This is a genomic window from Candidatus Wallbacteria bacterium (assembly GCA_028687545.1).
Lineage (GTDB): Bacteria > Muiribacteriota > JAQTZZ01 > JAQTZZ01 > JAQTZZ01 > JAQTZZ01.
The window spans coordinates 1-57,671 of record JAQTZZ010000018.1 but is presented as its reverse complement, the minus strand read 5'-3'; the positions used below and the strand labels follow the sequence as shown (position 1 = coordinate 57,671).

Sequence of the window (57,671 nt, the reverse complement as noted above, 5' to 3'; positions counted from 1 at the left end):
CGGTAACCGCAGTGAACAGGAAACTGATACCTGGCAATTCGGGATTGCATTATTTTTTCTGAACATACTCGATCTTGAGTCCTGAGAGGTAAATTTCAAATTCCGACAGGCATTGCTTGATTTTTTCCAGATCGCCCTTGACTGCAGATTCTTCCAGAAGCTGTCCGATCTCTGTAATAAAATAGAAGCCATAACCGCTTCCAGATCCCTTCAGGTTATGTCCGGACGTTCTGATGAAAGCTAAATCACCTGTTTTAACAGCTGCCTTGAGTTTGGGGATCAGTTCGATTTTGCGCTTGAGAAAATCCGGGATAAGTTCGCGCAGAGACTGGTCGATCCGGATAAGATTACTTCCTTCCGGTTCAGAATGGGAAAGGTATTTGGAGATGCATTTCAAAAACGGTTCCATTTTTATCGGTTTCAAAAGAAAATCGTCGAATCCATGAGATTTGATGCTTTCCTGAGAATTATTAAATGCGTCTGCGGTGAGAGCGATTACTGGAGTTTTAGAGGCTCCAATCAGATGTTCCCAATCTCTAAATGCATGAATTGCAGTATAACCGTCCATGACCGGCATCTGGATGTCCATGATCACCAGATCGAATTTCCAGATTTTCAGTTTTTCCAGCGCTTGCTGTCCATTTTCTGTAATTTCCAGCTCAATCGGAAAACCTTTGAAATAGACCCTGATCAGAAGCTGATTGTCTGCCGAATCTTCAGCCAGCAGTATCTTACCTCTTGCATGTAACTGAAGGTCATCCTGCGGGAAGCTGTGAACTGGCTCAGGTTTGCTGCCGGTAAAATATTCTTTGAGGAGCATGTACAGTTTCTTTCTGGAAACCGGTTTGATCACATTGATGCAGTCCGATTTCAGCGAGCATTCAGAACAGCGGAAATAATTACCGCTTGAATTCATCATGATCAGAGTGCCGGAAAGTTTGAGTGTTTCGCGGAAATTTATCACAAACTGACGGCATTCATGTTCAGACGGTGGTTGTGAAACAAAAACTATGTCAATAGCATTCCCTTTAGCTTTTTCTGACACCAGAAAATCGATTCCAGCAAAGATGGAATTGGATTCATACACAAGAAATTGGATTTTTTCCAGATGCTCTTTTAAAAATTTACGGCTGTTCTGATCCTTTTCCACGAGCAGAACTTTAAGCTTTTCAGAAAATTCTTCCAGTATGTTGGGGCTTAACAAACCGCTCGGACTTTTTTCCAGTTCAATCGTGAAATAGAAAGTGCTGCCTTTACCGATCTCGCTTACAACCCAGACTTTCCCGTTCATTTTCTGGACCAGGTTTCTGGTAATAGAAAGTCCGAGGCCTGTTCCACCGAAAATCCGTGTGACTGATGAGTCGGCCTGCCCGAACCTTTCGAAGATGCTTTCTTTCTTGTCCTCAGGAATTCCGATCCCTGTATCTCTGATGGAAAAATTTATCCTCACTTTTTTCTCAGTGTCTTTCTCGCGGATGACTTCCAAAACAATGCCACCGACTGCAGTGAATTTTACCGCATTCCCGAAAAGGTTGATCAATATCTGCTGAAGCCTTGCAGGATCTCCGATCAGGGAGACCGGAACATCTTCATGGATGAAATAGCTGATCTCCAGTCCTTTCTTATGAGCCTGGAAGGCAATTATTTCTACAGTACGGTCGATCAGTTCTTCCAGATTGAAATTGGCTTTTTCGAGCTGCACATTTCCGGATTCCAGGCGGGTCAGATCAAGTATATCATTGATCAGATTCAGCATGGCTTCCCCTGATCTTTTCAGGATGGAAAGGTATTCCATCTGTTCACGGGTCAGATCAGTTTTGACGAGGAGATCTGTCATTCCGAGCAGAGAGTTCATGGGAGTGCGAATTTCATGGCTCATCGTAGCCAGGAATTGACTTTTGACAATGGCAGCTGTTTCAGCTTTTTCCTTAGCTTTAATCAGTTCTTCTGTTCGTTCGGCCACACTTTTTTCAAGATTGTTCCTGATGTCTTCCAGTTCAGTGAATTTCTGCTGCAGCTCTCCTGCCATTATCCTGAAATTCCGGATCAGGCTTGCCAGCTCCAGTGTCCTGGATTCCGGCCATTCCAACGAGTCACTCCTGAAAATCCGGTCAGGAAGATTATGGGTGAATTTTCCAAGTTTGGCGAGTGGTGCAGAGATAGCCCTGCCCAGTGTACTCGAAAAGATAAACGAGATAAAAATCAGTACTGTCATGAAAAACAAATTGGTCAGGTAAGTAGTGTAAAAGAAGTTGATGAAAGGTGTGATCGGCATTTCCACTGAAAGCTTCCAGCCTGTGGCCGGGTCGATTTCCCGTTCGAGATAATACATGGATTTTTCCCAGCGCATGAGCTGTATCGGTGAAGCCTCGAAAGGAAGCCAGTGCTTTACTTTATACAGTGATCCGTGAATCTCGCCGCTTTCCTGCAGATTGAAGCGAGCACCCGGCTGAACGTCTTTCCGGCTGCTGATTATGACGAGTCCGGAACGATCCGTAACCGTGGCTTTCAAAGGCCATTCAAAATGTATCTGATTGATGAGGTGGCTGAGATGCTGCGCTTTTACAGTGCTTACTACTTCCAAACTCTCGCCGTTACTCAATGTGATCGGGAGTTTGAAAACAAGAAACGGTTCCAGCTTTGCGTCCAGCTTTGGATAAATTTCGCAAATTCCAGTGGAGGATGAACTGCGGAACAGTTCCGAATCCAAGATAAGCCTGCGGATTAAGATTTTTTCTGATTCCTGAACACTGGAGAAAAAATCCTGCAGGTCTGAGGGCGGTTTTCTAATGGCGACGAAATCGATCCCCTCAGCCAATTCGTCAATCAGGCTGAGGTTATTGCAGATTTCCGAACTGCCGCAACATGAACAGGAATCAAGAGTATGGCTGCTGATCGATTCGATGATCTTAAAATGGTTCCTGATCCAGAAGTTGATGGAATCAGAATATTCAATGAAGTTGTCTTCGAGATAGATATTCATTGCCTCTTCGGTTTCGATCAGTTTCTGCCGACTGTATGCCACCATCATTACAAACGCCGGGATCACAGTCAGGGCTATCAACAGGTCGAATAAAGCGTCATGGAGATGAATGGTTCTTTTTTCCTTTCTGGATATTACACTGAAATAATTGTAAAAAGTAAGACCCAAACTGGCGACAAGTGAATTAAGCAGTCCGTTGATCATCATTTTCAGCAAAATGATGGTTGTGACATGGCTGCCCATGCCAAGTATGAAATGGTAGAAATAGACCGCACTGGGCCACCCGAGCACGATCCAGAAAGTCAAGTCCATCAGCAGCAGGTTTGGGGAGTGGAACGTGTTTTCTTCACCATCAAAAAAAGAAGAGCAAAAAATCTGATTGAAAAATCTGATTAATTTGCAGGAATAGGCTTTCAGAAAGCAGATAAAGGCCAGTTCTCCCATGAAAATGATAAGTGCAAAGGGATGTCCCAGGAGAGGTATGGTATATAGATTGATTAGAAACCCGCTGAAAATTCCGGGCAGGATACCGAAAATAAAAACTATCAGAAGCGAGGCGATGCTTCCAAAGAAGAAATTGACACCCATGAAAAGCTGGAGATTGAAAAAAGTCCCGGCTAATCCGAGGGTCAGGAGCAGGAAAAAAAGAAGATACCGTTGTTTTGCCATCAGATTACCAGGCCGGGAATTTCCACAGCCAGAATGCTGATGTCGTCTTCAGCGACATTTCCACCCCACATTAAAGCGAGATCGATCAAACAGCTGATCTGCCTATCGGTACTGCCGGTGCAGTTTGAAAGCTCTGAGATCAGTTTGTCAGAGTTGAGATAGGCATTTTGAGAGTTTTTGACGTCTGTAAGACCGTCCGAGAAAAAAAGCAGCCTGTCACCAGGCAGAAGAGTCATTGATTCGTTAATGTAGCTGGTATCCGGGAAAAGACCGATCGCAGTGCCGGTTGCCTGGAGCAGGTTGACGCTTTCGCCTGATATTTTCAGGATGCCTGAATGCCCGGCTGAAACGTATTGAAAACTGCGATCCGGCAAGTTGAGCACACCATAACTGAGCGTGAAATACTGCTGCGTTTCCATATTGAGCTGGAAACGTTTGTTCAGCGCTTCAGCTACAGAGCCGGGATTTTTAAGGTCTATGTCAGCACGTCCTGGTGTGAGTACATTGCTGATCATGACCGACAGAAGCGACGCAGCGACTCCATGGCCGCTGACATCTGCCAGATAGAAAGCTATTTCATGATCTGAGATCGGAAAAATGTTGAAGATGTCGCCTGCCAGATCCTCTGAAGGACGGAAGTACTGAGAAAAACTGATGCCTGGAATCCTTAACTCCGGGTTCGGCAGCAGAGATTTTTGCACTCTGGCGGCTGCCACTACATCATTCTTGATCTGCTTATAAAGGGAGTTGAGCTCGTTATTTCTGGACAGCAGGGATTGTTCCAGGTTGATAATCCGGGCACCGTTGCTTACCCTGAGCCGCAGTTCCGAAAAATTCAGCACCGGCTTGCTGACGAATTCATTTGCTCCGGCATCAAGGCCTTCCACAAGAGCTTCCTTGTCGGTTTTGGCTGTAAGCAGGATGATGTATGTGTATGAGTCCCGCTTCTGCTGCCTGACCCAGCGGATGAAATCTATTCCATTGGTTTCCGGCATCATCCAGTCAGTGATCAGGATCGAAAAATCCTCTGTCAGGAAAAGCCGCTGGCCTTCCTCTGCGCTGGCAGCGGTGATAATCGGAAAACCCAGATTGCTGAGCCCTTGCTTGAGCAGCATCAGCATGTCCTGGTCATCGTCTATCAGTAAAATTTTAATCATAGTATCTCTTGAAAACACTATCATAAAACCCGAACATTTTCCATGATGGAAGGCGGAGTCTTCCTACTCCGCCTTCCTAGGCATAATTTACAACTCCTGTGGTGAAGTTCCTTGGATTTTCTGGCTCATAATGAATCTGTAGCTCTCCCCGAGCAGACAAATGCACTTGGCTATGTCTCTCTCAAAGATGTTCAGATTCTGTTCTGCCCATTGTTCGTTTTTGTCTTTGTAGCTTTTGCGCAGTTTCAGGCTGAAACTGTCTTTGTCGTTGTTCGTTTTTTTCCAGATTGAAATGTCCATCAGACCGTCTTTGTAGCTTGCCATCGGCTTGTTTCCCATGTTCCCTCCTTTGTTGTTCGCGAAACATTTCCCGATCCAGTTCACCTCCCTGCGTCTGGAGTCAATGCTTCACCTCGCTTTCATAATCGATTGTGATACCGCTAATCTGAATCACATCTTCCCTGACTTCAATCCAGGCTGACTCAATTGAACGATTAAGAATCCAGACTGCTTTGCCACTGTCTGCTTCCTTTCGCTGAAATGGCTTGCCGTTCACGTATAAAATGCCAGCCGCATCTCCGCCTGCATCATGCCAGTCCACCTTGATCACTGACACTTTTCTTCCAGGCTGGACAGCCACAGCGAGCCTTGCTCCCGGATAATACCAGTTCTTTAAGGTCAGACTTTTTGCTGTCAGGGGTATTGGAACGCTTTCAGTTTTGTAATAGCTCACCTTGAAATTCAGGATCAGCACCAGGCCCATGAAATTAATCTTTCCGCTCCTTCCCTGCCGCTCAACTTTCCAGCTGTCTGTGGCGGACTGCACAAGCTTAGTTCCGCATGATTCATCATCCACCATCAGCTCAGCGCAGGCATTTCTGGTGACTGCCTGCCAGATGACTTCAACATTCTTCACTTTTTTCGACTGGTCCAGTTCGAAACAGTAGGATTTGAACGGCGAATAAAAATTGAGTTGCGCCAGATGTTGAGCGGCATTCTGATAAAACGAAAGAATCCAGAGAATTAAAAACAATCCTCCCATCCTACCTCCCTGCCATTCGCAAAGGTATGCTTTTCCCGGCATATTCATTGGTGCTGTCGCAGATTCCGCCTGGTTTGTATAGTTCGTCCATCAGATAGGCCTGCCAGTCGCTGCACTGGGAGAAGATCGATTGCCAGGCAGCGACTTTGGCACCGAGATAGGCGAACTTGTAGATACGCTGCACAGATTCAGTGGTGAGATCCAGAATTGTGTCTTCCTCAAAGAAGCCTTCATCGTTCAGGATCATTTCGATTGCAAAACGTTCGCGGTCTTCTGCTTGCGAGATCAGATCCGGAAAAGCCGCGACATAGATCGGGATCAGAAATACCCAGGCTGGCAACATCTGAAAACCTCCGTAATTTAATTCAAAACCAGACCTTGCGGTCGAAGATCCGGTATTGCACTGCTTCAGCGACATGTTCGAGCTGTATCCGGTCGGAATCAGCCAGATCGGCAATGGTGCGGCTGATCTTCAGAATTTTGTCATAGGCTCTGGCAGACAGCCCCATGGTTTCCACGCAGCTTGACAGGAGCTTTCCGGATTCGGCATCAATGCGGCAGTATTTTTCGATCTCACGGCGCTGCATGCCGGAGTTGTATCTGATTTTCCGGCCCTGAAAACGGGAACGCTGAATGCCCCATGCTCTCCAGACTTTTTCCTTGATCTGAATCGATGAGTCACCCTGGGGTGCACTGACCAGTTCTTCCGGAGATAGGCGGTTGACCTCCAGTTGCAGGTCGATCCGGTCCAGGAGCGGGCCTGAGAGTTTGCCCATGTAATGCTTGATCTGCAATGGGCTGCAACTGCAGTGCCTGAATGAGTCGAAATAATAACCGCAGGGACATGGATTGCAGGCTGCGACAAGCAGAAAATTGGCCGGATAAGTAGCGCTGCAGGCTGCCCTGGAGATCGTGACTTCGCGTTCGCCGAGCGGCTGTCGCAGTAGTTCAAGTGTGGAGCGTTTGAATTCCGGCAGTTCGTCCAGAAACAGGATGCCGTTATGTGCCAGGCTGACTTCGCCAGGCTTTGGGTTGGAGCTGCCGCCGATCAGACCCGCGTCTGAGATACTGGAATGAGGAGAACGGAAAACGCGCTCAGAGATCAGGTATTTATTTTCAGACAGCAGTCCGCAGACTGAATACAGCTGTGTGGTCTCAAGCACTTCATCGAAATTCATCTCAGGCATGATTGTAGGGAGCCTCTTGGCAAGCATGGTCTTGCCGGATCCGGGAGAACCGACCAGTATTATATTGTGATATCCGGCTGCTGAAATTTCCATGGCTCTTTTGGCAGTTTCCTGGCCCTTGACATCGGAAAAATCCGTTTCTCCGAAAGTTTCCTTTTGTGGCAGTATGGCAATGTCGTTTTCAAACGGCAGGAGTTTTTCTTCACCGTTTAAAAATGCCACTAGTTGTTTTAGATTTTTTACCGGATAGACGAGCAAGCCTTTGATCAGGCAGGCTTCATAACGGTTAGCATACGGCACGACTACCCTGGTGACATTGTTTTTCAGCAGCTGGATCAGCATCGGAAGCAGTCCGCGGACAGGCCTGACTTCACCATTGAGAGAAAGTTCCCCGAAGAAGAAGTAGGACCGGATTTCCTCTGACTGGACCTGGGCAGTTGAAGCCAGAATGCCAAGCGCCATGGGCAAATCAATGCCGCTGCCGTCTTTGCGGATAAAGGCAGGGGCCAGATTGATTGTGATCTTTTTCACCGGGAATGCAAAGTCCGAATTTTTCACTGCTGCCATCACCCGGTCGCGGGCTTCCCTGACCATCATGTCCGGCAGACCCACAATCACGAAATTAGGCAGACCGTTCTGGATGTCCACTTCCACTTCAATATGGTGAATGTTCAATCCATCCAGTACTGCCGAACAAAGTTTGATGTACATTTTCCCCTCTGCTTTTAATATTCGAATCTAAAGCATGGGGAATGCCATCTGCGAAAAGCACAGTATTCAAAGGTCCTTTAAGGTTTCAAGAGTAGAATCAAGTATCTTTTTGAGACTGTGGGGTATCAATTTGAGAGAAAATGAGAACCGGATTCATTACTTCCTGAACAAATCAAAGACAGAAGAATATCCGCCTTTTTCAGCCGCTGCCCTGACTTTACTGAATCCGCTGCTGTAAACACCTTCCTGATGCTCCATGAGAATACAGCCCTTTTCGTCGCCGATCTGGCGGAGCACCTGCCAGCGCACCCATTCACAGATCCCTTCCTCGATCTCGATATCTGAAAACCCAGGATTGACAGTATGGATAAAATCGTGGGTGTATTCATGGGCCAGCACTCCAGCGAGCAGTTTTCTCGGCAGGCTGGACTGGACGAAAATGTCGGTTTTGCCGCCTGCTTCGGAAAAGATGCCTAACGGAACTGCGTCCTTCTTAATGTAATTGAGCACTGAGGCCATTGTTTTCAGGTCTGAAAGGCTTGCAAATTCAAGCCTGTTGAGCTCAGCGATATTCATGGAATAGGTTTTGGATAAGAATCCTGACACCAGGGCGTAAACTCGCCTGACTTCCTGAATGTCGGTTACTTGGGTTTTGGAGCAGTCCGGACAGATGGCTCTTCCATCTGAAAGTAAAGTCCCGGATTTTCCTGCAGGGAGTCCGCAGACACTGCAGCGTGAGCTTTGTTCGCATTCCCGGCAGTAGGAATAATCGAAGATCTCGTATTTATATGATTCCTTGATCAGTGGAAGTCCGCAGCTGTGACAATATTTTACCGTTTCCAGACACCTGTCACATAAAAGATAGAGCCCGGTCTGGCTGAGATTTCGGGAAGGCCGGCCGCAGGCCTGGCATTTTTTAAAGTTTTTCACGCATTCCGGACAGTAATAAGAATGCTTTTCTGTTGCCGGATCCGTGAAATCCATATATTGACCAGGCAGCAGAGCTCCACAGAGAGTACAGGATGGCCGCTCCTGCAGTTTCTGATAGCATGAATCGCAATAGTTGTGACCGTCGAAGCCGACAGCTTTTTTGAGCGGGATTTTGCACAGTTCGCAACGCAGGCAATTCTGATAACAGTTCTGGCAGACTTTCAGGTTTTCCCTATCCCCGTCTTTCTCAAAAGTGTAATACTCCCCTTGGATGACAGTCCCGCAGATGAAGCATTCAGGAGATTCGGCCCACAGGCTGGAGCATTGTAAAATCGCCAGCAGAAAAAAACAACAAAACTTACAGAAGCGCAGGTTACTCATTTTCTTTTTTTACCGGGTACAGAAGGTCTGCTGAAAACCTCAGATCCTGTTTGGCTTTGCCGGAATCTCCCTGCAAGGAATCCACCCTGCTGCGCAGCACATAGGCAGGTCCGAAGTCCGGATCCATGCCGATGGCGCAGTTGAGATCCTTGAGCGCTTCTTTGAATTTTCCCTTGCGCAGAAACAATTCTCCCCTTAGATAATGGCAGAGTACTTCTCCTGTTGCGCCAGGACGCAGCGATAAAGCAGAAGTGCAGTCCGAAATTCCTGAATCCAGATTGCCGAAGCTGGCATAATAGCGGCTTCTTGCATAATACGACTCTGCAAGCTTGGGGTTGAATTCAATAGCTTTATTGAGATCAGTCAGAGCCTGGGTGGAATCATTGAGTTTCAGGCAGGTCAATCCCCTTGACGCATAACCCTGGGAGAACATGGGGTAAATTTCAATGGCACGGCTGAAATCACGCAGGGCTTCGCGGAATTTACCTTTTCTAAGAAATTCAAGCCCCCGTTCATGGAATTCAATGGCATTTTCGGCGGTAATGGCAGTGTCCAAAGCGTATTTTCCGGTCCTGTATGCGCTGGATTCATAGTTATCAAGAAAAAAAGCCACTCCTGAACTGAGACAGGCTGTCAGAATTTCCACAGTAGATGGTTTGACGATGATTTCCGGAGTATCCAGGTGTGTTGAGAACAGCGAATCTCTCAAGGCTGGGCTGAGCTCAAAAGCACCAGAAAAATCGGATCTCGCGTTCCTGTATTTCCCGGTACGCTGCAGTATCAGACCGCGGAGCAGATAGGCCTTTGAAGTGCGGATTTCAGCCAGAGCCTTTGAAAAGTAAGACAACCCCAGATCGTTGTTTCCCTGCAGCAGAGCATCTTTACCTTTCAGGTAATAATCAGGTGCCGCTTCCAGATTCGCATTTTTCAGCGCTGCTGCTTTGGGTTCAACCGTGTTTTCGATTGTCAGGGCTGGGCGCGTGGCAGCAGCATCAGGCTGAACTGGCTGGGGTTTTTCCGGTTTGACCGGCAGAATCACCGTAGGTTCTGGTGGAGATTCCGTGTTGAATAAAGCGTAGCAGGCACAGATCAGAATTACCACGCAGCCAATAATCGCGTAAATCATGCGGTTAGATTGATTAACTGCGGGTCGCGGAGCCGCAATTTGAACAGGCGGCTCAGCTGGCAACTCAAGAGCGGCAGGAGAGAAACCGTCATCAAACACTGCTTCTGATGCACCCCCGTCCGGCTGAGCGCCCGGTTTATCGAGCGATGATAATATTTTCCGGGCTTGATTGAGGAGGTCTTTTGACTTCCCGTCCGGTATGTGGGAAAGCGCGAAAATTGCCGATTCAAGCTGGGGCCTGTCGCCTGACAGCACCATCTCTTCCATGATATGCAGAGTAAGGTTCAGTCCGGATTTTGAAAAAAAACCTGCTGCATTTGCCTTGACACGAGGATCAGCATCCTGAAGAAGCGGGACGATCAGTTTGTAGATTTTTTCAGATTTGAGCTGCCGGGCGGCTTCAATTGTATTTGCCTTGACTCTAGGGTCCTTGTGATTGAAAAAAGGGCTGAGTTGATCGCCATCGTCGGCTGTTCCAAAGCGTCCTACGCAGCTGATCAGTGTAGCGAGCACAAACGGGTCCCGTTCTTTTCCGATTGTTTCAAAAAGCAGATAGCGTGGCAGTTCCACCTGATTCGCCAGCACTTCTTTGAGGAAGGAGATTTTCTCCTGGGGATTGCCGGATCTGAGTGTTTTTGCGATATCGGTTTTAGGTGAATCAGGTTGAACTGTGGTCTGAGGCGGAGCTTTTTTCTCCATGTGACGGCTGAGCAGCTCCAGATATTTGCGGGCCATTGCCCTGACATAAGGATCAGAGTCGTTGAGGACTACAGACTTCAATTTCTCGAATTTCTGCTCGTCGGATATCTTAGTGTCAGCCACAAAACGGCGCAGATTATCCGATCCGAATGTGTTTTCGCTTTCCGCTCCGGGATTGGGCATGTCTGTTCTCAATTTTTAAATTCCGAAATCGCTTTCTCGGTCAGCTCAATGCCCCTCTTATCGCCGATTTCTTTTCTGATCCGGAGTGAGCGCTGAAAGTGGGTGAGCGCTGAGTCGGGGTCGTTCTTTGCTTTGTAAGCCAGTCCCATGTAATACAGAGTATAAGCTGCCGCCCAGATGTCGCCCAGTTCTTCTTTGATATTCAAAGATTCACGGTAACATTCCAGGGCCCGGTCCGGGTCTCCCTTGAAATGGAAGACTTCACCAATGTTGTTCAGGACATATGCCACTGAAAGCTCGTCCCCGATCTCGTTGTAGATTTCACTTGCGTGTTCAAGATAAGGCAGTGCTTCGTCGTATTTGCCTGTATTGATGCAGTTCATTCCCATGTTGTTGTATGCGTTGGCGATGCCGATCCGATTTCCGATCTTTTCATGCAGGTCCAGCGATTTGAGGTAATATTCCCGGGCTTTCTGATAGTCGCTGCGCTCTGATTGGATCAATCCCAGATTGTTGAGTGACTTGGCCAGACCGATTATGTCTCCTGTTTCCTCATTGACGCGCAGGGCCTGCAGATAGTAATCAAGAGCCTTGTCATAATCGCAGCGGTTGTGATAACAGAGTCCGATGTTGTGAAGGCATTTGGCTTCGCCCTTGCGGTCTCCTATTTCCTGGTTGATTTCAAGTGCCTGGCAGTTGAATTTCATGGCTTCGTCATACAGTCCTTTCTGCCAGCAGAGTCCACCCCGGTTTTCGAGGATCCTGGCTTTGAACCAGCCGTAGCTTTTAAGATCGCTAAGCTTTTTCAGAGAGAATTCCTCCAGAGAATCGAGGAGAGTCGACCAGGTTTCCACATCCGACAGCAAGTGGCAGGCATTAAGTTTTTTCAGAATCAGTCTGCTGTAATTCTCAGCGTCAAAGTTGAATTTACTTAGAAAATAATTGATGATTTCAACCATTTCGGCGTTTTCACCGGCAATGTCCATGGCTTCAGCATATGTCTCCAGAAATTTTATCAGCTGGTCTTCTGGAAGCAGGCCGGGTGTTTTTTTCAGGCAGGACTCCACAATTCTAAAATACTTGAGAGCTTCCCCGTTCTGATAATGGCTGTATGCCATTCTCCCGGAAAGAGCGGCATAAAGTGTAATCTTCCCGGAATTCTGGGCTTTATCATAATGATAATAAAGTTGCTGATAAAGCTCAGCGTGACGCAGGGTTTCGGTTTCACCTGGATCCAGCTGGAGTTCCAGCCAGGAGGCGGCTTTCCCATGCAGTTCGATCTTCTGGATGCCTGTCAGTTTATTGTAGATGACATCGTGAATGATTTCGTGAGTGAATTTATATTGATTCTGCTGATCAAATTTGGTGGCCTGATCCTGCATGATGATGCTTTTATCCACGCAGAGATTCAGAAGGTCTTTCACATGAAGTGTTTTTTCCAGACTGGCGATTCCTTCCAGCGAGAATCGTCTCCCGAAAACTGAAGCCTTTTTAAGAAATCTGATCACATCTTTGCCAAGATGTTCGAGCCTTGCCTGGATCAGCATTTCCAGTGAAGCAGGAATTTCCAGGGTATCAATCTCATCAGCATTTATTAAGAGCTTGTTTCCCACTTCACGGATAATGCCTTTTTCATTGAGGGAAATGATCAATTCCTCGATGTAAAATGGATTTCCCAGCGAAATTTCCTCAATCACCTGGAAAATCCGTTCTGGAATTGAATCGGCTTTGCTGAGGATGTTTTCCACCATCCTGCGGATCAGGGGTTTTTCCAGTTCATGCAGAGCCCGTTCAGAGAATCGTTCTTCAGGCAGTTCCTGTTTCCTGTCATGCCATTCGGGGCGCGCATTGCAGAGGAAGAACAATTTACCATGTACCCATTTCAGCAGATGGCTGATCAGATTCAGGGAACCCTCATCTACAAAATGAAAGTCTTCCACCAAAAAGAGGATCGGGTTTTTAGAGCTGATCGTAGTGAAAAGATCCTCAAAGCCCTTAAAAGCCATTCTTGCTAAGAATTCCGGATTTTCTCTCAGCAATTTGATGGCATCTGTTTCCTGGTATTCGAATCCGAGCAGGCAGGAAAATACTTTGGCATATTCCGCCAGTTTTTCCTGTTCAAAGTCAGGCATGATTTTCTGCAGGTAATTCAGGAGATCTGCTTCATTCTTCTTTTTAACCCGTGAAAGGAGATAGACTTTAAAGACATGATAGTTATTGGCGACTGTCGGATTCAGAAAACATCTGGAAACAAAGATTGTCAGCTCTGATTTGTGACAATACTGCTCAAATTCAAGCAGTAATCTGCTCTTTCCGATACCTGCAGTGCCGCTGATGATCGTCAGATGAGGGTTACCGCTGTCGACTGTCTCATGAAATTTCTTGATGCAGTATTCCAGTTCTTTACGCCTGCCTACAAAGTCCGGATAATTTCCCAGCACTCTCCGCATCCTGACTTTCTCCTTGCCGATCAAGTGAAAGGAAGGCATTTTCAGATTTTCGCTGACTGTGATCTGATTGTAAGGTTTCAGTATGAATCTGCCCTTGAGCTGACGCCCTAGTTCGAGGCTGATCAGGGTTTTACCCGGACCGGCATTCTGCCCGAACCTCACTGCAATTTCCTTTGCGAGACCGATGATGTCGAACGTATTTCCGATGAATCCTTTTCCGACTTTGCCGGAATGGATGCCGACAGAGAGCGACAGGCCCGGGCTGATCAGGGAGCGCAGTTTTTCCTTGATTTCAATGATCATCTCGTGCATTTTCAGTGCGGCATAACTGGCATGCTGAGGATCCATATCCGTGCTTTTTTCCAGGCCAAAAGCGGCTCTCAGGGAATTCCGCTCGAATCGGATTACAGTACCCTCTTCGTCCTCAATGATTTTACGCAAAGCCTGGAAAATCTTACCCAGGGATTTGTATTTAGTTGCATCTTCCGGCTGGGCAGAGGAATCATTTATTTCAGCGTACAGGACTGTCAGCTGTTTGAGCTCTTCAAAGAGTTCGGACTGCACTGGAGCGATTTTCTGGCCGCAACTGGGACAAAAATAGACATCCGGGTTTTCAGATCCGCAATAAGGGCAGATTTTCCTGGGTTCGTTGAGAGCAGCTTTGCCCTTGAGCATGAACATGTCCACCGAGGAATTTCTGACTGTGAGGGGTTCCATCATTTCCAGCACGAATCTACCTTTCAGGGATGACACCAGGCCATTTGAAGTGAGAATTTCTCCAGGGATCGAGCAGCTCTCTATCAGCTGTAGAACGCGCTGTTTATGACGGATGATCTCAGAGATGTCTGGAGTGAGCGTCTTGAGATCAAGGCCGGTGGAAACAATGATTCGGCAGGAGAGACGGTGAGATTTGAAGTCTGAATCGTGGCGGTTGTAATCATTCACTGAATCCTGAATCTTCATGGCTGAATAACAGGCAAAGATGGGGTCAAAATCCAGCTGCTTGTCACGCCCGAAAACGGCAAAAACCAGTTTGCCGTCAAAGATCAGGATATCACCCTGGTCACCTTTGATGATGGTGGTAAGCTTCTCCAGAATGGAGTCGGCATGGCGTTCGAGGACTTCAGGTTTACTGGGGCATTCCAGGCAGGCGAACAACAGAGACAGATCATCCAGCTGTTCTGAGATGTGTTTTTTATCCAGGATCAGACTGTACCCACATCCAGAACAGAACTGTAGATTCTTTTTATTTTCGGTTTCACAGACCGAGCACTTTTTCATATTCATCCCCTGCCGGCGTTCCGCATTACAGGAATCACAAAATCCCCCCAGAATGGGACGCCTTGATTTGAAGCTCACGCTTCTTTATAAATTATATCAGAATATTCTGTGATTTTGCATTTATAAAAAAATCCGGGGAACAGTCAAGTTCCCCGGATTTGGTTTTCAAACAGCTGGATATCAGTAATTAACGCAAGTGCTTTCTGTCCCGATATGGGAGCAGCCGTATTCAATGTACATGTAACCTTTATCGCCCCAGCTCGCGCCCCATGAATTCTTCATGATCCAGCAGCCTTTCTTGCCCTTAGTATCATCCCATCCCACAAGGATCACTGCATGATTCATTTCACCGGTGTTGTTGTGGTTGTAAACACCGCCGGAGTAAAACTGGAAGCTGAAATCCGCAGTCACGCCGGTTACGATCGGGCCATAGGTATAAATAGCCTGCTTGACCGCAGCCTCATTGCTGTCAACCGCGGACCAATCTTTGATTTTATAAGTTCGTGCCACATCGCGGCACTGTTTCTGAGCCTGCTGATAAGGGATTGTCTTTTCGTCTGCGCAGCCTTTTTCCTTGAAGTACTGGAGTGCATCAATGTAACCGCCGTCGCAGGAATAGCCCTGCGTATTGCAGTCCAGCAGGTCCTGCTCTGAAAGATCGATGATCGCACTGTCCTTGATGGCAATCGCTGACTCGAATATACCGACGCAGCCGAATGCCCAGCAGCTTCCGCAGGATCCTTGATTTTTGACCGGCGTGGTGCCGTTCTGGGCTCTCCAGTCGAAAGTGGCGGGAAGTTTCAGGTCGTTTTTAACCGTCAGTTTTCTCATGTGCATGAGACCATCTGCATAGTCTGGCCGTTTGAAGCCGCAGAGAGTTGCCAGAGGTATTCCCTTGGGTGCAGCATCCATCGAAACAGTGTACAAGGAACCTTCCTGCTCGGCTAGTATCGCCAGGTTTTGCACGAGACCTACCAGGTCATCAGCTGCAGCAGGCTGGATGCTCAGAAAAAGAGAGAACAGAAATACAGAGAGTAAGATACAGACTTTCATTCTCAATGCTCCTTTCCTTATATACTTACTTTATAATATTACTCCGGGTTGATGATCATGTAAAGCATCAAAAAACATCAAAATGCATCAACCGTGGATAACTCAAAAAAGGAGACCAGAGGTCTCCTTTTGCTTTTATACACAGTCCCGCTTCGCAGTGCAGAGGATCTTCGATTACGGTCCGCTAGTAGACCGTAATCAATGTTTTCCAACATACAAACTTACAAACCTACTAACTTACCAACTTCTTGCATAGAACCTGCCGTCACATGAAACATAGTTTACAATGTACTAGTATGTCAGGCAGACAACGTCATTGCCGACTTTGGAACAACCATATTCGATATACATATAGCCTTTGTCACCCCAGCTCGAACCCCACGAGTTCCTCAAGATCCAGCAGCCTTTCTTGCCCATCGTATCGTCCCATCCCACCAGAATAATTGCATGGTTGATTTTGGTGTAATTGTGGTTATAAACTCCGCTGGAGTAATACTGAAAGCTGGAGTCAGCCGCTACATCCGATGAGACAGGACCGTATTTGAAGATGGCCAGCTTGATCTCATCAGTTGTAGGATTTACAGTCGCCCAGTCCTTGATTTTATATGAGCGTTCCACATTTTTACATTTGCCGACTGCTGCCTGATAAGGCACGGTTTTCTCGTCTGCGCAACCTTTATCTTTGAAATACTTCAGAGCATCCAGCCAGCCGCCCTTGCAGCTATATCCCATGCCGTTGCAATCAAGCAGATCCTGCTCTGAGAGGTCCACGACCACAGCATCCTTGATCGCTATCCCTGACTCAAAAATTCCTACAGAGGAAAAGGCCCAGCAGCTGCCGCACGATCCCTGATTCTTGATCGGGGTGCAGGCATTCTGGGTTCTCCAGTCAAATTTATCGGGAAGCGCTTCTTTTTCGAGGGTCAGTTTTCTCATATGTTCAATGGCATCAGCGTAATCAGGCCTCTGTAATCCGCACAGAGTTTCCAGAGGAATCCCTTTGGGAGCTGCATCTGCAGAAACTTTGTACATGGAACCTTCCTGCTCGGCCACCAAAGCCAGATCCTGCAAAAGGTTGACCAGGTCATCAGCTGCAGCCGGGGTGTTTTGAAGCAGAGTAAAAAGAAAGATGAGAAGCAAGCTAAAAACTTTCATGCACAATTCTCCTTTTCATTTTTCTGTATCCACATTATCTCATAAAACTGTTCCTGTAAAGTTACAATTGTGCAACAAATTGTTTTGCACCAGATTCCCATCACACAATTCAAGCTATGATTAATAAATGGATATGAAAAAGGAGGCCTGTCGGCCTCCTATAGTTTCAGTTCAAAGCATCAGAATCAATATGTCACGCAGACATTATCTGATCCGACTTTGGAGCAGCCGTATTCGATGTACATATAGCCCTTTTCGCCCCAGCTTGTACCCCATGAGTTTCTCAGGATCCAGCAGCCTTTCTTACCCATACTGTCATCCCAGCCTACCAGGATGATGGCGTGATTGACACTGGAATAGCTGTGATTGTATACACCGCTGGTATAATACTGGAAGCTGGAATCAGCGGCTACGACCGAGGAAACCGGGCCGTATTTGTAGATTGCCTGCTTGATGGCGTCAGTCGTGGCATCGACAGTCGCCCAGTCCTTGATCTTGTATGTGCGGGAAACATTCTTGCAGGTGCCGTCTGCAGCCTGGTAAGGCACGAGTTTCTCCAAGGAGCAACCTTTGTCCTTGAAGTAACCTACGGCATCAAGCCATCCGCCGTTGCAGCTGTAACCGTAACTGTTGCAGTCCAGCAAGTCCTGTTCAGCCAGGTCGACCACATCAGAATCTTTGATCAGGATCGCAGATTCAAAGATTCCGACAGAGGCGAATGACCAGCAACTGCCGCAGGAACCTTGATTTTTGATAGGAGTGCAGCCGTTCTGCGCTCTCCAGTCATATTGGGCTGGAAGAGTCGCTTTCCCGACAGGCGCTTTTCTCATATGCACAACTGCATCCCAATAGTCGGGTCTTTTCAAACCGCAGAGTTTATCCAGCGGAATGCCGTTGGGTGCCGCATTCGTTGAAACCTGGTACAGGGAACCTTCCTGCTGGGCAGTAATAGCCAAATTCTGCAGCAGGCCGACCAGATCCTCGGCTGAAGCGGTAGGTACGTTCAAAAACAGTGAAAACAGAATCACAGAGAGAAGGATACAGACTTTCATTCTCGATGCTCCTTTCCTTGAATACTTGTATACTTGTACTACCTAGATACTACCCCACTCACCACAGCATGTAAAGTTACAATTTGTTACAAATTGTATCAGATTATTTCCCGTTGACAGGTTTTTTCTCAGGTGCTTTATGTCCGACATTGAGTGTTTCGATCACTTTGTCTGTCAGATCAGTGCCGCCGATGTAGATCACGTTCTTCTCGACGATTACGCTGAATCCTTCCTTGTCTGCCACGGTTTTCATGACAGTTTGGATTTCAGCCTTGAGTTTGTTGAATTCGTCGCTCTGCAGATTCTGCATTTCCTCGTCATATTTCTTTCCCATTTCCTGAAGTTCCATCATCTTGTTGTTTAGGCTGACTTCCTGGGACTGCTTCTGCTCTGTGGTGAGAGTGCTCTCTTTGGCCTTGTATTCTTTTTCCATGTCATCCAGAGCTTTCTTACTCGCTTCGAATTTCTTCTGTCTCTCCTGAGCCTTTCCCTGGAGTGCCTGAGAGAGCTCTTCGGTTTTATAATAGGACTGCACAATCTTCTGGAAATCGACATAGGCTATCGCAAATGGAGCAGGTGCTGCGGCTGGAGCGGAAAAAGCGGTAATCGAGAACATGAGAGCGATAAGTACCAGCAGAACTTTCATTTTGGACTCCTTGTGCAAGTATGAATTTGAGATAAAAGGGATGGTATAGTATTTAAATTGGTTTTGCAAATCGTATCTGATACAGCTTGAAAAATAAGGGTCGGCCGCAAGGGCCGGTTTCAAATCGACCCTTGCACTGCCCGACCCTTACAAGTGGACTAAAGCCTTCCGCTCACGAACTGCCGCCAGAGCCTGCGTCCACGGGTTTCCACATCGTCATCGATGCCGTAACGCAAGAAATGATGCTGCAGATTCCCCATGTCACGGAGCAGTATCGTCTCAGCCTCGCGGTTGAAGCGGGGATCTATGGCCTGCGGAAAGTCGATCAGTTTGATGTTGCCTTCCCAGTACAGGACATTGTAGGCAGAGAGATCGGCGTGGATGCAGTTCTGAGACAGCATCAGCTCTATATTGTCCATCAGCCGCCAGTAAAGGCGTTCCGCCTCTTCCCTCTCCAGCGCCACATCCTTGAGCTGAGGAGCGGCCGAATCAGCGCAGCCGATGTGTTCCATCAGCAATGCTCTGCCTGTGCATCTGACCGGCCTGGGAATGTCCGCCCCTGCTTCGTAGAGGCCCTGCATGGTCTCGTATTCCTGGCCGACCCAGGTCGCAAGCTGGGCCTCGCGGCCGAACTCCGACTTGTTTTTAATGGCTCTGCCTTCCCGCTTGTCCAGTGTCACCCGTCCTTTCAGATAGACATTAGCCCTTTTAAAGCCTCTGTCGCGTACCGGCTTGTAGACCTTGGCGCTCACCAGTCCGTCCCCGTACAGCGGTGCCGCCTGGCAGCAGTAAACTGTGGCTTCTTTTCCGCTTTTTATCCTGTAACATACATTTTCGATCAGCCCTTCAGCATAGAGCTGTTCCAGCACGCTGGAATCTTCATAATAATCTGACATGATGCGTTCCTCCGGATTTTTTTAATGGAAACTCTTCTGGTCTGTACAAACATCGTGATCCTCCTTGGAAAATTTTTATGTATAAAACAAAAAAGCCACCCTTTCGGGTGGCTTTTGGAATTTCGTTCTCAGATCAGGAAATTAACCAGTGGCACCTTGGAGGGACGTGCGAACGCCGAATGTGGTTTTCTCAAATTTCATCATGACTGTTCCCTCCTTTGAATTAATACTATAAATATTATATCGGCCGGAAAATTAAAAAGCAAGCGGTTTTTCAGCATAATTTCAAATCATTCCCCCGATCCTCTGCGCTTCCTTCATTACATCCGGCTTGTTGGACACGATCCCAGGGCCTCCCAGATTGCCGGCCACAATGCTGCCCAATGCTTCCATGTGAAAAAAGTCTTTCAGCTAGTGCTGGAGATAGTCGCAGATATAGAGGTAGTGCTCTGCCGAATTATCATTTTACGACAAAGAAATTATCCAGTTCCTTATGATATGTGCAGCGAAAATATATTTCATCGCTTATAAGGACCGAGTAATACCTGCCGCTAGCAGGACATTTAATCGCACCTGGATCACGTATGAATTTACTTAAAACATTGAGATTTTCGATAATTTCAGTTGTTTTACCGGGATTGTCGATGAGATATTGCTTAGCAGCATAGGGATAGCTGTTAAGAAAACTTTCGCATGCTTTTTCATCATTATAAAATCGTGCCTTATTATAACGAGGTATGCTGATTAGAATTATCAAAACAGGTACAGCGCATAAAAAAATGATAAAACTCCTTTTTTTTGTCATCTGATGCTCCGAATATTGTTGATAATAATATCTGTATCAAGAGGAAGGATGAGCAGTGGTTCATTGATTTTCCATCTCCCTAAAGTGGAATTGAAGAGTGCGTCTTCGGCAGCCTTTTTAATCAAAAGCTTACGATCACCTGCTAAAAACTTTGAAAAGAAACTTGCATAAAATGATAATGAAATTTGTCCTAATACTTCTCCTTTATTCACTCCATATATGCCATCGCTAAACCAGCCCGTATTATTATAGTCCCATCCCATAATGCATTTTGATTTCAATTTGTCGTTCCAATTTTTAAGAGTTCCTCCAATTCCTGACCAACAGAAGGAAAAACAAACAAGGTCTAAGTTGGTTTGTAAATCAGGGACATCTTCTGGCTTATAATAATTTTGATCGCTGGTTCCAAGGACATGGCTGTCATTCGTCTCATAGACAGCAATGGACGTTGGTATTTGTGGTATAGTCTCAAGGTTCCCGCGCCCATGAGAAAAAATAAAAATGATAGCTGAGTATTTTAATGCTTGGTTTATCTCTTCACGTGTCGGGCTGTAATCCCTGAGTACCTGATATCCAAGCTTATCCAGGCTGTCACAGATTGAATTGAAATTCCATTTGCTGAATGGATAGGAATTAGTGTCTCTTTTTGCAAAAACTGCATAGGCTGCTTTTTTCACATATGCGATTTTGTCAAAATCATGATATTTTGTATGGAAAAAAGGTCCTAAACCCCCTTCTTTTTGAGAATTAGCTAAATCGACCTTGATCACAGGATAATTCTTTCCCCTATAATATATTTCATCCGGTGAAAAATCTTGCGGAATGATAAAAAACGGTTCTGACCTGTAATGCTTTGGTTTTATTTTTTTGCATTGCAAATCTTTTTGCTTGCCATTATTACTGGTCAGCGATGCATTCACGAAATCTCCTTGGGCAGAATCATCAATTACTTCCACATAGACCTTGGAGTTCAATGGGACATATTCGGTTTGATCGATTTTTGCGCAACTTCCACGAAAGAAAACTCTATTTGAAGCCATATAAAAATAATTTTCTTTCAAATTATTTGCTCCGGGTTTACTGATACCTGGTCCTAGCCAGATTGGTAATTCAAAATGCAGGACTTTATCGGGAACTTTGAAATCGAGATTCATTTTTTCAGTTCCTGTTTTTTTCTTCGTAGCTTTTGAGGTTACCGGTGGTGCAGGCAGCGGGTTATAGATAGTGATTTCATAACTCCCATTTGCTGATTGAAAAACATGAGTGTCAGGTCCTGTTTCCATGAGAGAAACATTCATTTCTCCCAACGTGTCCGGACTCAAGAATGAAACCGTCAATTCATCTTGTTGTATAGTGGTATATTGAGAATGGAAAAAGACAGTGATGTCTAATGGATCATTTGAATTTGGGGGAAGTCCTTTATCAACTCCATCGTCTGGAATGAAAATCGGTGGAGATATTATTCTTACACCATTCTCATTCACCAAACACACCGGAAGTTGGTTGTCCCCTTCAACCCAAACATCGGACGGAACTGCACGGGTGCCATAGCTACCACCGTTGATTAAAGCCTTGGCTGTGAGGATAGTATCCTGGAAATCACCTGAGCCGCCTTTGTAAGTCGCGGTGTTACCTGTAAAATTAATAACATGGCCATCACCCTCATTGCCGCTCTCTTCCCATTTCCATTCCTTGATCGAGCCTGACGGCAACAAGGCTGGAGTGTCATCTGTGTAAACTAATGTAGCTGTGAAGGTCTTGCTTTCACCTTGTGAAATTGTTTCAACCATCGGGTCGATTTTGACTTTCACTACTTTGGAAATCTCATCCTTTGCACTGATCACCGTGTCATCGAACCACCAATGATCCTGATTGTATGAAATCTGCTTAGAATAGATGCTAACCACTTTGGCCAGATCCTGGTGGGCAGCCGAATAATTACCCTGCCCAGCTTTGCATTTACCGTGAAACAGATAAGCAGCCGCACACATAATATCTTCAGAAGGATTAAGGGAATAGCTCTGAACTTTATCCAGGCTGGCGATTGCACCAGTATAATCCTGCAGGCCATACTCGCATTTGCCCATCACAAGATCAGCCCGTATGTAATAACTGGGAAGATCACCGGGTGCTGCTCCAAAATCGTAAAATTTCTGGCAGGCGGCTTTGCCTTCCGCAGATCGCCCTTTCTCATACAGGCAATCGCCTTTGAAGATGTAACCATATCCCGCGAGATACAAACCATAGCTGCCTGCTGCGAATTTATCGATCACCTGATCATACCAGCCGATAGCCTTGTCAAAGTCTTTCAGATCCATGCAGACATCGCCACAATAGAGCATGGAAAGCCCTCTATCAATAGTGTCGTTTGCCTCATTCCCGGATACGACGCCATATGCAGAGATCGCCTTGTCAGCGTATTCTTTCTGTTTTTCCAGGTTCCCATTGATCCCACGAAAATCCCGGGCCAGAATTTTACAGTTGTCACCGATGCGCTGGTTCCCATAGGCATTGTAATAATCCACCTGGGTATGATTGATCATGTCCTGCCAGGCGGAGTTGCTTTCCTGATAATAATGCTCTATCTCCTGGAGATTCAGCTGGTCTTCGTAGTAACTGGCTGCGTGGGCGAAGTTGGTGGCTATGCCCGCTCTTGCTCCCATTATGTAAGATCCATCGTTGGGGTATTCGGTTACAAACTGCCTGAAAGCATCGACTGCTTTAAGGCAGTATTCCGCTTTTTTCTGCAGAACAATATAATAAGGTTTGCCTGTCAGATAATCCATGAATCCGATGTATCCGTAACTTTGCCCGATTTCAAATAAGGCCTCATTATTGCGATAATAGGCTGGATAGTCACTTCTCAGTCGTCTATAGATCTCGATTCCCCGCAGATAACATTTTTCCCGCTCTTCCTTCTGATCTGCAAGCAGAGACTGCAATTGAGGAGAACCTGTGGAATATGTGAAGCACTGCCCTCCGTTCCAGAGCGCGTCAGATGCATCAACTGCTGTAGGGAACTGGTCGGTGTATTTTACCCATTCTTCACCGGATTGTTTGTAATAACCTATCCGCTTTTCGTGGTCAAGGCTTTCCATAGAACCCAGTTTTTCGTAAATCCCGGCTCTGTCCTTTCCTATGTTCTGCAATATTACTTGATCATTAGTCAGTTTCCTCACATCATCTTGAAAGGCGATAGCTTTGAGGTAATTATCTTCGATTGCAGGTAAATCATATGTATATATCGCCAATCCGGAAGTGTAAGAATTCCTTTTGTATGGATCCGTGGCATCTATAGCAATGCTTTGCTTATAATTACTGATAGCGTCAGAATATTGCTTCAATGCCCGGTAACAATCTCCGATGTGGTTGTAGCAGCCATTCTGAGAGGCATAGGTTGAATCCATGGAAATGACCTGCTGATACAAACCAATAGCTTCGCTGTATTTTCCATTGTTTCTGGCATCTTCAGCTTTGCTGTAAACTGCAGTTACGTTCGCTCTAATGGGCTTAGGGAAACAATATTCCTGATTCAGCCTGGAATAAAGATCTAGAGCTTTACCGGCAAACTTGCTTTTCTCCTTGAATTCATCCTTTTTCCCGGTTTCGATCAATTCGTGCAGGGCGTCGCTGTAATACGCCGCAGCCAGAACGCCATATTTGCCTATCATCTCCGGGATTCCAGTCTGGTACTGATCAAAGCTGACTTGAATGGAATTGGCTTCAGAGATAATTTTTTTCAGTTCTGCGAGATACGGGGACAGGTCGTGGTTAGGGTCAGGGGATTGAGCACGACACTGACCCTGATTTAAACATTCCTCGATTTTCATCGCCAGGGTGGAAAGGCCACTTTTCTGATTTTCTGTTGATCTATGGAAAAAGTTCGTGAATTCATGGAAAAGATGATCGTCACCAGTTTTCAAGGTGTCGGCTATTTTCCCGCCAATAGAGGTTGATTCGTGGTCGATTTCATCGATAGAGGAGGCATAGATTTGTTCGATGGATTCACTTAGAGATGGGGTTAGGTCGGGTTTTGGGCTGGCTTTGCTGGAACGGCAAGACCCCGACAGTGCTTGGTCTGTGATATGTTTGGAGAGATAAAGAGTCCAGAGGGAAGTATCGATCAGGCTGTTAAGAGATTTGAGTTTGGCCAAACATGAGGCTTGTTCTGAAGAAAAAGGAGATGGAATAACAGATCCCGGGTTAGGATGAAAAGGTGCAGGCGAAACACGGACATCAGAAATCCCTGATTGAAACTGATCGGCCATATTATGTTGGGGGGGGCCATTAAATAACTTGTCAATATCTGCGGAGAATACGCTGCCCTCAAACAAGACTATTAAAACTAAAACAAAAACTGATTTCATCAATGCCCACCTTTTTCTATGCTCTAGTCAAATTTTATCTGAATCCGGGATTAATTCAAGTTACAATCTTGTAACATTTACAGGATCTTTATATCGCTCCCCCGATCCTCTGCGCTTCCTTCATTACATCCGGCTTGTTGGACACGATCCCAGGGCCTCCCAGATTGCCGGCCACAATGCCACCCAGCGATTCCAGGTGGAAAAAATCCTTGAACCAGTGCTGCAGATAGTCGCCGACATAGCGGAACTGATCCGCAGGCGCTCCGCAGGTGATTACAGTGGCGAATTTTTTTCCTTTCAGATCGCGGATCTGGAAATCAGCTGTGACAAAGATGTAGAATCTGTCCAGGAATGTTTTCAGGGGGCCTGTGATCTGCCCCATGTAGACAGGAGAAGCTATGATCAGGCACCCGGCCTGGATGATCTCATCCTTGATCCTTGTGAAATCGTCTTTCAGCGGGCACTTTCCAGTCTCGCTTTTGCAGGTTTCACAAGCCAGGCACCCTCCGAAAACGAGATCATACAAGGGATAAACCGTGAACTGATGGCCTTTCTTTTCAGCGGTTCTGCAGATTTTATCAATGATTTTCGAGCAGTTCCCGCTCTTGCGGGGGCTGCCGTTTAAGGCAAGTATTCTCATGAGTCCTCCGTTATTTCATAAATTCCGGCGATCAGTTCCGAGATTCGAACGGCCTGGCCGTAATCCTTGATTATTTCCTGCCGGTTCAGAATTGTCAAGCTTGATGGGTTTGAAATGAGATTGAGCTGATCGCAAAAGTCCATTTTATGCAAAAAAGAGAGTTTTGCAGGTGTCTCCATTGACGAAAATGTCATTTCCCGTTAAATTACTATAAAACTTCAAAGGATACCGGATGCAGAAAATAATTTTCCCTCTACTCTTCTTGATTCTGATTTCTTTGCTTCAGGTTGATGCCGCAGAGCTCACAACCGAACTCTCTTCAATTTCCAGTGAAACAACTTCTTCCGGCGAAATTTCTACCGGAACTGTAATTTCGAATGACTCAGGTGAAGTGCTCAAGAAAAGTGCTGAAGTCCCAAGGGGTAGGGTGTTGATGGTAGTATCGAACGTCAGAGTGATGCCGATTCCAACTGTGGAAGTCGGAATCTGGGCTGAAGAATTCATGATCCCTTTTCTGGTCTTCAAGTTCTGCAGTCTGAAAATAGACATTGCTTCTCCCACAGGTGGGAGTTTCATCTTCGACAAACTCAGTTTGGATCCAAAGATTGTTTCCTCTGATTCCGCGAAAACAGCAAATGAATTCCTGCTGGCGCATAAGGAGATGATGGATAAGACCCTTGCCCTTTCTGAGCTGAATCCGGACGATTACGACCTGCTTTTCGTTTCAGGCGGCCATTCGGTAATGTTCGACCTGGCTACAAACGAAGCTCTGCAGAAAATCGCCACCCGGTTTTTTGAAAAAAAGAAAGTAGTCGCGGCTGTGGCTCAGGGCAGCGTGTTCCTGGCCGGACTGAAGGATAAAAACGGTAAAAGCCTGATCAGAGGATATCGGGTGACAGGCTTTTCAGACAAGGAAGCCGAATTAATCCAGATCCTCAAAGCCTATCCGTTTTCTTTGGAACAAGCCTTGCGGAAAGCCGGTGCCAAGTATGAATGCGGACAGCCCTGGGAGAATTTTGTGATTACAGACCGCAACTTGATCACCGGACAGAATCCCGGCTCTACCCAGGATACGGCTCGGCAGGCCTGCCAAGCGCTGAAAAAAGGAGAAAGTGTAAAATGATCAGAAGAATTCTCGCCCTGATTTTTATTTATTCCTGCACCTGTGTGGCCTGGGTGATACTGGGTGGTGTGACGTACAACAGAACTTACAATCAGGATACAAAGCTGCGGGGTGAAGTGGGACAGCTCTGGGGTACTGTTCAGGCACAGCAGGCTCCGGATATTTATTATCTTACAAGATCTGAGCGGAAAGTAGAAAACTTTCAGGGATCCACCACCAAACTCCTGACAGAGGAGGTGGTCGAAAACCATCCCTTGAATCTGGACGGCACTGATGCCAGGGTGTGGCTGGGCCTGGAATATCGTAAAAAGGGACTGCTGTGGTACTCTACGTATACAGTCAAGTTTGACGCCAGCTATAAAATCTCGAATTCCACCGCTCAGGCGCGCTTGATTACTTTCGACTATGCCTTTCCGACTTCCAGCGGAATCTACGACAATTTTCTCTTTAATGTCAACGGCAGCGCTGAAAAAAATCTCCGCCCGTCAGCCGGCAGGATAGTCAAGGATTTCTTTCTCAACCCCGGGGAGGGAAAGACAATTGAAATTTCCTACGAATCCAGAGGGCTTGACCAGTGGTGGTACAGGTTCGGCAGCGATGTTTCCCAGATCAGTGATTTTTCCTTAGTGCTTAAAACGAATTTTACAGACTACGATTTCCCTGAGAACTGCATATCTCCTACAGCGAAAGAGCTCAATCAGGGCGGAGCGAACCTGACCTGGAAATATAAAAATCTCATCTCCGGGATCCAGATTGGAGTCCAGCTGCCGCAGAAAATGAATCCCGGCCCTTTCGCCAGCAGAATCAGTTTTTTCGCACCTGTATCCCTGTTCTTCTTTTTCTTCCTGATGTTTGTGATCACGACACTGAAGCGGATCAACCTGCATCCGATGAATTACTTTTTCCTTTCTGCGGCTTTCTTCAGTTTTCATCTGCTGATGTCGTATCTTGTTGATCATCTTGAGATTGGACCTGCCTTCACAGTCTGCTCCCTGGTTTCGATTTTCCTGGTTGTGTCTTACATGCGCCTGGTAGCAGGCAACAGGTTTGCTTTCCTGGAAGCCGGCATGTCACAGTTCGTGTACCTGGTGCTTTTTTCCAGCGCCTTTTTCTTTGAAGGGTATACAGGCCTGATGATCACTGTCTGCAGCATAATCACATTATTCGTGATCATGCAGATCACCGGCAGGGTGGATTGGGAAAAACAACTTTCGATGTATGATAAACGATGATTTCCGGAGGTTATTTTGGAAGAAAATGAACATGGCCTTAAAGAATCAATGGAAAAACTGTCAGATAATCTGACAGACAGTAAAATTCCGGAAGTTTCTGCCTGCGAAGACAGCAGGGAAATTTTAATAATTCAACTAACAGAATTTCTGTTAAAGCCGACTGGAATTTATGTAAGCAGGCTGGAACTGATCTGGGATAATCTCCTCGCCACCCTGCCGGAAAAACTGATCGAACTTGGAGTTGAAAAAATAGTTCAGCCCAGAGCCAGGGTATTAGTACCGATTCTGGAACAGCTTAAAGTAAGCTTCACTGAACCGATTGTTAAAGAATGCATTTACAACCTGCTGGCAGCATTGCTCGATCCCCAGACTTCATCCCGGATCAGCCCATCTTTTCTGCAGACTCTTGCACAGCTTTCGGAAGAGGAACTGCGTCTTCTGAAGTTTTTCCGCATGAAGGAAGATTACATGGCCTATGATGTCGAATCCATGGAAGGCGGAGTGTTCAGGCTCGTGACCCGCAATATCTCGCCCTGTTTTTCGGAAATTTCCTGCAATCCGGAAGTTGGAGCTTTTTTCCTCGACAATCTGGAGCGGATCGGCCTGATCCGGCTTGAATCCAGCGAGAATGAAAATGCTGCTGTTCCCCGCTTTCTGCAGAAAGAAGCCAAAATCGATCCTGACGCTCCGACCAGGGTGGTGGAAAAGAAAATCAAACTGACGGATTATGGCAGAGAATTCTGCACCCGCTGTTCCATCTGATCTCAGTCAATCGGAATTTAACGGATCAATATCCGCTTGTATCAGTCATTTTGCTGATCTTTTCGAAATTCTCAGCAGGTTCAGGATTTATTTTCGAAAGTGCCTGCAGATCCTGGTCAGGGAAAAGGTTTTTCAGAGTCTGGTTGAGTTCGGTTTCATACCCACAGTCATTCCCTGAAATGCTGGATTCCGTGTTAAGCGATGTCTGGCCGGTAGCTTTGAGCAGTACCAGCGACGTTTTCACGTTCTGGTCGCAGATTGAAGGGACTTCGGAATCGGTCGGGACGAAATCCTGGCCCAGCTCAATGGTGTAAGCAAAGCATTTATTCTCCATGTAAGCCCAGTCGCAGAAATCTCCAGAAGCCGGGTAGAGATCTGCCGATTGTTCAGGTGTATAGCTGTTTTCCTTGGCCATGTCCTTGGATATTTTGGAAAGTTTTGCGTCATCTGCGGTATGGATGCTGGAGGTGTAACCCCAGGGATACAGAACCAGTTCGCCGTAACTGTGGAAAGAAATCATGGACTGCATTTTTTCGCGTCTGGCAAGATCACGCAAAGCCGTCAGTTCCGGTTCCGAGAAAGCTGATTTCCCTCGATAGGTGTCGCTGTAGGTGGAGCCTGAGTCTCCGGCAGTTCCCCATTTGGCGTCAGCATTGCGGTTCAGGTCCACTCCGAATGTGCCGTCCTTGTTGTCGCGTCGATTCTTGCGCCAGTCTCCAGTTGTCTGAGTATAAACCAGGCCATCCGGGTTTATCACCGGAACAACCCAGACCGTCCGTTCATTGACTAGCTTGGTCAGCTCCTGGTCGCTGCCGTAACTATTGACAAGTTTGTTGATCAGCGCAAGCGGGACTTCCATGGAAATCCACTCTCTGGCATGGGTAAGCCCGCAGACCAGCATGGCCGGTTTGCTTGCAGCAGTGGAAGAGCCGGTGATCTTGATTGCATATATATCGCGATTCTGGCAGGACTTGCCGATGGATTCAAGCGAGGCAATCTCTGAATGCTGCGCTGCAATGCTTTTCAGTTCAGCTACAAGTGCATCATATTTATGATAGGAACTCGTTCCGCGGTTGACCCTGTTCCTGAGCGGGGTATAAATTTCCTCGATGTCCTGCTTGAGTGTATTGAAATAGATTCCATTGCGCTTCAACTGCCTGATGCCGTTTTCTGTAACGATCGCTGTCAGGCCCTCGGAATTTGCGCCTGCAACATCGAATTCATCCTGAGGAAGCGCAAAAAAAGCGTTGGTCTGGTCATTAGGAATAAAGATTACTGGTTTAGCTGAGATGATCGTTGAAAAAAGACTGAAAAAACAAATAAACACGAAAAAGCGGAGCATACTTCCTCCTGCACTCTTATCTGAATACCTACAGACCAATAGTACAAGCTAAAAAGGAAGAATGCAAGAAAAATATTTTGCTGTTCAGCCTTATTCTTCTTTTTCCGCTGGGATCACGGCCTCATTGCACTCCACATAGATCAATGGAAAAAGCTTGCCCGGTCCATATGTTCCCGGGAAGGTGGAGAGCTCGCAGTTTTTGACATTGATTTCAGACACATGATTTTTGTGCAGTTCAAAAATTTTGAGCTTGCTCATAAATCACCCCTGGTTCACTTATACTCACCTTTCTCTACCTGATCCTTATATATAGATTCTTTTTCCTGAAATTGCAAATCCGGCAAAGTACCGGATTACTTCAGGAGTTCACCGGAAACTGCATCGACGTGAAAGGTAAATCCATCGGCAGTGCGGTAATGATAGCACGGCCGCAGATTGACCAGGCCGCCAGTCCCTGAATCAGGCGAATAATACCCTGGGGCATAGTCAACGATCCGCACGCTTGTACCATCCTTGACTGAAGCGCAGATTGCTGACCCTGCTTTCTGCAGCATGGTTACAGGATCGGCGAGTTCAGTGCAGCCTTTGGCGCTCGTCTGGTGCAGTTCACGCCAGAGCCTGCGGTAGACGATCACTCCATCTGAGCCGACCAGCAGACCAATTCCATCTCCATCTGTTCCGGAAATTTCCAGGCCGTCTATGATCCGTTTCCAGGAGATGCAGTAATTGATCACTGTTCTCGTTCCATCATTATCGCAAGCGTAAACCGGAACAACGGAGCTGATTTCGGCATCTGGCGGCAGACCACCGTTTTCTTCCACATATTCCTCTGCAGCAGCCAGAACTTCTCTGGGATCTGCGAACCAGGGCTGGAAGCTGTCTGTTCCTTCCAAAATCAGGCGACCTGACTCGGCAATCTGAGCAATGCAGTTTCCTTTGGCACCAAGACTGCGGCCGGAATCGTGATCAGGGCTTGCTGACAGTTCCGGAACAGCTAGAAGTGATTTAGCAGATTCGAAGGAGTAGCTCAGTTTTTCGGAAACAAATACCTCAGCGTTTCCTTTTGCAGTACTTCTGGTCAGCGCTTTCACGTCATTGATCAGATGATTGATTATGTCGTCAATGATGTCGACAATTTCTTGAGTATTGGCAGGAGCAGGCACAGGATTTGGTGGCGGATTGGGTGCTGGATTAGGTGCTGGATTAGGTGCTGGATTGGGCGCAGGATTGGGTGCCGGATTGGGCGCAGGATTGGGTGCCGGATTGGGCGCAGGATTGGGCGCAGGATTGGGTGCCGGATTGGGCGCAGGATTGGGCGCAGGATCTGGAGCAGGACCTGGATCAGGGCCGTTGCCTCCGTAATAAAATTTATCTGCGGTCTGGGCACTCCAGCGATCCTCAAGGCCACCGTTGCATTCCAGGTTGGCTTTTTTCCAGGCAGAGACAAACTGATCAGGGTTTGAATCCGGAGTCAGGCCGCTGATGGACTGCGCAAATATTTTTGCCACATCATCGTCAGGGCCGTCGTAGGATGTCATGTAATAGCCCATCACAGTTTTCAGTCCCTGGCCAAAGTTCGCCTTCCAGATATCTTTAGCAACTGTCAGGCAGGTGGCGCTGATCAGATGTTTGACATTCTGTCCGTTCACCTCTTCCCTGTTGATTCCACCGTTTCCAAAGTGAATGTAGCCGGGAGCTCCATGCCCGGTAAAATAGACGATGTCTACAGGAGAGTCAGGATTGAAGCTCTTTTTCTCCACCTGGGAATTTTCCAGGAAACTTTCTATCTCATAACCGTAATTTTTCAGGCTGTCGCGCAAGATATAGGCGTCCTGATTGGAGAGATTGCCTCCGTCATCTGCCATGATTCTGGCAATACCCTTTCTCACAACTTTGGCGGACTGATCTTTGATAATGATTACGTTTGAATCGGATGCATGCAGAACACTGCCGGCCAAAAAAAATGCCAGCAGTATGAGAACAACTCTCATACTTCCCCCTTATACTCTTAGTGACAGTTATATTTCGAGCGCAGCGAGAAATTTACTGTCACTTTGTCCTATAGATAAATTATATCCGGGAGAGCAAAAGTTTCAATGAATATTTATCAACAAAAAAAGGTTTACCTTGAAATCTTTTTCTGACATACAAAAAAGGGCTGCCTTTGCTGACAGCCCTTTTTGTAATTGATATCAGGCTCGATCAGTGTCCGGAAGCTTCGCCTGTTGCGGCAGGTACAGCCGGAGTTGCCGGTGTTTCAGGAGCAGCCGGAGTGGTTGGAGTTGCCGGTGCTTCAGGAGCAGCCGGAGTGGTTGGAGTTGCCGGTGCTGCAGGGGTTTCAGGAGCAGCCGGTGCAGCCGGAGTTGCAGGAGTTTCGATTTTGGGTTCTGCAGCGGGAGTATTAGCTGCCGGAACTGCCGGGGTTTCAATCTTAACAGCAGCAGGTTCAACTTTTTTTGCTGGTTTTTTTACTGCTTTTTTCACGGCTTTCTTAGCTTTAACCGGTGCTTTCTTTTCCAGGAAAGGTTCGTATTTTTTAGCCAGTTCCTTGAACTGCGTGTCATTGTGCAGAGCTTTGAGATCCGGGTCTTCCAGGAACCAGTTGAGCAGCTGCACATTCTTTTTCACATTGGCGATCTTGAGGCCGAGGTCAAGATTATAAAGCGCTTTTTCCTTTTCACCAAGCTGCACATAGCAGCAGGCCAGATTATAATAAGCGGCATCATGTTCTACCGGTGCGAGTTTGGCGATCAGTTCGAGATCAGCAGCTGCTGCCTGGTATTCGTTCAGATCAAGGAAGTAAAGTGATCTCTTATAAAGGGCAGAAACATCCTTTGGATTCTGGTTCAGAGCCTGATTGATGCTTTCCAGCTCCAGCGGTTTGGTCAATTTGTCCACGATTTTCCTGGCAGCTTCACCCTCGATCAGTTTGCCTTTCTCGTTCACTACTTTGAATTGCGGGACTGATTTGAGCTTATACTGCTTGGCAACCGGGGATGTCCAGTCGATTCCCTTGGTTTCCGGGCGGTTAATATTTACTTCAATGATATTGAGGTCCGGGTTTGTTTCAGCGATTTTTTCCAGCAGCGGCTTCAGTGCCATGCAGGGCGGGCAGAAAGGGCTGTAAAAATCGATCACATTCAGTTGACCTTTGACCACGAATTCCTTGAAATTGACCTTGTTACCAAATCCGATTTCCTTGATGTTGTCAGCGCAGAACGCCGGGATTGCCGACAGAATGAAAGCGGCAAGTACTAAACAAACGATCGATCTCATAGTTGCTCCTTTTGATAGATTTGTGTGAATTATACTACAGGGTAATTAACTGTCAATACTCCTTCAAAAATCTCTTCCTGTCTTCAGGCATAAAAACACATTTCGGAGTGATCAGGTGGTCGCCGAAATCGGCATGATACCAGGGATTGAGGTAAGAGTCGGTGGTGTTTTGCAGCAGGTGGAACTCCTGCGCCGGTTCAGACCCCTGTCCGAGTAAAAATACCTGTTGTCCTGTTTTTTTATTTACTGCTTTGTCCAGCACTATCACTGCCTGCCCTCCTGTTCCGGCAATGATGAAGATGTCACCGATCTCCAGATCTGTTTTTGGGGTAACTGGAATCAATTCCTGAACAAGAGAATCTGCATTGGTATTGGAGAAGACAAATTCCATGAAATCTCTGAAATTTTCGTAAGTTCTGGATTCAGGGGCTTTTGGCTCCCAGTTAAGCTTTTTGAGGAAGAAAAAAGGTCTCTCACCTTCCTGCCATTGACGCAGGTCCACTCTCTTGCCTGTATTCAGTTTGAAATGAACAGCCCAGAAATATTCTTGAGAGAAAAGATATTCAGCATAGAGGTACTCCAGAGATTGGGCAGCCCCGTGTGATCTGCGGTCACCGAAATCAAGGTCGAGCACAGCGAAGTGAATGAATTTATACCGATTCAGCTTTCCATCAAATCTCTTGACTGGAGGAAATCCCTTTTTCAACGGAAGCCAGCGCAGCCATTCTTCAAATGAACCGGCTTTTACCTGCACTCTTTCGAATTCTTCAGGAGGCAGGATCCGAATCGCAATTGATTCCTGAGAATCGTAATTGGAATTCCAGAAGTAAACCGGTTTCTGTCTTTCGGCAGACCAGGAACTGGTCAGGTAAAAAAACAGTGGAATTAAGTAAAAATATCTCATTTTAAAATCGAACCTGCCTTCCTGAATCTATCAAAAAACTTACTTTTTTGCACCTTTCCGGGCAGCGATGATGATCCCGGCAAAAATCAGAATGATTCCGGTCATCTGGATGGAATTAATCTGATCCCTGAACAGAAAATGGGCGAAAATAGATGCCAGCACAGGTTCTCCCAGGATAGTCAGGGCAACCATGCTGGCCTTTAAATGCCGCAGGGCCCAGTTGAAGGCAGAGTGACCGAGTAATTGAGGTATCAACGCCATCAGCAGCATGAAAACATATGAAGAAGGTCTGTAGCCTGTGAAGCCTGCTCCGCTGATCAGGCAATAGAAAAGCAGAAATACAGCTGTGCTGGAATAGACAATGGTGGTGTAGGCGAGGATATCCATCCGCTCGCGCAGATTGCTGCCTACCATAAGATAACAGGAAGCCATTACAGCCCCGCACAATGCGAGAATGTTGCCTAAAAATACATGGCCGCCTGCAAACGCCAGCTGCCCGCCTGTCAAAGCGAGAATCACGCTGCCCGCAAATGTCATGATAATTCCCAGCAGAACTTCGGTGACAAGCTTCTCCCTGAACAGCAGAAAGGAAAACAGGCTCACGAAAATCGGGTTTGTGGTCACCAGAACGACGCTGGTAGTGACTGTTGTGTATTTGAGGGAGGTGAACCAGGTCAGAAAATGCAGCGAAAGAAAAAAGCCGCCGAGCACCGCCAGTTTTAAGTCGGTTCTGGAAATCTTTTGCAGCCCGACTCCTCTAATGGCTGCGATCAGGATCAGGATGCAGGAGGCAGTGCCTACCCTGTATGCCGCGATCACCACAGCCGGCACATCGTCGCAGTATTTAGTAAAGATGGAAGCGAGCGACACCGCGATGATTCCGGTCAGAAGAATCAGCACGGTTTTAGCGAGATTCACTGCAGGCACCGTTCAGAAATTTATCCATGAAATTGGAGAGACCTTGAGTGTAGATGTCACCTGATATCTGGAAGCCTGAGTTGTGGTCGCCGGAGATCGGAAGAAAAGCCTTGGGTCCTGATGCTTTGGCAAAAAGAGCCTGGCCCATCGTGAACGGTATCATTTCGTCCATCGGACTGTGGATGATCAGGACCGGGCAATGGATTTTTTCCAGGGATTCAATAGTGTTGTAACTTACCCTGCAGAGCATCTTGACCGGCAGAAACGGGTATTGCTGCCTTGCCATTTCCTGAATGGAAGTAAAAGTTGATTCCAGGATCAGCATTCCAGGATTCCGCAGCGCTGCAAGTCTCGCTGCCACTGCCCCCCCGAGCGACTGCCCGGCTATGATGATCTGATCAGGTTTGAATCCTCGCTCGGACCCGAGAAAGTCCCAGGCAGCCTCAGCGTCGAAACCAGTTCCGCTTTCGGAAATCGAGCCTTCACTCAGACCGTAACCACGATAGTCAAAAGCCAGCACAGTCAGACCCAGTTTGTGAAAGAGACTGATGTTTGGGAGGCAGGAGTGGAGATTCGCTGCATTTCCATGGCAGAATATCAGAGCAGCCCTGGGCTGGTCGCATGGCACAAGCCAGGCGGAAATCCTGACCCCATCGCTGGTTTTTAAGAATATCTGCTCGAATTTTAAGCCCAGTGAAGATGGATCGTCACCTTTGGAGCGGTTGGGAAAATAAATCAATCGTTCCTGGTAAGAATATATGAAAATGCAGAGCAGAAAATAGGAGATGATCAGGATTTTTAATAGAGTCCAGAAAAACATGGCCCAGTTCGGCATCATTTCTTCCTGATCAGGGAATAGGAAGTGGCAAGAAATTCCGGGCAGTAGGAACGCTTGGCCTGACGCAGGCCTTCGACTCCCATGTCCTGCTCCCTGTTGATGAATTCGTAGTTATTGAGCAGATATTCCGCTGTTTTCCAGTTGATGGCCTGAGAACAGCCTTTGATTTCCATATCAGTCTTTTCAAAATGAATATCTGCGGTATTGACATTTAAACGGTCAAAAATTGAGAAAGCAACGATTTTATCCCCTGCAAACATAGTCAATCCATCCAGGCCGAGATCTTCATAAGATTGCAGTGCCCGGCGCAAAGCTCGATTTTCTTCCAAGACACCAGGATCGTTGCAGTTTTCTGAAAATCTGCACCAGATTTCGGCCAGTCTGAGGCATTCATCGAAAAATTTTCGTTCCAGTCTCTCCACCCTGTAATCCGGATTGTTCCGCCTGAACTGGGACACCAGGTTTTTTTTCTTCTGAAGTTTAGAGCCTTTAAGTTCATAAAGCTTTTTCAGATTATAGATATAATCACCCAGGTTCTCGTCGATTTTCAGATCAAAAAAATGCTCAAAATCAGCTCGATTGCGCTCGATCACATCCAGAGCCACCAGAAAATAATTGCCTGATTTCCCCTGTTTTTGCAGGGCATCGGACATTTCAACAAATTCCTCTAAAGCGAAGGGTTCCCCAACCGGCATCGTTAAATAATCGTCGTGGCCGTCATAGATCAGCAGGCGGTTTTTGTACAGATTCCATTTGATACTGTAAATTTCACCCCAGCAGTATAAATTGGCGAAATTATAATCGCAGAGCTGGGGATTGGAAGCTACCAGTAAAGGTTCAATGGTATGCCGGTCCTTCAGACTGAATTCATGAAAGCAATCTATCTGCAGATCATTCATCAGGTGATTCCAGCAGCATGGGAGTAAATTTTTCCATCACTTTGAACCCAAGGCCTTTATAAAAATTACTGGTCCCTGGATTGGCGATCAGCCCGATCCAGGATACACCATGAGATTTGAGGTGGCTGATAATGCATTCCATGATCATCATGCCTAGTCCACGCCCTCTAAAACTCTTTGTCACCATCACATCCTGGATATAGGCGTCTGATATCCCGTCAGAAATCGCCCGGCCCATGCCGATCATTTTTCCGTCACAGAAAGCCCCCGCAAAGCAGAATGATTTTTTTATCACATCATCGATCAGATGCATCTGAATCCGCTCTTCCGGTTTCCACCAGTTCTCTTCTACGTAGAGCTGAAAAATCTCTTCTCTGCTGGCCTCTCTGATGATTCTGACTTCTAATTCCAAGCTGCCCCCAGTTGATCAGGCCTACTTTTTACCCCCCTTCCAGGAAAAAGTCAAATTCAGGTTTTGATTCTATGCAGCTTTTTGTAACTGGATAATATTTATGGTCAGGTAAATAATCACTTCAATACGGATGGCTGAAAAAAGACTACAGCTGGTCCGAAAAGTTTCACAAGAGGAGGAAGAGTGAAAAAGATTTTAGTACTGCTGCTGCTCGGATTGATGGTGGCCGTTTATGCCGGCCAGACCACTTACACCGGAATGATCAAGGTAATCGTAACCTGCAAGCTGGGCACGCCCCCTGGACTGGACTTCAAGTCAGATTACAGTGAGTACACCCAGCAAGGCGATTACGTCAGCGAAGAAGCTGCGAAGAACGGAGCGCTCGAAATGTCCGACAGGATTGTGAAAACTGCTGTTGCCAGAGCCAAGGTGCTTTATCCGTCAGCAACAGACGACAAAATCACCTGGGTAGTCGAAACAACTGCGATTCCCAAAATCCTGCCTGACCCGAACGGTGTGGATGAATTCTATGGCGCAGTGCATGTGATTTATCTCTGGCACAGGCCGGATGCACCTGGCATGAATTTCGACACCAAAGCTGAAAAATACACGCCTAAGCTCGATTACAAAGATCCTCTGGATGCGGTCGAGGATGTGAAGCAGTATACAGACTCAGCCGTCAAAGCGGCTGGCAGTGATCTGCACAGCTCCTGGCCCCAGGCCAAGGATGAAGATTTGACCTACAGAGTTGAATACTCAGCCAGGATCGGATATTTCCTCTACATCACAGTGAATGCCTATCACACCCACACAGACGGACATGGTCATGTAGTGCATTCGGGACTGGCTTTCAAGCGCACATTCAGAGTGGCCAAGCGTTTCTACACCGAAAGGGACGCCACCTGGGCAGGAAGCAACTACAGTGCTGTCGCGATCAGCCATACGATAGCAGCTGGTGCTCCGTCAGGTCTGTATTTCTCACCGAGCTATTCAGCCTCTCAGAAGCTCGTACCGACAGACGAAGTGCTTCAATAGATAATAAATACAGATACCTGCCAAAAAAAAGCCCGGAAATCCGGGCTTTTTTTTTGAAATCATTTGGATTGTTTGATCACCAGCCAGGCATCAGCATGGGAATTATTGACTGTAATTTCTATGTTGCCCATGTCATTGGTTTCGCCTGCGCCGGTGAGGACTGTTCTGCCGGCATAGGAACCCCAGGGAATCGGGTAATATTCAACGACTCCTTCATAGGATTGCTCTCCAGCCATTGTGTCGACAGCGATCCTGTCATCCTGGATCGTGTAGTCTTTATTAGAATAGGAAAGCACCACATGGCATCTGAGGTTGGCTCCAGCTGCTATGCTGACACGCAGACGGCCCTCATACTGCTGTGCGAGTTCCTCTTCCTGAGCGCAGGAAGTAGTCTGACTTTCAACCACTCTGGCGCTGAAAGTGCGCTGATCACTGGAATAATCCGGGATAATGCTCAATGCGTATGAACCGACCGGGAGATTTTTAAAATGGAAGACCACTCCGTCTGGTATGGCGGAGTAAGTGTGTCCTGTGTAATCACTGGTGGCGGTAGCAGTGAAATTGATATGAGCCTTGTCGATTTCGAAGTAGAGCCGTCTCTGGTCGGAGAGCGGGTTATTGCCATTTTTGACAGGGCCGATCCGGTAATAAATGATATAAAAATCCAGATTTCCCCGCTTTACTTCGCTGGTGCCCAGCTGCCGATCTGCTGTAAGGTCAGACGACTCAACCAGATCACCGGCTTGCAAAGCGCAACAATAAAATAATAAAAATATTGCTAAACAGCTCCGCATTCAATCCTCTCTGATTCAATTATACCCGGAGAATTGATGCGGACCAAGCGGTTATTTCAGGATAGAGGAAAATTCAGCGCAGTACCGGCTGTTCCTGATGAGTCCGCAGATTTACCGTATACAGAGGCTTGAATTCAAGACACTGGTCACAGGTGGAAACATCCACCATTTCAAAGAAAAGCGCGCAGTAATTCTGGTCTTTGGATTGATTACAGTTCCTGGAATACGATTCCTTCTTTTGAAACCTGCAGGTATGCATGACGTCCTCCCCTTTCCCCTACTTGATACTACAGTCTTAACCTCAAGTTCTAGCTATCAATATTATCGGGAGGATCCGGGGAGAATGAAGGGCAAAACATCAAGAAATTTCCGGTTTACATCAATGCCAGCCTGGTCTCGGGCTCTGCATTTCGATCACCTGGTACAGAACCTTGGATTCAAGTCTGAAGCGGGCTTGAGTGAAATTTGGAGGACGATATTTCCTGGGCGGGTTGTTCGTCAGACCCCATGGTTCATACGGGATGCCGGTATCGTCCAGATCCAGCTGCTGATTGCGGTTTACGTCCTGAAAGACGCTGATCGCATAGTCTCCATATGGAATGTTCGGCAGCACGATAATCATAGGCTGCTCTTCGATCTGTCTCTGCAGAACGACTCTGGCGCAGTCAATGACTTCATTGAATCCGGGTTTTTCCGAAAAAACTGTGGGATATTGATTGAATGGTGAAAAGAGTCCTGCAATCGCATCCCTGCTTGAAAACAATGAAATGTACACCATTCCCCTGCTGTCTGGAAAGTCTTTGACCATCAGGCGGATTTCACCGCTGCAGGGAGAATCGGCAGGATCGATTTTCCAGATGTCATGCCACTGGTAAAAATCCGCAGTGGCACCCATGTAAAAAAAGGCCAATAAAATCAACAGGCTGACTGTTAGCAAGCGCATCACTACCTATCGGCACAAGAGAACGTTTAAAAGTTCAATTGATAGGCTGGTCTACCTGCGGGATGATGTCAGGACCTGAGACCGTGAAATATTTCTGTCCTTCCAGGGCCAGGGAAACCATGCCATTCTCGTCCGGATGCAGGATTTTCAGCTTCTCCAGACTGTCACCATAGACAGTGACCGTGATTCCGCTGAAATCAGTACCCCTGAAGCCAAGATCAAAACCGGCAGCCTTGACTGTTTTGTCGAAGGAGACATTGCGTGAAGAGCCGTTACGCAGGGTGACAGTTCCGTCGCCAAAATAGATCAGCTGCTCATTAAGCTGGTTTCCTTCGCTCTTATCACCTGCGCCGTATTGTTCCATGCATTTCAGCACTCCGTAAAGATTGCGCACTGATGCGGTGGCATGCTTTTGCTGGCAGGTCTCGACAGTGATCACGTGCTTCTGCCAGGTGCAGGGCGGCACCCAGGCCATGTTTGTGGTGGAAGCTGCCATGCCGATGCAACCTGCCGGGCTGCCTTTGCTGCCTGTTCTCAGCCAGGCTTCGGCAAAGCAGGTGGTATCCACAAAAGCTCCGTTGAGGCAGGCTACAGACCAGATCACAGGCAGTTTGCCGCCGTTGCTTAGGCTCTGGCAGTCGCTGACATTAAAGCCGCTGGTGACCCACTGGGTAGGAGTTCCGTGGCCGATATAATTAATGATGCTGCAGCCTTCGCTGACTGCATTGAAGATGGTGTTCTTGTCCGCTTCAGCGCCGTTTTTATCATAGCATTCAGTAATCTTTTCAAAACCCGAACTTTTGAGGCTCGCGTTGAGTTCACTGGCCCGCTCGTAATCCTTGGGATTACCCTGGTCTGAAGCAATGGCTAATGCCTGCTTGTACCAGGCGGCAGCGTCGCCTGTGGCAGGATTCTGTTCGTAATTGATGGACTTGGCAGCTATGTAAGCGACCTGATCCGGGGTTTCTGCTGAAATCCTGGAAATAAAAGCGTCAGGTACATTATCATTGCCTGCGAGCTTGACATAGCAGGCGTCGGAGTCAGCACCTTCCATCTTGCCTTTCAAGGTCGGAACCTGTTCCGCATCTCCCACCAGCAGCACAAAGCAGAGATTGCCTTCGTCATAACGCTTCTGCAGGAATGATTTGATTCCATCCGCTGAACCACCCGCCTGAGAGACAGGCAACAGATCCACTTTCCAGCCCAGCTTCTCTTTCCATTCCTTGAGCGGTTTGAGCGAATCAAGGAAGGAATCGTGGGCAATGATCAGCAGGTTCTTGTTTTCTTTTGGGTCTGAACACCCCTTAGCACTCTGGGATTCGTAATTAATGAAAACATCGGAATAAAGATTCTCGAAATCAGCTGAATCAGGCCTGATCCTTGATACGCCTTTGAAGTCACTTCCTGCGTTGACTGAAACAGTCAGTTTTGTATAAATCCGCAGCTTGTTTTCCTTGGGATTGAACTGGAAAGGGATCACCGTCAGCTGCACGCCCCAGATATCCCTGAACTTGAATGGTGCAGACACGCTGACCATCTCCTCGGTTTTCGGATACCAGCCGTCTGTCTGGTAAATGTCACTGAATTCATATTCCACGCGGTCCGGATTAATGTCTCTCATCAGATTGCCTTTGGAAGGGACCAGAGGGTCGATCTCCCTGATCACTGAGTCGCTGTTGACTATGGAAGCATTGACTCCCGAAGTTCCAGGCAGGGCGATAAAGGAAGTGATCTTGGGCAATTCCGGGAAGCCCTTTAATAGGGTCAGAGATGATTCAGGAAGCTCTAATTTGGAATAGGTTTTACCGTTTTGCTTGACTTGATTGATAAAAACTCCCGGCACATTTACATCCAGCTGGATTTCAGAGCCGAAGTTCTTGGTGATCTGCTTGGATGCCGAATAATCAGGGGACTTTGTCAGGCCGATCCAGTCGGCATGGGCTGCGGATAAGGAAAAGACCAGGAGCAGGTTGAGAGCGAAAACTTTCATGTTACCTCCAGAAAATCTATTGATTAAAAATTTCCATCCGGATTTATCCTGACTCATTATTATTATATTCACACTAAAGAGATCTGCAATGGGAATCTGAAGTTGTCAGCGAATCAGGGGCCAGGTATCAGTTAACCTTGTACAGGACCATGGGCTGGGATTTTCCCTTCAGCAGCACAGGATCGCAGGCTGTGAACGCGACTCCAGGAAAGGCTTCGGGGTTGATCATTTTGTATAAGTCGCTGCTGATCAGGACCTGGGACTGGGCTTCCTTGGTCTGTGTCTGGATTCTGGAGGCGATGTTGACTGTATCGCCGATCACTGTGTATTCCATGCGGTCCTTCACTCCAACGCTGCCTGCCACCAGTATCCCGGTGTGCAGGCCGATCCCGAATCTGATCTCAGGATATTTTCCGAGGCTGTTGAATCGCTTCAGTGCCTCCCCCATTTCAAGCGCGCTTTTCAGGGCCAGGGAAGCGTGATCTTCAAGGCCGAAGACAGGGCTGTAAATAGCCATCACTGCATCGCCGATGAATTTGTTCACAACTCCGTGATTCTTGATGATCGGGTCCAGCACATATGAAAAATAATCGTTCAGGAAGGTGATCAGTTCCTGCGGTCCGAGCTTTTCGGCAAGAGGCGTGAAATCCCTGATGTCTGAAAACAGGATTGTGGCCTGGATCAGTTCACCGGCCAGATTGACCTTGCCTGATTTCATGATCTGCTGGGCTATTTCCATTGAAACATACTTTCCAAAGGTGTCCTTGATTTTTTCGCGTTCCTGCAGGCCGTCCAGCATCAGGTTGAAATGCCCCTTGAGCTGGCCGATCTCGTCAGAATAAAGGACTGAAGTCTTGCAGCTGAAATCTCCTGAAGCCACTCTCTTCATCCTCCCGATCAGGATGTTGAGAGGTTTGAGCAGGGAACGGCGGTTGAGATAGATGGCCAGAAACTGAAGCAGATAAAATCCTGCGGTCAGGAATAAAAGCCCAATGGCTGCGCATGCCGTAGGCAGCAGCCAGAAATAGATCGGCTGAAATTCTTCCGCAGTCATCCCGAAAAAGAAGGAAAAATTAAGGTAAAACAGCACAAACAGGCAGAGCAGCAACGGGATGAAGGCCAGGGAAAAAACCATGAAAAAATTCCGCAGGCCCAGCCCGATCGTGAGACCCTTTTTAATCCTGTAAAGACCCTGCTCGGCAAAGAAAGGTTCTGCAATCCTTTTTTTTACATACAGGGGAATCAGTTCAAGCAGGAAAAAACTCATAAATGAACCGCTGAACAGGAAAAAGATAAAAGCTGTCAGCAAAACGCTGAGAGGGATAATCCCCATGAATCCCTCACAGAAAATATAGGTGTTTAACATGTCGATCAGGGCTTTGAACCAGAGCAGGATGAAAAGGAAGAAAGGCAGATTCAGGATGCGCTTTTCCACCAGACTGGGCCGGTCTTTTAAGCCGAACAGATTATAGCGGTAGATCGGCCAGAGCCAGACTATGATCAGCAGAATCAGAAGGTTTGTCGGCTGGAAATAGTCTCCTCCGGTTTTGCTGATCCGGCTGACCTTCAAATGGTTCGGACCGGTTTTATCACCAATGAGAGGAATCTTTTCAGTAATCCCGGACTTGGCGTCAAACATCCGCCTGATGTCTGAACCATGAAGAATGTCAGTGAGGTGCGAAAGGTAATCAGTCAGAAATTCCAAGGTATCTTTTTGTGACAGCTGGATTTCCCTTGTGTCGCTCAAAAGCATCTGGACATTGCCGCGCAATTTGCTGAAATCCTGGAAGGTAATTATCTGTAAAATGCTGTTGAGCCATGTTAATGCCAGAAATGAGATAAAAAACAGCAGATAGATCGGAAGATAGAGCTTTCCCAGAGTGGTAAATATTTTTTTCAGGATTCCGAACATGTGTGGATTATACTCCTGCATCCTGCTTCATGACAGAATCGAGTTTGGGTGTCAGGTCTGCGCAGATGGAATCGTATCCATTTACAGTATGTAGGTCTGCAATGGAAATCTGCAGGTTTCAGGGAGTGATGATCCTGGTCCGGCCCTCCGAATCCTGGAAAACAAAATTGCAGTGATTCAGGCCGCAATGCTGAGGCAGCGGGAATGTATAGCTTCCGTTATCCAGGCTCAGCGGTGTCTGATGAAAATACCCGGAGACCTGGTAGCAAGCGAATGCGCGTGTCAGAGGAGATGAGGAGTAGACGTGCAGCTTCAGCGGATCTCCGGCCATCTTTGCAAATTCCAGAATCACTTTCAGCGGGTCTGAGTAAACTCCGATCGTGATACAGTGGATCGCTCCTTCCAGCTCAATGATCTGTCTGCAGTTAAAGCCTGCCACCTCATAACCGGGCATCAGCCTGCGATAGATTTCCAGAGCTTCCTGGTCTGTTCCAATGTTGTAAATCGGCACCAGCACTTTCCTGTTCACGATCAGCGAATTGAGGTAACTGAAATTTACGATATCACCGTTATTGTTTCCATATTTAGGCATCGGGATCCGCTCCACACGATACGGTTCGCCTGAGAGGTTTTTTGCTGCAGTCAGGGTCTGGTAATCTTCATCCAGGATTTCCTTGTTGCCAGGTACTCCGTCTTGAGCGTTCCTGTACTCGCCGAGCAGGATTGTGTTGCGGCCGAGAAATTTGCAGTACAGGTCCACGTGTCCTGTGTTTTCCTTGAGCAGTTTTTTCAGAAAAATCAGCTGGCCTGCGCCGAAATAATCCCTGTATACACTGCGCACTTCTTCCAGTTTTTCGGGTTTATCATAATAAGCAGAGCAGACTGCAGTGCCTCTGCCGTCGAACATCATATTCCCGCCGTTATCGTAAAATCCCGATAAATGATTCTTACCCGGAAATTTGTCAGCCAGTTCCTGGACAGGGCCGTATTGAGCCTCAAGCAGCACTTTCTCCCGCCCACCGTTTTCAGGGATGATCCACCAGGGTCCGAAATCGCGGACCCAGATCGAGAGCTGTAGATTGAAGATCCTGACATTAGCCATGTTCACGCCGAAATCAGTGAGTTCCTTTTTCACTGCATCAACTGATCCACAGACAAAAACCTTAGTGTCCGTAGCGATGAATTTAATGATTTCCTTCTGAAGTTTGGAGTGAGTCCAGTCCCAGCAGACGATGATGCCTTCTGCAGGATCGAATTCGGCAGGAACTGTGAAATTACCCTGCGGAGGTGTTGCATCCTTCGCTGTCCTGATCTGCCAGGGAATCCCGCAGGTTTTGATGAACTGGGAGTGTGTTAATTCCTGGGAAAATATATTGATGGAGAAGAAAAACACTAAAAAGAGCAGCGCAGACTTCATACTCCCCTCCGCAGGAACAATCCTTATTTTCTCTCAATACTCTTCAATAAATTATATACATTGCGCCGGGAAGATCAAGGTGTATGTTTTCCTTCGTCCGGCTGCGTTTTATTGTTTTCTTCGATATGTTCATCCAGTACAGCAATTACTCTAGCCATCTCTTTTTCGTCAAATACTTTGAGACTGATGCAGATGGGTTTGACTTCTGAGGAAAACGGCATGATCCCCAAGTGCGCAGAAGGCAAGGTTCCGTCCAAGACCGAATATTCTCCAGCAAGTATCGTGTACTCTTTAATGTCACAGAGGCGGATGCTTCTCGTGCCCAAGAAAAACGATCTGTAAATTATCTCTTCATCAGTGAGTGTAATCTTAAATGCCTTTAACACGATTATCAGGAAGCAGGCTATGGCTGCCATGGAAACAGTCACTTTAACGATTCCGGGATCTGCACTGCCCCGGTGAATAATTACTGCCAGGGGCATCAAAAGCAGTAATGCAGCAAAAGCAAAAATAAGTAAATAAGCCTTTGAACATGCATCTAAAATCAGGACCCGGCCATCAGATTCTGCAAAAAGCTGCCGGAACGAATGACTCATCTTATTAGCTCCGTTGGCTGCACATATGTAGCTTTTTCCTGAAAACATCCCACTAAATCAACTGTACAAAATTTTCGTACAGTCAAGCAATTAATTTATTCCATACTCAAATCCATATCTTCATGGGCTGTAGAATGTGTGCTTTATCTTTGACAAATGTATAGTCCCGGTACTGTTCCCTCCCTTATCGGATCAGTCTGTATTTTTGCAAACGGCTTTTAGGCTTATCGGGATTAGTGAATTCGATTAACTTCTCAGCAAGGAGCAAGCTTATCTGTTTTTTCAGTTCCCCGGATATATTGCTATGCCCTATTGCTTTGGCTATTTCTGATTTTGATTTTGGACATTCCAAAAGTGCAGCCAGAACTTTTTCGCGAATTGACTCGGGCCGTGACTCGGGCCGCGACTCAGGCCGTGACTCGGGCCGAAAGTCTTTATTATGCGCTGCTATGGTAAATTCAGGATGAACCGGCAGCCGGACAACAAACGACAGGCGATCATCGTCTGTTTCGAAATCAGGATCTGGTGAGCCATTATTGCTCATTGCCTGCAGAATCTTGGGTATGCCGGTTGCCCGTCCTTCTGTAAGACCGAGTTCTTTGAGAAATTCGCCGATGCGGCGGTTGCGGTAACGGCGGGAAACGGCCTTCCCGATGCGGAGCTGATCAAGTCTGATCGAACGGTCTGGGCCAGGGAAACTGAGAATCGTCATCTCGTTCGGAGTAATTCGTACTTCTATAGGCTCTCGTTCTTCGTAGCTGCGGTGATAGACAGCGTTGACCACGGCTTCTTCAAGGGCATCATACGGAAAGTTGGCAACGCGCGTGGCCTCGGCCCGATCATGGTGTTTGATGACAATCTCGTTAAGGTAGTTGCGCCGGATAAAGTCCAAGGATTCGCGGATCATCTGCGGCAGAGGTCCGCGGAAGATTTTTTCCGTGAAACGGTCTCCGCCTGGTTCTTCCGGAAACCAGACCACATCTATCTGTGTGACCGGAAAAAACCGGTGAGGTTCCGGGTTAAAAAAAAGCAAGCCAACATTAAGCGGAAACTGAGCTTCCACAGGCCCGCCGATTATATTCATCTGTGCACCAAGTTCGTGAAGAGGCAGCTTTGCAGCCAGAGGAGCAAGTTCACTGTCTATTTTTTTCAGAAAATCCAGGATCAAGTCGCGGGACAAATCTTCCATCCTCGCGCGCTGGTTTATGCGGTCATCAGACGGGACAGTAGCAGCCAGCGAGAGCAGCTCGGTGTCGTCCGCCCCTTTAGCCCGCACTGTGCTGGAACATTTACGAATGAAGTATCCATATTCCTTGCAGCTTTTCCCTAAACCAAGTTTGGCTTTATAAGGCCTGGTCTGGCCACCAGGAACCCAGATCACGAGAATGGATTTCTCTTCAACAATATGGTGCACAACCACAGGATTATATGCGGGCTGGATCGCGCTGTGCCCGAGATTCAGGATTTCCTCCTGGATTGTGCCAATCTGATCGGTATTCAAACCAACAGGCGGCAGTTTCGGCTGTCCGTTTTTTTCTTCAACACCAATAACGATATAGCCGCCACCCAGGTTATGGAAATCATTGGCAAAAGCGCAGATTGTCTGGATTGTATCAAGTGGATTCCAGCCTGCCTTGAATTCAAGGCGTTCAGATTCCACGGTTTTACAGTGAAGCAGATCATTCAAATTAATTGGCAGAGGCATAATTTACTCCGTAAATACTACCTGCTTTGTTTGATGACGGGGTCAGGTCATGGTTGAGGCAGTATATGTGGCACGACCTTATCCCGGACCCGGCCGCTTTTTTCAGAAAATGAATGCCAGTTTTATGTTATCGCTTTTTGCTTGAAAAATCAAGAGAAAAGGATGGATTCCAGCTTGCGCTGGAATGACGGGAAAGGAGTTTCCGTCTGCTCGATGAATATTAAACTGTCAAACTTTACCCGTTAGGTTTCCCGGCCAGAGCCTTGTGCAGCTTGCGCAGTTCGCGGGCGTAAGTCACAAGCTGGCCCAGTTCGTCGGGTGTGATCATCTGCGAACCGTCGCAGAGTGCTTCAGGCGGATTGTAATGCGCTTCAATGATCAGGCCGTGCACGCCGCCTGCGATCGCCATTCTGGCGATTTCAGGCACCAGCGAGCGGGTCCCTGCCGAATGGCTCGGGTCGAAAATGATCGGCAGATGGGTCTTTCTGAGAAGGTCTGGAATTGCATAGAGGTCTGCTGGATAGCGCTGCGAATAATCGAAAGTGCGCACTCCGCGCAGGCAGAGCATCACTTTCTTGTTGCCGCCTTCCAGGATGCGGTCCGCAGCACCCAGCAGCTCGTCCAGAGTGGCCGATACTCCCCGCTTTAAAAGCACTGGCTTGTTCTGCATTCCAAGTTTGTCCAGCAGATCGAAATTCTGCATGTTCCTGGCTCCGACCTGGAAAATATCAGTATAGCAGTAGCACAAGTCAATCAGGTTCGGGCTGATCACTTCAGTCACAACCGGAAGTCCGGTCAGCCGGCTCGCTTCCTGCAGGAATTTGAGCGCATCCTCTTTCAGGCCTTCAAACGTGCGGGCAAAGGTTCTCGGTTTCCAGGCACCGCCCCGCAGGATCTGGGCACCCTGCCCTGCCACCTGCTCTGCGATTTTCAGAATCTGTTCCCTGCTCTCAACAGCGCAGGGTCCGGCCATGAAGACTACCGGATTGTCCCCCCCGATCGCCGCAGCCCCGACTTCGATTACTGTATCCAGATGGTTGTAATTACGGCTCGCGAGCTTGTAAGGCACTGTGATCCGCTGCACGTCAGCCACGCCTTCCAGCTTGGTGAAGTCGCCCGGGAGCAGGTGAATGCAGTCGCCTTTCAATCCGATTACAGGCGTGTTAACTCCGTCGCGTCCCCTGAGTATGTCCGGAGTGACTCCTAATCTCCTGATCTCGGAAAGTATGTGCTGATAGCGCTGTTCACTGATATTGATGTCGCATTTGATGATCATGACTTATCCTTTCTGCATTTCGTCCTGCTGTATGTCTTAATACCAGCTGTGAATTTCAAAATAGTCGGAAAATGCCTTGCGAAGCCTCAGGAAGTTCTGTTGATGCCAATTTACAAATTCTCCCCGGAGCTTCGGATCATTGAAATTCTCTCTGACCCGCCAGACCCATGTGATGTATTCCACAATTCCAGGATTCGTGTTTGAAAGCTCGCTCAAACCGTTATAAACCCGGCCGAGATACTCGGCATCATTGGTCCTGATGGCAGTCAGTGCGCAGTCCAGCGGACTGTTGTGGTAGAACAAGATCAGTTCTTCCTTGAATTCAACAGTCTTGTTTTCCAAGCCTACAGTGTCGCCCGACCTGATCGAAGCTTTTAATCCATTGAGCAGCTTTGCGAAATATTCCAGGTTAATCCTGATGTCCACAGGACGCTCTGCATCCGGAAGAAAATTCAGCCACTGCTCGAATCTTGTTTCGAACACGAGGTAACACTGGGATAGATCGTCCCAGTCTTTTTTCTGCTTGACCGGAGATTTCAGATCTGAATCCAAGGTGTTGGCAAGGCAAATCAGCTTCTGATAGTTCGGGCTCAACGTTTGTTTTACCTGATCCAGCGATGAATTTCCCAGCGAGCAGGCAGGGCAGCAGAAAGCACAGATCGAGGCGGACAGTATACAAACAAGCATTATTTTTTTCAAAGGATCTCCTTACGTCAATTTCCTTTGGCTCCGGCTTTGATTAAAATTGCGGCGATTGCATCGTCACTTCCGTCTCTGGCATAGTCAAGCGCTGATTTGCCTTTGCCGTCCCGTTTATTGAGATCAGCTCCCTTTGAGATCAGGATTTCTATCAGGTCCTGCTTGTGAAGCTGGACTGCGGTAATCAGCGGAGTAGTGCCGTTATCGTTGGGCTGATTCACGTCAGCGCCGCGCTCGATCAGGAATTTGACAATTTCCAGGTTGTTCCAGCTCAGCGCAAACAGCAGCGGAGTATTGCCGAAATGCAGCGGGCAGTTGACATCAGCACCTTTCTTGACAAGTGCATCCGCGATTTCCAGGTTGCGCATGGAAAGAGCTGCGAACAGCGGAGAAGAGCCGGAATCGCTGGAATTGGGGTTGGCACTTGAATTAAGGGCGGTCTCTACTGTGGCGGCATCGTTGGCGCGGATTGCTGCGAAAAGCAGCTTGTCGGTTTCCGAGAGAGCTGCACTCTTTTTGACGGTTTTCTTCACAGTTTTCTCGATTTCCTTGGTGGCAGGCCGGGATTCCGGCTGTGGATCTCTGATTTCTCCTGAAAGCATCATTCCTACCCAGCATAAAATTTTATCCTGGCTTGTGCCTGTAATTTTCCGCTGATCTGTTCCATCCTGGTTCATGCGCCAGATGTCTGTGGCACCTGCCTGTTTCGAAACATAAAATATCCCTCCGTCAGGGCTGTAAAAAGGGTATCCGTCTAAATCCGTATTTTCTGTCAGACGCTTGGGAGAGCTGCCGTCCAGAGCCATGGAAAAAATGTCGAAATTGCCGCTTTGTTTGCTCAAAAATGCGATCCTTAAGCAGTCAGGGGAAAACACGGGAAAAGCGTCCGGAAAATCGTTTTTCGTGATTCTTTTCTGATTGCCGCCGTCAATATCCATCAGGTAAATCTCTGAATTTTTATCCCGGTTTGAGACAAAGGCGATCTTAGTTCCATCAGGTGCAAACACTGACAGGTTGTCTTTCGCCGGATTTCCAGTCAGGTTTTTCTGATTGCTTCCGTCACTGTTCATCAGATATATTTCCTCATTCCCGTCCCTGTCTGAAGTGAACAGAATTTTTTTGCCGTCAGGGGAAAAACTCGGATAAAAGTTCCTGCCAGGCATTTCAGCAGCATTTTTCTGATCTGCTCCACTGGTGCCGGAAAAGAAGATCGCGGTTTTACCCGAAACAGTTGCGGAATAGACAAGTCTGCTCCCGAAAACACAAGGATGAGAGGTCATGTCGAGTGTTCCGCTGAGATTGATCTTTTCAAAGCTCCCGGTGACAGTATCATATTTCTGAAGAATCTGGCTTCCGCCTTCTTTGACAAGGAAAAGCAGGCAGTTGGTCTGCGATTGTTGCGTACCCGGCAGGATTTGACCTGCAGGCTCGGGCTTTCCGCATCCTGTGGGTATCATTAAAACCGCAGCTGCGGCAATCAGAAAAAAAATCTTCTGTACTTTCTCTTTCACAGGCATTTCAAGGTCTCCATTTCCTGAGCCTGATCCCATGTTATTTCAAGGATTTTCATGATGTATTTCTTGATTTCCAGGAAAAGTTCGATCCCTGCTCTGAGCATTTTTCTGAGCTGCTCATGATCCTGCCCCGAAATCGCTGCGTGTTTTCCATTGCCCGGATAGAGAAAGATCCCGAGCATGAAATTCTCATATTCCTGGCTGTAACCGATTTCAGCAGCCATTGTTTTGGCATCTTTTTGAGGCCATTTTTCAGAGGAGGCTTTTCCGGATTCGTTCTGCATAAAATCGCGAATCCTCTGCTTGGGATTAAAAAAAAGCAGCCAGCGGATAGTTACATATAGATTTAAAAGCGCATTCAGGAGATCTTCCGGTTCCCTGCAGAAACCCTTGCTGCAGAGCAGGGTGATTTCGTCCAGATAGCGGATGGCACGTGTGTAATGATAAATGGCCACGCTTTTCGGCAAAGAGTCTGAGCTGACCTGCAGCAAATCGTGGATGCTCTTGTCAATGAGCATCGCTGAGATGTTGCAGAGCTCTTCTATGCTGCTGTCTTCTGAAATCCGCAAATTTAAAATCTCTTCCTACGGAATTATTAACTGATTATAACAGGAAACTCTGAGAAAAACAGCTCTGAACCTGTCCCATGAGTCAGAAACCGACTCTACTCTTTTACAGGCATTTCCAGATAATATGGGCTGAGCCCTGGAGCAGCTTTTGGTTCTTTGTTCCAGATCCTGAATGCGTCGGATTGCTGAAACACGAACTCAGTTGTGCTGATTTTAACGTTGAATTTCTTGAAGGAATACCAGGGAGACAATTCCCGGTCGCCTAGATTCGCCATTATCTGCAGATCCTGATTTGGAACTGAATTGAAAGCAAACAGGTAAACTTTAGTCTGATCAAGAGGATTAACCGCCATATCAATCACCAGCAGAGCGCAGCCATCGAATCCATTCCTGGTGATCAAGTCACCGATTCTCAGATCATTAAAATTTTTCAGCCGTTCGAGCTTCTGGAAAGTCCCTTCGTATGTGCCTGCCTTGACATATTTCCACATGAATTCCTGGAATCTGTCGTAGTCCTTGATCGACTGCCGCTTCCAGTTCCACTGATAGTCGTTTTTAATTACAGTAGGTTTATAGCCATACAGATCCCAGAAAAAGGAAATCTGAGTACCCTGCTCAGTTTCATATCGCAGATCCTGATACATTTCCAGTGAATACATGTACTCAGCAAGCAGGCGGTATGTAAATCCAATGCCCTTCTGCAGCTCGCGCTTTCCCTGGTCTATGTCGATGATTGCGACATGATTCAGCTGAATGTTTTTCATGGCATATCCCAGATAAACTTTAGAGCCCTCTTTTTTCAGAGGCAGATGGCGCAGCCATTCAGCATAGGAATCATCCTGATAACGGATCCGCCTGTAGTTCTGAGGTGTATGGATTTTCAGGATCATTGCGCTCTCAGGGACATATTCAGGCAGCCACTTATAAGGTGAAACATCGCAGCAGGCTGTTGATGGAAAAGACAGCAGAATCAAAGTCACAGCAACAGCTGCGCAGTAGAAGTATCTGATGAATGTTACAATTAGTCTGAACATCAGATAGCCATCGGCAGAATCAGAATATTAATCAAGATTAAGGCAGTTTAAATATATGATTCGAGCTTGGTTTTGGACTGGAGTTGGGTTTCATTAAAGCATTCGCTGATAAACGGGCCATGAAAACCAAGTTTGAAAAGTTCTGAGAGAATTACCTTCCAGGGCATGCTGCCTTCGCCGATATTCAGGTGTTCGTCCTGGGTGCCGTGATTGTCGTGATAATGCACATTGATGATCCTGTCAGGGAATTTGCGGATATATTCCAGCGGACCTTCAGCTGTATTGGCATGACCCACATCAAGGCAGAATCGTACATAGGGGTGATCCACTTCATTGAATATATGCACCAGGTCAGAGACTTTGTCTCCCAGATAGAAGAACTGCATGCCTTTTGGCATGGGATTGACGTTTTCCAGGGCCAGGGGAAGCTTCAGCTCGCCGCAGACTGCAGCCACCTGATTGAGTGTGTCGCAGAGACGGTCGAATCCGGCCTTGCGCAACCAGTCCCAGGTTGGCATGCCGATACAGTATCCAAGATGAGTCGTGAGATGGGTGGCATTCAGTTTTTTGGCAAGCCTGACGCAGTTTTTTAAATACTCCACACAATGAGGGCGGATTTCGCTGACTGCTTCTGCCGGATTGAAGCAATACGGAGTGTGCAGGCTGTAACGCAGATTGTGTTGCTCTGCGAACAGGTTCAGCTTTCGGATGCGTTCATCGTCAAAGGAGTTCACACAATTGTATTTATAGAGAAGATCAATTTCCAGCTGGTCCAGGCCGTCCCTGACTGCCATTTCCAGATATTCCTCTGGCGGTTTCAGCACCACTGTGAAACCGAAAATATTTCGTTTTGTGATATCCATGTGGATCCTGCTTTTCTGATTATTTTAACAGTTCACCAGTCTCTGCGTCCACATGAAATTTGTAACCGTCAGCTGCCGCAAAATGATAGCACGGTTTCAAGATGATTGACTCGGTTTTTTCACCAGGCGGAGAGTAAAAACCAAGCGAATATTCGGTCAGGCTGACCTGGCAGTCTCCCTTGATCATGGAAGAAATCGCCTGCGCTGACTTGGTCAGGGCTGCCACAGGCCCGATCAGATAACTTTTTGCAGGAGGCAATTCTTCCAGTTTCCGCCAGATACGCTGGTAAAGAATTACTCCGTCTTTTCCAAGCAGTAGACTGATGCAGTCGCCCCTGGTCCCTGATATCTCGTAACCTTCCCTGACTCTTTTGAATGACAGAAAATAATTGAGGATGGACTTGTTGCCTGAATTATCAATTTCAAAGACAGGGCAGAAAGAATCCAGCACTGCGTCGGTTGGGAAACCGCCATTGTTTTCTATGTATGTGACAGCATCTGAATAAACTTTGAATGGATTGTCCGGGTAAGCCTTAAAACAATCCGGCAGATCTGCAAGGTATCTGCCTGAGTCGCTCAGAGTGGTGTTGCCGCTCTTGGCACGTGGCAGAGCGCTGAGTCTCCTGATTTCCTGTTCATCGACTGAAGCTTTGAAACTGGGGAGTTCGCCAGGTTGTGATTTGGCGAGATTGAAGGAATAGCTCAGTTTATCGGTGAGACGTACTGTTTTCATTCCTTTGGTTCCAACACAGCAACGGTTGTCAATGTCACGGGCGGAATTGATCAGATTGTTGATCAGATTCTGGATCTGCTGGATAATGTCATTGATATTGGTACTCGGTGCAGGAGTAGGATTAGGTGCTGGAGCTGGATCAGGCGCTGGCGCCGGGTTGGGTGCTGGAGCCGGGTTTGGCGCAGGCGCTGGATTGGGCGCAGGTGCTGGATTGGGTGCTGGAGCCGGGTTTGGCGCAGGCGCTGGATTGGGCGCAGGTGCTGGATTGGGTGCTGGCGCTGGATTGGGCGCAGGCGCTGGATTGGGCGCTGGCGCCGGGTTGGGTGCTGGAGCCGGGTTGGGTGCTGGAGCCGGGTTGGGTGCTGGAGCCGGGTTGGGTGCTGGAGCCGGGTTAGGTGCTGGAGCCGGGTTAGGTGCAGGTCCAGGATCCGGACCTCCTCCACCATAGTAATATTTATCAGCTGTCTGGGCACTCCAGCGGTCTTCAAGGCCTCCATTGGATTCAAGATTAGCTTTCTTCCAGGCTGAAACATACCGGGTAACATCTGCATCCGGACTGAGACCATTGATGGCTTTTGTGAAAATTGACGCCACATCGTCATCCGGGCCGTCATAGGATGTCTGATAGTAGCCCATTACAGATTTCAGACCCTGTCCGAAATTCTGCTTCCAGATGTTTTCTGCGACAGTCAGGCAGGTAGCACTGATTAAATATTTGACATTTTTTCCGCTCACTTCTTCCCTGTTGATTCCACCGTTTTCAAAATGAATATAACCTGGAGCACCGTGACCTGTGAAATATACCAGATCTATAGGGGTTTCAGGGTTAAAACACTTTTTTTCGACCTGAGAATTTTCCAGGAAACTTTCGATCTTCCAGCCGATGTTTTTCAGGCCGTCCCGGAAGATACCGGCATCGTTGTTGGAAAGATTTCCGCCGTCATCCGCCATCACCCGGGCACTGCCGTTTTTAGCAGGTACTGGATCTGGGGAAGGATCAGGTGCGGGATTAGGAGAAGGACTGGGTGCTGGATTGGGTGATGGACCAGGTGCTGGATTGGGTGATGGATCAGGTGCTGGATTGGGTGCTGGATCAGGTGAAGGGGTCGGAGCCGGGTCCGGTGATACTGGAGGATTCCCTTCGTAAACAACAGCAACATTGGAAGCTCCCACCTGGCAGCGGCCATATTCGATATTCATGAAGCCATTTTCACCCCAGCGGGTACCCCATGAGTTTTTTAGTATCCAGCAACCATTTTCACCCAGAGTATCGTCCCAGCCTACAAGCATGATGGCATGGTTGATGCCATTCATTGAATCATGATTGAAAATTCCGCCTGAGTACTGCTTAAAAACCCTGTCCGCAGCAACAACCGAACAGACAGGCCCGTATTCTTGAATTGCCTGCTTGATTTCGCTGACCGAATTTCCTATATAACCGCAGCTTTTGATCCGAAAGGGACGTTTTATACTGTTTTTGCATTCAGCATCATAACCCAGATATGGATAGTCACGTTCCAGGGCAGCGCCTTCGGTCTTGAAAAACTTCACGGCTGAGATCCAGCCTCCGCCGCAGCCATCACCCCAGGGGTTGCAGCAGAGCAGGTCCTGTTCTGAGAGATCGACTTCCTGCTTGTCTTTAATCTTGATCGCAGCTTCCAGCACCCCGATTGAGGCAAAAGCCCAGCAGGATCCGCATTCTCCCTGATGTTTGCAGGCTGTGACACCACCTTTTTCCCGCCAGTCGAATTTCTGAGGCAGCGCTGCTTTGAGTCTGGGAAGAACCAGTTTGTTGTCTTTGAGGTCCTGATTGATGTTTTTGGGTATTTTTAAGCCGCAAAGTTTTTCCAGAGGGATATCCCCTGTGATCGTATCAGGGTTTACAGTATACTTCGCACCTTCTTTCAGACATTGACTCTGGGCTGCTTTGAATTCCACATCCTTCGTGAAACGGCTGAAAGTATTGATTTTAGCGCTCAGGCTGGATATAAAAAGAACCGTTAAAAGGAATCCGAAATATTTTTTCATGAAATGCCCCCCCAGCAATGAAGATACAATAAGTTAATTATATCCACTTCAATATTATTTTCAAGGATGATGCGAAATGCCAGTTACAAAATGCTGCGGATGCTCCTGCCTAATTTACGTAATATTTCCTGGCGATTTCACTTTTCAGGAAAGAGATCTGCTTTGACTGAAATTTGCCTTCCAGGACTTGGGTGAAAGAAGCCGAGGAGTTGATTAAAATATCTCTGAGAGAATACGCTTTTTTCCCAGGCAGGATCAGAAGCCTGACTGCTACATATGAATATCTGGTCACTGCGCAGGGTGAAACCTTGTCAATAGCGCAGACGATCACAAACTGATTGGTGACAGGCACGTCGCAGTAGATCAGCAGATTGGTGGCTAGTTTAAGATCTTCCAGAATTTCTCTTTTCTGGAAAATATTCCCCCAGAGAGAGTTCCCGCAATAATCCATGATCCCGGTCTTGAATGCCTGGAACAAACCGTCGCTGTTTGTACTGTATTTGATGAGATTGAAAGTTTTAGTCAGATACTGGTTGTAATTAACATCAGACGGGTTGCCTGCGACAGGGACGAAGCACTTGAACCCGAGCACAGCCGAAGGTGTCTCAGCAAAGCTCGGCAATGCCTGCCAATACTGGATATTCAACAGATTGATCCGGACCAGGTAGTCCAGGTTTCCAGCCAGACAGGATCCGGCAGCAATTAAAATCAGTGCAAGACAGAATTTCCAGTTCATACATACATATAACCTGAATTTCATTCCTGATTCAAGAAACCAGCTCTAGCCACTTTTAAAAAAATCTGGTAAAATTTTCTTCAACAATAAAATGGAGTGGCACATGAAAAAAAATGAAATCAAGCGCATCGCCATCAATACAGGAGGTGGAGATGCCCCTGGCCTGAATGCTGTGATCAGAGCTGCCACCATCTCTGCCTTGAATCTTGGGTGGGAATGTGTAGGCATCCGTGACGGTTACAACGGACTGTTTCTTCCTGAGAGATATCCGGAAGGCGGGCTGATCCATCTGACTCAAAAAACTGTCCGCGGAATCACCCACCTGGGTGGCACGATCCTGGGGACCACCAATAAGGGCAATCCTCTTAAATTTCCCATGCCTGGACCGGACGGCAAACTTGTGGAAACAGACCGCACCAGCGAAATCATGGATGCGTTCCGCGCCAATAAAATCGACGCTCTGGTTGCAATCGGCGGTGACGGCTCGCTGACTATTGCCAATTCGTTTGCCCAGAAGGGTCTGAAGGTCGTCGGCGTTCCCAAAACCATTGACAATGACCTTGACGAAACCGTGATTACTTTTGGATTTGATTCTGCGGTTTCTTTTGCTACAGAGTGCATAGACCGGCTTCATTCCACTGCTGAAGCTCATCAGCGGGTGATGGTCGTGGAAGTCATGGGACGTTACGCGGGCTGGATAGCTCTGAA

General features: G+C 47.3%; 47 protein-coding genes. 5 read left to right on the top strand and 42 right to left on the bottom strand.

Annotation, left to right across the window (positions count from 1 at the left end):
• Positions 1-49: 49 nt before the first annotated feature.
• From PHW04_09430 to PHW04_09350, 17 genes are all read right to left on the bottom strand, one after another.
• The gene (locus tag PHW04_09430) at positions 50-3,652 is read right to left on the bottom strand and encodes an ATP-binding protein (protein ID MDD2716103.1); all 3,603 of its coding nucleotides are present in this window, start codon (positions 3,650-3,652) and stop codon (positions 50-52) included.
• A complete protein-coding gene (locus tag PHW04_09425; protein MDD2716102.1) occupies positions 3,652-4,809 on the bottom strand; it encodes a SpoIIE family protein phosphatase in 1,158 nt (385 codons plus the stop codon). The genes PHW04_09430 and PHW04_09425 overlap by 1 nt, the downstream gene beginning before the upstream one ends.
• Positions 4,810-4,896: 87 nt before the next feature.
• Positions 4,897-5,148 carry a hypothetical protein gene (locus PHW04_09420; GenBank protein MDD2716101.1) on the bottom strand — a complete coding sequence of 84 codons (252 nt, stop codon included), beginning with the start codon at positions 5,146-5,148 and terminating at the stop codon, positions 4,897-4,899.
• Between the two features lie 61 nt (positions 5,149-5,209).
• Positions 5,210-5,851, bottom strand: coding sequence for a hypothetical protein (locus PHW04_09415; GenBank protein ID MDD2716100.1), 642 nt, complete (start codon positions 5,849-5,851; stop codon positions 5,210-5,212).
• Between the two features lies 1 nt (position 5,852).
• The gene (locus PHW04_09410; GenBank protein MDD2716099.1) at positions 5,853-6,194 is read right to left on the bottom strand and encodes a hypothetical protein; all 342 of its coding nucleotides are present in this window, start codon (positions 6,192-6,194) and stop codon (positions 5,853-5,855) included.
• Positions 6,195-6,216: 22 nt separating this feature from the next.
• The gene (locus PHW04_09405) at positions 6,217-7,749 is read right to left on the bottom strand and encodes a YifB family Mg chelatase-like AAA ATPase (protein MDD2716098.1); all 1,533 of its coding nucleotides are present in this window, start codon (positions 7,747-7,749) and stop codon (positions 6,217-6,219) included.
• Between the two features lie 156 nt (positions 7,750-7,905).
• Positions 7,906-9,060 (bottom strand): protein DA1, encoded by a 1,155-nt coding sequence (locus tag PHW04_09400; GenBank protein ID MDD2716097.1) that lies wholly within the window; start codon positions 9,058-9,060, stop codon positions 7,906-7,908.
• The gene (locus PHW04_09395; protein MDD2716096.1) at positions 9,053-11,068 is read right to left on the bottom strand and encodes a tetratricopeptide repeat protein; all 2,016 of its coding nucleotides are present in this window, start codon (positions 11,066-11,068) and stop codon (positions 9,053-9,055) included. The genes PHW04_09400 and PHW04_09395 overlap by 8 nt, the downstream gene beginning before the upstream one ends.
• Positions 11,069-11,076: 8 nt before the next feature.
• Positions 11,077-14,799, bottom strand: a complete 3,723-nt coding sequence (locus PHW04_09390) for a tetratricopeptide repeat protein (protein MDD2716095.1) — start codon at positions 14,797-14,799, stop codon at positions 11,077-11,079.
• A gap of 180 nt (positions 14,800-14,979) precedes the next feature.
• Positions 14,980-15,852, bottom strand: a complete 873-nt coding sequence (locus PHW04_09385; GenBank protein ID MDD2716094.1) for a C1 family peptidase — start codon at positions 15,850-15,852, stop codon at positions 14,980-14,982.
• A gap of 291 nt (positions 15,853-16,143) precedes the next feature.
• Entirely contained in the window at positions 16,144-17,007 is an 864-nt protein-coding gene (locus tag PHW04_09380) for a C1 family peptidase (GenBank protein MDD2716093.1), read from the bottom strand.
• A gap of 185 nt (positions 17,008-17,192) precedes the next feature.
• Positions 17,193-18,059, bottom strand: coding sequence for a C1 family peptidase (locus tag PHW04_09375; GenBank protein ID MDD2716092.1), 867 nt, complete (start codon positions 18,057-18,059; stop codon positions 17,193-17,195).
• Positions 18,060-18,162: 103 nt separating this feature from the next.
• Complete coding sequence (locus tag PHW04_09370; protein ID MDD2716091.1) at positions 18,163-18,705, bottom strand: OmpH family outer membrane protein; 543 nt, start codon at positions 18,703-18,705, stop codon at positions 18,163-18,165.
• 158 nt (positions 18,706-18,863) lie between these two features.
• Positions 18,864-19,601, bottom strand: coding sequence for a hypothetical protein (locus tag PHW04_09365; protein ID MDD2716090.1), 738 nt, complete (start codon positions 19,599-19,601; stop codon positions 18,864-18,866).
• A 460-nt stretch (positions 19,602-20,061) separates the two neighbouring features.
• Positions 20,062-20,406 carry a hypothetical protein gene (locus PHW04_09360; GenBank protein ID MDD2716089.1) on the bottom strand — a complete coding sequence of 115 codons (345 nt, stop codon included), beginning with the start codon at positions 20,404-20,406 and terminating at the stop codon, positions 20,062-20,064.
• Positions 20,403-24,773, bottom strand: a complete 4,371-nt coding sequence (locus PHW04_09355; protein MDD2716088.1) for a tetratricopeptide repeat protein — start codon at positions 24,771-24,773, stop codon at positions 20,403-20,405. Before PHW04_09355 ends, PHW04_09360 begins: the two co-directional genes overlap by 4 nt.
• An 88-nt stretch (positions 24,774-24,861) precedes the next feature.
• Positions 24,862-25,413, bottom strand: coding sequence for a flavodoxin family protein (locus tag PHW04_09350; GenBank protein ID MDD2716087.1), 552 nt, complete (start codon positions 25,411-25,413; stop codon positions 24,862-24,864).
• Between the two features lie 232 nt (positions 25,414-25,645).
• Between PHW04_09350 and PHW04_09345 the strand changes: the two genes are divergently transcribed.
• From PHW04_09345 to PHW04_09335, 3 genes are read left to right on the top strand one after another with little or no spacing between them, the layout of a single operon-like run.
• Complete coding sequence (locus tag PHW04_09345) at positions 25,646-26,536, top strand: type 1 glutamine amidotransferase domain-containing protein (GenBank protein ID MDD2716086.1); 891 nt, start codon at positions 25,646-25,648, stop codon at positions 26,534-26,536.
• Positions 26,533-27,768 carry an inner membrane CreD family protein gene (locus PHW04_09340; protein ID MDD2716085.1) on the top strand — a complete coding sequence of 412 codons (1,236 nt, stop codon included), beginning with the start codon at positions 26,533-26,535 and terminating at the stop codon, positions 27,766-27,768. The genes PHW04_09345 and PHW04_09340 overlap by 4 nt, the downstream gene beginning before the upstream one ends.
• Before the next feature lie 15 nt (positions 27,769-27,783).
• Positions 27,784-28,530, top strand: a complete 747-nt coding sequence (locus tag PHW04_09335) for an Abi-alpha family protein (protein MDD2716084.1) — start codon at positions 27,784-27,786, stop codon at positions 28,528-28,530.
• 25 nt (positions 28,531-28,555) lie between these two features.
• Here PHW04_09335 and PHW04_09330 read toward each other — a convergent pair whose 3' ends face one another.
• The 9 genes from PHW04_09330 to PHW04_09290 form a co-directional block, all read right to left on the bottom strand.
• On the bottom strand, positions 28,556-29,872 hold the full coding sequence (locus PHW04_09330) for a M14 family metallopeptidase (protein MDD2716083.1): 1,317 nt from the start codon (positions 29,870-29,872) through the stop codon (positions 28,556-28,558).
• A gap of 90 nt (positions 29,873-29,962) precedes the next feature.
• Entirely contained in the window at positions 29,963-30,130 is a 168-nt protein-coding gene (locus tag PHW04_09325; protein ID MDD2716082.1) for a hypothetical protein, read from the bottom strand.
• Between the two features lie 95 nt (positions 30,131-30,225).
• Positions 30,226-31,863, bottom strand: coding sequence for a DUF6345 domain-containing protein (locus tag PHW04_09320; GenBank protein MDD2716081.1), 1,638 nt, complete (start codon positions 31,861-31,863; stop codon positions 30,226-30,228).
• A gap of 211 nt (positions 31,864-32,074) precedes the next feature.
• Positions 32,075-33,148, bottom strand: a complete 1,074-nt coding sequence (locus PHW04_09315) for a thioredoxin domain-containing protein (GenBank protein ID MDD2716080.1) — start codon at positions 33,146-33,148, stop codon at positions 32,075-32,077.
• 52 nt (positions 33,149-33,200) lie between these two features.
• Positions 33,201-34,052 (bottom strand): DUF4846 domain-containing protein, encoded by an 852-nt coding sequence (locus tag PHW04_09310; GenBank protein MDD2716079.1) that lies wholly within the window; start codon positions 34,050-34,052, stop codon positions 33,201-33,203.
• A gap of 39 nt (positions 34,053-34,091) precedes the next feature.
• Positions 34,092-34,979, bottom strand: coding sequence for a DMT family transporter (locus PHW04_09305; GenBank protein ID MDD2716078.1), 888 nt, complete (start codon positions 34,977-34,979; stop codon positions 34,092-34,094).
• The gene (locus tag PHW04_09300; GenBank protein ID MDD2716077.1) at positions 34,957-35,808 is read right to left on the bottom strand and encodes an alpha/beta hydrolase; all 852 of its coding nucleotides are present in this window, start codon (positions 35,806-35,808) and stop codon (positions 34,957-34,959) included. The genes PHW04_09305 and PHW04_09300 overlap by 23 nt, the downstream gene beginning before the upstream one ends.
• Positions 35,805-36,707 (bottom strand): phosphatidylglycerol lysyltransferase domain-containing protein, encoded by a 903-nt coding sequence (locus PHW04_09295; GenBank protein ID MDD2716076.1) that lies wholly within the window; start codon positions 36,705-36,707, stop codon positions 35,805-35,807. The genes PHW04_09300 and PHW04_09295 overlap by 4 nt, the downstream gene beginning before the upstream one ends.
• Positions 36,700-37,119 carry a GNAT family N-acetyltransferase gene (locus PHW04_09290; protein MDD2716075.1) on the bottom strand — a complete coding sequence of 140 codons (420 nt, stop codon included), beginning with the start codon at positions 37,117-37,119 and terminating at the stop codon, positions 36,700-36,702. Before PHW04_09290 ends, PHW04_09295 begins: the two co-directional genes overlap by 8 nt.
• A gap of 183 nt (positions 37,120-37,302) precedes the next feature.
• Here PHW04_09290 and PHW04_09285 point away from each other — a divergent pair, with 183 nt between their 5' ends.
• The gene (locus PHW04_09285) at positions 37,303-38,154 is read left to right on the top strand and encodes a hypothetical protein (GenBank protein ID MDD2716074.1); all 852 of its coding nucleotides are present in this window, start codon (positions 37,303-37,305) and stop codon (positions 38,152-38,154) included.
• Positions 38,155-38,213: 59 nt separating this feature from the next.
• Here PHW04_09285 and PHW04_09280 read toward each other — a convergent pair whose 3' ends face one another.
• The 16 genes from PHW04_09280 to PHW04_09205 all read right to left on the bottom strand — a co-directional run bounded on the left by PHW04_09280 (position 38,214) and on the right by PHW04_09205 (position 56,963).
• A complete protein-coding gene (locus PHW04_09280; GenBank protein ID MDD2716073.1) occupies positions 38,214-38,903 on the bottom strand; it encodes a hypothetical protein in 690 nt (229 codons plus the stop codon).
• Between the two features lie 118 nt (positions 38,904-39,021).
• Positions 39,022-39,207 (bottom strand): hypothetical protein, encoded by a 186-nt coding sequence (locus tag PHW04_09275; protein ID MDD2716072.1) that lies wholly within the window; start codon positions 39,205-39,207, stop codon positions 39,022-39,024.
• 120 nt (positions 39,208-39,327) lie between these two features.
• The gene (locus tag PHW04_09270) at positions 39,328-39,891 is read right to left on the bottom strand and encodes a DUF2141 domain-containing protein (protein ID MDD2716071.1); all 564 of its coding nucleotides are present in this window, start codon (positions 39,889-39,891) and stop codon (positions 39,328-39,330) included.
• Between the two features lie 34 nt (positions 39,892-39,925).
• Positions 39,926-41,881 (bottom strand): C25 family cysteine peptidase, encoded by a 1,956-nt coding sequence (locus PHW04_09265; protein ID MDD2716070.1) that lies wholly within the window; start codon positions 41,879-41,881, stop codon positions 39,926-39,928.
• A gap of 127 nt (positions 41,882-42,008) precedes the next feature.
• Complete coding sequence (locus PHW04_09260; GenBank protein MDD2716069.1) at positions 42,009-43,793, bottom strand: adenylate/guanylate cyclase domain-containing protein; 1,785 nt, start codon at positions 43,791-43,793, stop codon at positions 42,009-42,011.
• Between the two features lie 118 nt (positions 43,794-43,911).
• The gene (locus PHW04_09255) at positions 43,912-45,210 is read right to left on the bottom strand and encodes an agmatine deiminase family protein (GenBank protein ID MDD2716068.1); all 1,299 of its coding nucleotides are present in this window, start codon (positions 45,208-45,210) and stop codon (positions 43,912-43,914) included.
• Positions 45,211-45,284: 74 nt separating this feature from the next.
• Positions 45,285-45,806, bottom strand: coding sequence for a hypothetical protein (locus PHW04_09250; protein MDD2716067.1), 522 nt, complete (start codon positions 45,804-45,806; stop codon positions 45,285-45,287).
• Between the two features lie 184 nt (positions 45,807-45,990).
• Entirely contained in the window at positions 45,991-47,511 is a 1,521-nt protein-coding gene (locus PHW04_09245; GenBank protein MDD2716066.1) for a putative DNA binding domain-containing protein, read from the bottom strand.
• 235 nt (positions 47,512-47,746) lie between these two features.
• Positions 47,747-48,787 (bottom strand): 3-deoxy-7-phosphoheptulonate synthase, encoded by a 1,041-nt coding sequence (gene aroF / locus PHW04_09240; GenBank protein ID MDD2716065.1) that lies wholly within the window; start codon positions 48,785-48,787, stop codon positions 47,747-47,749.
• Between the two features lie 36 nt (positions 48,788-48,823).
• Positions 48,824-49,486 carry a hypothetical protein gene (locus PHW04_09235; GenBank protein ID MDD2716064.1) on the bottom strand — a complete coding sequence of 221 codons (663 nt, stop codon included), beginning with the start codon at positions 49,484-49,486 and terminating at the stop codon, positions 48,824-48,826.
• Positions 49,487-49,500: 14 nt separating this feature from the next.
• The gene (locus tag PHW04_09230; protein MDD2716063.1) at positions 49,501-51,003 is read right to left on the bottom strand and encodes an ankyrin repeat domain-containing protein; all 1,503 of its coding nucleotides are present in this window, start codon (positions 51,001-51,003) and stop codon (positions 49,501-49,503) included.
• Complete coding sequence (locus PHW04_09225) at positions 50,994-51,569, bottom strand: hypothetical protein (GenBank protein MDD2716062.1); 576 nt, start codon at positions 51,567-51,569, stop codon at positions 50,994-50,996. The genes PHW04_09230 and PHW04_09225 overlap by 10 nt, the downstream gene beginning before the upstream one ends.
• Positions 51,570-51,664: 95 nt before the next feature.
• Positions 51,665-52,603, bottom strand: coding sequence for a DUF4846 domain-containing protein (locus PHW04_09220; protein MDD2716061.1), 939 nt, complete (start codon positions 52,601-52,603; stop codon positions 51,665-51,667).
• Between the two features lie 47 nt (positions 52,604-52,650).
• Positions 52,651-53,466, bottom strand: a complete 816-nt coding sequence (locus PHW04_09215; GenBank protein MDD2716060.1) for a sugar phosphate isomerase/epimerase — start codon at positions 53,464-53,466, stop codon at positions 52,651-52,653.
• 19 nt (positions 53,467-53,485) lie between these two features.
• Entirely contained in the window at positions 53,486-56,227 is a 2,742-nt protein-coding gene (locus PHW04_09210; protein MDD2716059.1) for a C1 family peptidase, read from the bottom strand.
• A gap of 109 nt (positions 56,228-56,336) precedes the next feature.
• On the bottom strand, positions 56,337-56,963 hold the full coding sequence (locus PHW04_09205; protein ID MDD2716058.1) for a hypothetical protein: 627 nt from the start codon (positions 56,961-56,963) through the stop codon (positions 56,337-56,339).
• Positions 56,964-57,066: 103 nt separating this feature from the next.
• On the opposite strand from PHW04_09205, the gene PHW04_09200 reads away from it, so the two are divergent.
• A partial coding sequence (locus PHW04_09200) for a 6-phosphofructokinase (protein ID MDD2716057.1) occupies positions 57,067-57,671 on the top strand: 605 nt, incomplete at its 3' end.

Bases quoted from the DNA above. Each gene is read 5' to 3' on its own strand.
- PHW04_09405 (MDD2716098.1), bottom strand. From the start codon at position 7,749: ATGTACATCAAACTTTGTTCGGCAGTACTGGATGGATTGAACATTCAC.
- PHW04_09260 (MDD2716069.1), bottom strand. From the start codon at position 43,793: ATGTTCGGAATCCTGAAAAAAATATTTACCACTCTGGGAAAGCTCTAT.
- PHW04_09265 (MDD2716070.1), bottom strand. From the start codon at position 41,881: ATGAAAGTTTTCGCTCTCAACCTGCTCCTGGTCTTTTCCTTATCCGCA.
- PHW04_09360 (MDD2716089.1), bottom strand. From the start codon at position 20,406: ATGACAAAAAAAAGGAGTTTTATCATTTTTTTATGCGCTGTACCTGTT.
- PHW04_09205 (MDD2716058.1), bottom strand. From the start codon at position 56,963: ATGAACTGGAAATTCTGTCTTGCACTGATTTTAATTGCTGCCGGATCC.
- PHW04_09295 (MDD2716076.1), bottom strand. From the start codon at position 36,707: ATGAATGATCTGCAGATAGATTGCTTTCATGAATTCAGTCTGAAGGAC.
- PHW04_09395 (MDD2716096.1), bottom strand. From the start codon at position 11,068: ATGCCCAATCCCGGAGCGGAAAGCGAAAACACATTCGGATCGGATAAT.
- PHW04_09350 (MDD2716087.1), bottom strand. From the start codon at position 25,413: ATGAGAATACTTGCCTTAAACGGCAGCCCCCGCAAGAGCGGGAACTGC.
- PHW04_09415 (MDD2716100.1), bottom strand. From the start codon at position 5,851: ATGGGAGGATTGTTTTTAATTCTCTGGATTCTTTCGTTTTATCAGAAT.
- PHW04_09390 (MDD2716095.1), bottom strand. From the start codon at position 14,799: ATGAAAAAGTGCTCGGTCTGTGAAACCGAAAATAAAAAGAATCTACAG.
- PHW04_09425 (MDD2716102.1), bottom strand. From the start codon at position 4,809: ATGATTAAAATTTTACTGATAGACGATGACCAGGACATGCTGATGCTG.
- PHW04_09340 (MDD2716085.1), top strand. From the start codon at position 26,533: ATGATCAGAAGAATTCTCGCCCTGATTTTTATTTATTCCTGCACCTGT.
- PHW04_09355 (MDD2716088.1), bottom strand. From the start codon at position 24,773: ATGAAATCAGTTTTTGTTTTAGTTTTAATAGTCTTGTTTGAGGGCAGC.
- PHW04_09220 (MDD2716061.1), bottom strand. From the start codon at position 52,603: ATGTTCAGACTAATTGTAACATTCATCAGATACTTCTACTGCGCAGCT.
- PHW04_09230 (MDD2716063.1), bottom strand. From the start codon at position 51,003: ATGCCTGTGAAAGAGAAAGTACAGAAGATTTTTTTTCTGATTGCCGCA.
- PHW04_09385 (MDD2716094.1), bottom strand. From the start codon at position 15,852: ATGAAAGTCTGTATCTTACTCTCTGTATTTCTGTTCTCTCTTTTTCTG.
- PHW04_09325 (MDD2716082.1), bottom strand. From the start codon at position 30,130: ATGAGCAAGCTCAAAATTTTTGAACTGCACAAAAATCATGTGTCTGAA.
- PHW04_09430 (MDD2716103.1), bottom strand. From the start codon at position 3,652: ATGGCAAAACAACGGTATCTTCTTTTTTTCCTGCTCCTGACCCTCGGA.
- PHW04_09315 (MDD2716080.1), bottom strand. From the start codon at position 33,148: ATGAGATCGATCGTTTGTTTAGTACTTGCCGCTTTCATTCTGTCGGCA.
- PHW04_09380 (MDD2716093.1), bottom strand. From the start codon at position 17,007: ATGAAAGTTTTTAGCTTGCTTCTCATCTTTCTTTTTACTCTGCTTCAA.
- PHW04_09215 (MDD2716060.1), bottom strand. From the start codon at position 53,466: ATGGATATCACAAAACGAAATATTTTCGGTTTCACAGTGGTGCTGAAA.
- aroF (MDD2716065.1), bottom strand. From the start codon at position 48,787: ATGATCATCAAATGCGACATCAATATCAGTGAACAGCGCTATCAGCAC.
- PHW04_09245 (MDD2716066.1), bottom strand. From the start codon at position 47,511: ATGCCTCTGCCAATTAATTTGAATGATCTGCTTCACTGTAAAACCGTG.
- PHW04_09370 (MDD2716091.1), bottom strand. From the start codon at position 18,705: ATGAAAGTTCTGCTGGTACTTATCGCTCTCATGTTCTCGATTACCGCT.
- PHW04_09310 (MDD2716079.1), bottom strand. From the start codon at position 34,052: ATGAGATATTTTTACTTAATTCCACTGTTTTTTTACCTGACCAGTTCC.
- PHW04_09400 (MDD2716097.1), bottom strand. From the start codon at position 9,060: ATGAGTAACCTGCGCTTCTGTAAGTTTTGTTGTTTTTTTCTGCTGGCG.
- PHW04_09320 (MDD2716081.1), bottom strand. From the start codon at position 31,863: ATGAGAGTTGTTCTCATACTGCTGGCATTTTTTTTGGCCGGCAGTGTT.
- PHW04_09250 (MDD2716067.1), bottom strand. From the start codon at position 45,806: ATGAGTCATTCGTTCCGGCAGCTTTTTGCAGAATCTGATGGCCGGGTC.
- PHW04_09300 (MDD2716077.1), bottom strand. From the start codon at position 35,808: ATGATGCCGAACTGGGCCATGTTTTTCTGGACTCTATTAAAAATCCTG.
- PHW04_09330 (MDD2716083.1), bottom strand. From the start codon at position 29,872: ATGCTCCGCTTTTTCGTGTTTATTTGTTTTTTCAGTCTTTTTTCAACG.
- PHW04_09345 (MDD2716086.1), top strand. From the start codon at position 25,646: ATGCAGAAAATAATTTTCCCTCTACTCTTCTTGATTCTGATTTCTTTG.
- PHW04_09275 (MDD2716072.1), bottom strand. From the start codon at position 39,207: ATGCATACCTGCAGGTTTCAAAAGAAGGAATCGTATTCCAGGAACTGT.
- PHW04_09270 (MDD2716071.1), bottom strand. From the start codon at position 39,891: ATGCGCTTGCTAACAGTCAGCCTGTTGATTTTATTGGCCTTTTTTTAC.
- PHW04_09255 (MDD2716068.1), bottom strand. From the start codon at position 45,210: ATGAAGTCTGCGCTGCTCTTTTTAGTGTTTTTCTTCTCCATCAATATA.
- PHW04_09375 (MDD2716092.1), bottom strand. From the start codon at position 18,059: ATGAAAGTCTGTATCCTTCTCTCTGTGATTCTGTTTTCACTGTTTTTG.
- PHW04_09410 (MDD2716099.1), bottom strand. From the start codon at position 6,194: ATGTTGCCAGCCTGGGTATTTCTGATCCCGATCTATGTCGCGGCTTTT.
- PHW04_09210 (MDD2716059.1), bottom strand. From the start codon at position 56,227: ATGAAAAAATATTTCGGATTCCTTTTAACGGTTCTTTTTATATCCAGC.
- PHW04_09365 (MDD2716090.1), bottom strand. From the start codon at position 19,601: ATGTCAGATTATTATGAAGATTCCAGCGTGCTGGAACAGCTCTATGCT.
- PHW04_09420 (MDD2716101.1), bottom strand. From the start codon at position 5,148: ATGGGAAACAAGCCGATGGCAAGCTACAAAGACGGTCTGATGGACATT.